Here is a 57,671-nt window from a genome sequence, read left to right as displayed (position 1 = left end):
GCGATCCGGTTGGTCGCGCCACGGATCTTGAACGAGCCGGTCCGCTGGAACAGTTCGAGTTTGAGGTGTACGTCCGCGCCCGTCATCGACGAGAAGGTGTGCGAGTAGTCGAGCGGGGTGTGTCGAGCCGTTTCGGCGACGCGATCGCGGGCGGCCAGCACGTCATCGAAAGCGAGCATACTGGCAGTTACACCCCGGTGCTTGTTACTGTTGGCGCGACAGCCGTCGCTGGGCGACGTTCGGGGAAGGGGAACGAAATGGATGGTGCCCACCACCGATGGAGGGTGTGCGAGTGATCCAAGGACACGAGATGGGTTAAAAGCGATGAAAGCGGAGTGAAAGTGTAACCGCAGGACGGGAGACGGAGCGAACGAGCGTCTGACACGTGGCTGCCGGCCGCTCGGTGCAGGGAGAACCGTTTTTACCGAGGTCGATAAGACTGGTGTAGATGGACACCTGGAAGCGACGGACTGCGCTGTACGTCGTCGGGCTGATCGGCGTCATGCTGGGCTTTACGCTCGTCTACGACTACGGCATGAGCGCGTTCGACGGCCGGCCACGGACGTTTCTGGAGGCTCTCCAGGTCGTCGTCGAGACGTTCACCACCACGGGGTACGGGTCAGACGCCAAGTGGGAGAGCCCCGAGATGCTCCTGCTCGTGACGGTGATGGACATCACCGGCGTCGTCATGATCTTCCTGGCGCTGCCGGTGCTGCTCTTTCCGCTGTTCGAGGAGGCCGTCTCGACGAACGTCCCGACCACCGTCGAGAACGACATCGAGGACCACGTCGTCATCTGCACCTACACGCCTCGCGGGGAGACGCTCGTCGGCGAACTCGACACCTGGGGGGTCGACCACGTCGTCGTCGAACCCGACCGCGAGCGGGCGACCGAGCTCTACGAGGACGGCCACCGCGTCATCCACGCGGACCCACAGTCGGTCGAGGGGCTACGGAACGCGGGGCTGGCAGACGCTCGCGCGCTGGTCGCCGACGCCGCGGACGAGGTCAACACCAGTATCGTCCTCACGGCTCGCGAGGTCGACGACAGCGTCTCGACGGTCAGCGTCGTCGAGGAGCCAGACCGAGAGCGGTACCACGACCTCGCCGGAGCAGACCACGTCGTGTCGCCGCGTCGGCTGCTGGGCGAGAGCCTCGCCGGAAAGGTGACGACGAGCGTCTCGACGGCCGTCGGCGACACCATCGAGATCGGACAGGACTTCGACATCGCGGAACTGCCGATCCACCGCGGCAGCGATCTCGTCGGTCGCACGCTGGCCGACAGCGAGATCCGCGAGGAGTCCGGCGTCAACGTCATCGGCGCGTGGTTCCAGGGCGAGTTCGAGAGTCCGCCCTCGCCGGACGCGACCCTCGACAACGGCACCGTGTTGCTCGTGGCCGGCCGCGAGGACCAGCTCCAGCGACTCAAGGACATGACGCTGTCCAGCGTCCGCCAGTTCGGCCACGGCGAGACCGTCGTCGTCGGCTACGGCGAAGTCGGACGGACCACGGCACGGGCCCTCGACCGGGCGGGGATCGACTACACCGTCCTCGACCACGAAGACAAGCCCGGCGTCGATGTCGTCGGGGACGCCACCGAACCGGACGAACTCCGGGCCGCCGGCATCGCGGACGCTCGCACCGTCGTGCTCGCGCTGTCCGACGACACCGACACCGAGTTCGCCACGCTCGTGGTCGGCGACCTCAACCCGGACGTGGAGATCATCGCCCGCGCCGAACAGACCGAGAACGTCCAGAAGATGTACCGCGCGGGGGCCGACTACGTCCTCTCGCTGGCGACGATCAGCGGCCGGATGCTCGCCTCGACGATCCTGGCCGACGAACAGGTGATCTCGATGGACGAGCAAGTCGAGATCGTCCGCACCGCGGCCGACAAACTCGCCGGACAGACGCTCGGACAGGCCCGTGTCCGGGCGCGGACGGGCTGTACCGTCGTCGCGGTCGAACGCAACGGCGACGTGATCACCGACGTTGGTCCGGACGTACACGTGGCGGACGGGGACGACCTGGTCGTCGCCGGCACCGACGACAGCGTCGACCGGTTCCGTGCCATCTTCGACTGATCGGGCGTGTTAGCGGTTTCTCGCCGATCTGACGGCGGTACCACGGAGGCAGGGAGGGCTCGTCCTGATTGCGGTCACTTCACAGCCCTTTCGGTCCCTGATCGCGTGTCTCCCGATAGATGCATCCCTCTCGTGTGGTCTCGCTGTGTTTCCTGGGAGTCAGTCTCCTCCTGGTCGCACAGCTCGGTGTCGTCTCTCCGTTCGCGCTGACCCTGCCCACCGTCGTCCAGTTGCTCGGTGCCGCCATGCTCATGCTGGGGAGCCTCTACGGACTGGTGCGGTACGAGGAGAACCCGATCGTCACCGAGTACGGCCCTGCAGCGTACCTCTTGATCGGTACGAGCCTGTTCCTGTTCGTGGCGCTGGCGCTGTCGATCGGACTCTCGCTCGGTGTGTGACCGGTCCAGACGCGCCCCTCGGGCGTCTCGCGAGCAGGCCGCTGCCCCCGACAGCTAATACTGCCGGCTGTACCTTCGTGAAGATCTTCGCCACCCCGGGGTGGCGAAATCGTTCACAGATGTACAGCCGGGAGTATAAGGGCACGCCGGGCGAGGGATCGACTATGACCGACTACCGCGCCAACTACGCGATGGTGTCCTTGCAGGAACAGCTGGGGCCGGACCCGAACGCGCTCGACGTACCGTGGGCGACGTTCTCGGCCGACGAGAGCGACGTCCACACCTTCGAGGTGCCGACGGCCGATCCCGTCGAGCCGTACGTCCAGATGCAGGTCTACGACGTGGGCAGCTACGACCACGAGCTGTTGATCAACGGCCAGGCGCTGTCTGGCTTCGACCTCCCGACGGAACACGGCTGGCAGTACTGGATGGACACCGTCACGTCGGCGCGCCTGCGCGAGGGCGAGAACACGCTCCAGTTCCAGCGCGATACGACGACCGACGACAGCTTCGTCGTCGGGACGCTCACCGTCAACTGGAAGGAACCGGTCGACTAGGGGCGTATAAAAGATGGGGGAGTCGGGGACCTTCCCGTGGCAACACTTCCCACGCTATTCGTGTCGTTCGGGCGTCGTCCCCCGGTTTCTGGTCTCCTGACCGTCGATCCGTCGATCCCGGCGACGGGGTAAAACACACACTTTTATATAGAAGCACATTCAATCAATCGAACGATTATGAGCCAGCGGCAAATGCAGGGTCAGCCGATGATCATTCTGGGAGAGGACTCCCAGCGGATGAAGGACAAGGACGCACAGAGCCACAACATCTCGGCGGCCCGCGCGGTCGCGGAGTCGGTCCGATCGACACTCGGTCCGAAGGGGATGGACAAGATGCTCGTCTCCTCGCTCGGTGACGTGACCGTCACGAACGACGGCGTCACCATCCTCACGGAGATGGACATCGACAACCCGACGGCCGAGATGATCGTCGAGGTCGCCGAGGCCCAGGAAGACGAGGCCGGCGACGGCACGACGACCGCCGTCTCCATCGCGGGCGAACTGCTGAAAAACGCCGAGGAGCTCCTCGAACAGGACATTCACCCGACCGCGATCATCAAGGGCTTCGACCTCGCGTCGACGGAAGCCAAGAACCAGATCGGCGAGATCGCCACGTCCGTCGAGCCCGACGACGAGGCACTGCTCAAGAAGCTCGCCGAGACCTCCATGACGGGCAAGGGCGCGGAACTCAACAAGGAGCTGCTCGCCCAGCTCATCGTCGACGCGGTCAACGCCGTCACCGTCGAGGCCGAGGACGGCTCGGTCATCGCCGACCTCGAGTTCCTCAACATCGAGACCCAGACCGGCCGTGCGGTCTCTGACTCGGAGCTCATCGAGGGCGCGGTCGTCGACAAGGACCCCGTCCACGAGGAGATGCCGACCACCGTCGACGACGCCGACGTGCTCCTGCTCGACACGCCGATCGAGCTCGACGAGACCGAAGTCGACGCCCAGCTCTCCGTCGACGACCCGAGCCAGCTCCAGAACTTCCTCGACAAGGAAGAAGAGCAGCTCGAAGAGATGGTCGACGCCATCGCCGCGACCGGCGCGAACGTCGTCTTCTGCCAGAAGGGCATCGACGACATGGCCCAGCACTACCTCGCAAAGGAGGGCATCCTCGCCGTCCGACGGGCCAAGAAGTCCGACATCGAGTTCCTCCGAGAGGTGCTCGGCGCGAACATCGTCTCCGACGTACACAACGCCACCGCCGACGACCTCGGCCACGGCTCCGTCCGCCGGGACACCGAGGAAGAACTCTTCTACGTCGAGGGCGAGGGCGACGCCGCACACGGCGTCACGCTCCTCCTGCGTGCCTCCACCGACCACGTCGTCGACGAACTCGAACGCGGCGTTCAGGACGCACTCGACGTCGTCGCCTCGACGGTCGCCGACGGCCAGATCCTCGCCGGTGGCGGCGCACCCGAAGTCGAACTCGCCAGCCGCCTGCGAGACTACGCGGACGGCGTCGAAGGCCGCGAACAGCTGGCCATCGAAGCCTTCGCCGACGCGCTGGAGCTCATCCCGCGCACGCTCGCAGAGAACGCGGGCCTGGACTCCATCGACTCGCTGGTCGACCTGCGCGCCGCCCACGAGGGTGGCGACGTCCAGGCCGGCCTCGACGTGTACAGCGGTGACGTGGTCAACACGCTCGACGAAGGCGTCGTCGAGCCCGCCCACGCGAAGCGACAGGCGATCTCGTCGGCTGCCGAGGCGGCGAACCTCGTGCTCAAAATCGACGACATCATCGCCGCTGGCGACCTCTCGACCAGTGGCGGCGACGAGGAAGGCGGCCCCGGCGGCGCGCCCGGCGGCATGGGCGGTATGGGCGGCGGCATGGGCGGCATGATGTGAAGTTCGGTCGAGAACGACACACCACCCCAAACGCCGTAATCTGACGCCCGGATCGTCCGCAAAACGCGGTTTCTCTCCGTCTGCGATCGAATAGCGGTTGCGCCATCGTTTCGACTCGAACGTCCGTCCAGCCGACAGAGTGCAGACAGCGCCGACGAGAACACAGACACCTGTCGCGCTATGAGATGCGTGTTACTGCAAGTACTTTTCAGACGATTGCTGGCGGTAGAAAGAGTATTACACAACTAAGAGAGCGACATATATAGTCCCGTATAGAACAGGTGTGAAAAGAACCAATAGCATGCGGAAGATACGATGACGCGTTGCTGCAAACCCATATAATAGCGAGTACGTAGCAGAATCAAGTGCGAAAAGTTTGAGATACCAGAGCCCTCGAGAGACACCGACACTGCCAGGCGACGCGGTCGAGGACACCGCTGAATCGAGTGTCACCAAGAACAAAACGAACAAAATAATGTTGTTACTAATGTAACCCCAGAAGAATACTACTGGGATCTCCCACAGCGACACCTCGGTTCGGAAATAAGTGTAGGAGAGAGTGCCGATGATGACCGGGAACGCAATAATGGAGGTTATATTTAGTATTCGTAATGAGCTCGGAATAGAGATGGTATTCGTGTGCGTGGCGAACGATAGAAAACCGCCGGTAATGAGGACGATGATTGCTGGGACGAGCGATCTTCTCGGATCTATCGCGATAGTCTTCCAATTCACATCCATCTTCATTTATTATTTATTTCGTTTGTTTCATAACCTTCAACACTATTCGACTGAGTGATACTACCCTCGTTATATTGAATGTCACTCACTCTAATATTATTAACATCTTCTATGACACGCTGTAGATCCCAAACCGATTCTCCTTTTTCGTGTAGGAAGGAGCTTTACGGTAGTATGTGCGCCACGATATGAGAGAGCAACCGGAGAGTGACCGTTGGACCAACGCACAGGAAACCTGGTGACCCGCGAGGCTCGCGGCTGCGGTCGTCGATCACTCGTTCGCTCCATCTACCACGTCCGTTTTCACCTGCACCACACTTTGACCGATCTTCGTTCGCTACAACCCGACAGCAACAGCTCTCACGGCGCACCGACGAGCACGAACGTGCTCTCGGTGTCGCCGTTCTGGATACTGCGGGTCGCGTCGGGCGACACTCGGAGCGCGTCGCCGGCGTCCATCTCGACGGCCTCGCCGTCGACGGTGACCGTCGCCGTGCCCTCCGTGAGGTAGTACACCTCCTCGTGGTCTTCGTCGGCGTGGTCGTGCTCCATCCCGCTCCAGCCGGGGTCGCAGTCCAGCACCGTCACGCCCAACTGCTCGGTTCCGAGGGCGTCTCGCAGAAAGTGCATGCTCTCGGCGCGCGGTTCCACGTCCTCGTAGTTGACCAGCGTGTGGGACATCACTCGGTACGTCGACTGCCAGCGTCAAAGGCCTTGACCCGGCGGCGGACGATCCACACACCGACCGCACGACAGCAGTGCGATCGGATACGCATCCGTTTGCGGTGGCTCCGCTCGGTCGTGCAAATAGTTCTCACAGGAGGCTGTGGGACCGCTCCGTACGACTCTTACATACGTTGATGTGGTCTCCCTCCGAGCGACCGGTGTATGTCTCAGTCACGGGAACGACAGGAGGGCGAACGGGTCTGTGCGTCGTATCCGCTGGACGTTTCGGTCGTCGAACTCCCCGCGGAGGAGGGGTCACAGTATCGGTTCGAAGCGCCGGACCACTGTGGGAAGACCTTCGAGGACGAGGAGAGCGCGCTGCTGTACGCCGACGTGTACTTCGACGTCAACGGCTTCGCGGAGGTCGGGACCGGCGGTCGGGGTATCCCGCCGGAAATCGTCCAGGCCGGCCGGGACACGCTGGCGGCGTACTTCGTGACGATGCCGGGCGTCGACGCCCAGTGGGTCGCTTCCTTCTACGGTCACAAGCCCGAGCGGGCCGAACGCTACGTCTCGCGGGTCCGCAAGCGCGCCAGTGAGATCCGCGAGGGCATCGCCGACCGTCAGTGACGCTCTGAACCGGCCCGGTACCTGTACACCTCTCGTCTCACAGCCGACGGCGGGGCGGTCCACCCTCGGACTCTGTCGAAAGCCCGGAATTTTCCCGGCGCTGTGTGAAATCATTTCACAATAGATATCGAGATAGTTTTGATTAGGATCGCCTAGTAATTTCGGTCACAGCGGTACGTCGACGCACGGACCCCTCATATAAACGAGCTTTACCAGCGGTTCCCCGGATCCACCCGCAGATGGTAGATCTCAATCGACGGAATCTAATGGCGAGTTCGGTGGCAGCGGCGCTCGGTGCGAGCGTCGCGGGTGTCGCGAGTGGTGACGAAGTGGGTGAATCGAACACGCCGGGTGCGCCCGGCGTGAACGGGTCGTTGAAGCGATTCTCGACGACCTCCTTCGGCGCGGAAGTGACTGGCCCGTTCGTCTTTCAGGACGGCAGTCTCCTCTACAGCAACCAACACCCCGCGACGGGCGACCGTGGCGGCGACTTCGAAAACTCGGACGTGAAGGCAAACGAAGCGCCCTTCGACCGGGCCGGGGTGGGCTACTTCAGTGGCTTTTCGTTCGAACTGGACGGCGACAACGACGACTTCTCCGAGCTGTCGGTTCCCTCGACGGTCGACGAACAGGGACGGATCCGTTCTTCGGAGGGCGAGTACGTCTTCCTGGCGCACGCTCGGGAAGAGATCCAGGGCGGCGACGAGCGATTCGGCGTCGTCCAGACCCCCGACGGCACCGAGATTACGCAGGACAACTTCGCGGGGACCCAGTACGGCGCGGCCGCGACCAACCCCGACTGCAACCAGTTCATCCCGACGAACGACGACGGAACAGAGGGGTATCTCTACACGAACTGGGAGAACAGTCCGGGCAACGTCACTCGTCTGCCCGTCAGTCGGACCGACGAGGGCGAGTGGGAAGCGGACCTGGAGAACGCCACGAACCTGGCGAACACGGAACCGCTCCGCGAACTCGGCGGGACGCGGATCAACTGCTACGGCGACCGCAGCCCGTGGAACACGATGCTCTCCTCGGAGGAGAACTACGCTCATCCCCGTGTTTCGCTGACCAACACGGTTGGCGACATCGAGGCGGCCGGCACCGGCAAGGGACTCGTCGGCGGCTGTCAGTTCTGGAACCGGCCGAACCCGGTGGGTATCCAGGACGCGATCGACGACTACTACGGCGACGACTCGTGGTTCGTCCAGGGGTACTGGGCGCTGGACGGCGTCGAGTTCCTCGCGTACTACCTCGGCGCGGAACAGGTCGACCAGACCGGCGACAACGAGAACAACACGACGAACCCGATCGGCGACGTGTACCCCAACCCCTACCGCTACGGCTACCACGTCGACTTCCGCGAGCCGGCCGCGGAGACCCCAGAGCCGATCAAGTACTACGTGATGGGACGCGCGGCCTGGGAGTCGCCCGACGTGTTGCCCGACGAGCGGACGGTCTATGGCTGCTCGGACGGCGACAGCAAGGGCATCTACAAGTTCGTCGCCGACGAGCCGATCCCGAGCTACGAGGACCCGATGGACGTCGAGGGGACTCTGTACGCGCCGAAGATCACCAACGACGCGGCCTCGGTCGCCGACGGCGGCGAGCGAAATTCTCCGGCAGCCGTCTCTCTGGAGATCGAGTGGCTGGCACTCGGTCACGCCAGCAACGCCGAAATCGAGTCCTGGATCGCCGAGTACGACGACGTGACCCAGGAGGATTACCTCGAAGCCCACGCCGAGACCGACTGGACCGACGACCTGGCGACTGCGCTCGAAGAGGCCGACAAGACGGTCGTCGAGGACGGCAACCAGAACTACATCACGAACGACGAGATCGTCGAGTGGGCCGACCAGTACGAACAGAACGGCCCGGAGAACGTCGACGAGGCGCTCCGACGCGTGCCCTTCCTCGAAACGCGCGCCGCCGCCAAGGAGATCGGTGCCTCCATCGAGTTCAACAAGGCCGAAGGCGTCGACAGCCAGGACGACGCCGGCCCCGGCGACTTCGTCTACTTCGGCATCTCGGAGTTCAACGACGCCCTCGCGGACGACGAGGGCGACGTGCAGATGGACCGCGTCGACGGCGGCGTCGTCTACCGTGGCCAGATCGAACGCGACTACAACGTCTCGACGCTGGAGCCGGTGATCGTCGGCCCCGACTTCACCGATCCGGCCGCCGACGCCGACGACGCCTTGCGCAACATCGACAACGTCTACGTGATGGACGACGGGCGCGTGCTCTGCTGTGAGGACGGCTTCGGCGGTCCCGCTCGTTCGTACCCCAACGACGGGCTGTACGTCTACCAGCCCGACGCGATCCTCGACGCTTCGGCCGTCGCCGTCTCCCCGGAGGCGACCGGCACCGTCGATCTCACGATGAACGCCGCGCCGGGTGGATTCGCCGGTGGGGAGTTCACCGTCTCGCTCACCGATCCCGAGGTCGCGGCGATCTCCGACGTGACGTTCCCCGACGCGATCGGCCTGCAGAAGGTCAGTATCGCCGACGACGGTTCGAGCGCGACGATCCGCGTCGGCGACATCGAGCGCTCGATCCAGCCCGGCTCACTCGACGTGACGCTTGCCGGCGTCGAAGTCACCGGCAGTGCTCCCGGCACGACGGACCTCGCGGTGTCCGTCGAAGGGATCGACGACGAGGCGGGCGTCGAGATCGGCGTCGAGACCCGTCGCGGGCTCGTCATCACCGGCCCCCCCGCTGCCGGCGGCGGCGCTGTCCCGGAAGACCCCGACAGCGACGGGCGCTACGAGGACGTCAACGGCAACGGGCGCGTCGACTACGACGACGTGGTCTTGCTGTTCGAGGCGATCGACTCCGACGCCGTCCGGCTGAATCCGGCGGCCTACGACTTCAACGACAACGGCCAGATCGACTTCGACGACGTCGTCGAGCTCTACGAGGAGATCTGATCGTCGACCGATGACGACTCGACCGCTCGTCCTCGCCTGCGTCGTCGTCCTGGCGGCCTGTCTGGCGGTCGCGCCCGCCGGAGGCGTCCAGAGCGAGCCGACGCTCACGATCGACGACGCGACGCTGGAACCGGACGGCTCGACGACGGTTCGCGTGGCACTCGACTCGGCTCCGGACGGACTCGCCGGGTTCGAGGTCCGCCTCGCGCTCCGCTCTGGCGTCGCGACCGTCGGCGGTGCCGAGTATCCCGACCAGTTCCGACCGACAACTGACCCCGATGTCGGTCCCGACGGCCGGGAAATCACGATCGAGGCGGCAGACCTAGAGTCCGCAGTCGGCCCGGGTGCCACGAACGTGACCCTCGCGACGGTCACCGTCGAGGCCAACGGCACGGGCACCGCGCCCCTCGCCGTCGAGGCTGCTCAGATCGACGACGACGACGGCGGTCGCGTCGATCCGGGGACGGCGGCGGGCACCATCGCGGTCGATGCGCCGACGGCGACCCCGACAGAGACGGACCGGCAGCCGACCACCGACGCCGCGTCCGGCGGCGAGCCACCCGAGACGGACGCGTCGGGCGGCGGTGCGGTGACGACGACGGGCTCCGGTCCCGGCTTCGACGCTCTGGCCGCGGCGCTCGCACTCGCGATCGCAGCCCTGCTGGGCCGCCGCCGCCGCTAACCTCGGCTACTCGGTCGCGTGGCCCGACTGCGCGAGTTCGTGGGCGCGCTCGTTGCGCCCCCGCCCGACGGCGCGGTAGGTGACCGTCGGGATCTCGTCGACGGCCGCCCGGATGGCCGCGACGCGCTGGCGCATGATCCGGTCGCCCGGCGTCGCGTCGGTCGCCGGGTCGACCGCGTCGATCACCGCGTCGGCGTCGCCGTGGACGTGTAACGAGGCGATCCGCCCGTCCAGGCCCGCGACCGCCTGCACGCTCTCTAACAGCGCGCGGTACTCCAAGTGTGCGCTGGAGACGAACGTCCGAACCGGAAGCGATCCCTCTATCATCGTCTCCGTGCCGTCTTCGACGACGAACCCCACCGCTGCGGAGGTCGGCGTCGCGTTGTCCTGGCCGTAGCGGACGCTCGCGTCGAAGTACAGCAAGAGCGACGGCGGGAGCGGGTCCGTCCGTGGCGTCACGGCGACGACTGGGGCCTGTAGCGACAAGTCGCTGTCGTCCGACGAAACGCTACGTTCAAGTGCGACCGAGGTACAACGTGTGAACGAGCGCCGTTGGTGAGCGAACGAGTGGTTCGCGATCCGCGGGGCGCGAACGTAGTGAGCGCGCCGTTGGTGAGTGAACAGGCAGTTCACGATCCGCGGGGCGAACGAAGTGAGCGCCGTTGGTCCAGTGGTAGGACATTAGCTTCCCAAGCTAATAGCCCGGGTTCAATTCCCGGACGGCGCATTCTCTCGTGACGCTCGTCGCCGAGCCCGTCGTGTCTCGCTCGCGTCCGACAGCCGGCAGTATAAACCTCCCCGTGGCGTACCCCACCCCATGAGCGACGTACCCGACGGATGGGCCGACGAACTGCGAGCGAGTCGCGAGGAGAAAGACGCCTTCTTCGACGAACACCGCCAGTCGCCGATCCCGCCAGAAGACCGCGAGGACTTCGATGGGCTGGACTACTTCGAACCCGATCCGACCTACCGGGTGACTGCGACGGTCACCGTCGCCGACTCGCCCGAGCCGGTCGAGATGGAGACCAGCGACGGCCGGACGGTCCGCTACCGGCGCGTCGTCACGTTCGACTTCGAGATCGACGGCGAGGCGTACGAACTCGCGGGCTACCGTCAGGACGCCGACGACGCGATCTTCGTCCCCTTCCGCGACAAGACGACCGGTCAGCAGACCTACTCCGGCGGGCGCTACATGGAACTGGAGCCCGACGAGACCCTCGCCGACGGCGACGAGGTCGTGCTCGATTTCAATCTCGCGTACAACCCCTTCTGTGCGTTCAGCGAGACGTTCTCCTGTCCGCTCCCACCCGAGGCCAACTGGCTCGACACCACGATCGAAGCCGGCGAGCGGGAGTACTGACGGATCGGCCAGCGGGCTGTCAGACCCGAAACCGGCACCGATTTGTAGCGAGGGTAAAAATACCGGGGCGGTATGACCGTCACGATCATCGGCTCGCAGCTGGGCGACGAGGGGAAGGGCGGCACCGTCGATCTCTACGGTGAGGGTGCCGACGTCGTCGTTCGCTATCAGGGCGGCGACAACGCCGGCCACACCGTCGTCGTCGGCGACGAGACCTACGAACTCTCCTTGCTGCCCTCCGGCGTCGTTCGAGGGAAGACCTGCGTCATCGGCAACGGCTGTGTCGTCAACCCCGAGACGCTGTTCGACGAACTCGACGCCCTCCGCGAGCGCGGCCTCGATCCGGACGTGCGCGTCGCAGAGCGCGCCCACGTCATCTTCCCGTACCACCGGCGACTGGACGGGATCGAAGAGGAGGACAAAGACGAGGAGGTCGGGACGACGGGCCGGGGGATCGGCCCGACCTACGAGGACAAGGCCGGCCGGCGGGGAATCAGGGTCGGCGACCTGCTCGACGAGGAGGTGTTGCGGACGCGACTGGAGTACGTCGTCCCCCAGAAGCGTGCCGTCGTCGAGGACGTGTTCGGCAAGGAATGCGGCGAGGAACTCGACCTGGCGACGCTCTTCGAGACCTACAGCGGCTACGGCGAGCGACTCGCCGAGGAAGGGATGACCGTCAACTGTGGCGACTACCTCCAGTCTCGCATCGACGACGGCGACGAGGTGCTGCTCGAAGGCGCACAGGGGACGCTCATCGACATCGACCACGGGAACTACCCCTTCGTCACCTCGTCGAACCCGACCGCCGGTGGGGCCTGTACCGGGACTGGCCTCGGGCCGACCGAGATCGGGCAGGGCGAGATCGTCGGCATCGTCAAAGGCTACGCCACCCGCGTCGGCAGCGGCCCGCTGCCGACCGAGCTGGCCGGCGTCGAGGGCGACACGCCGGGCTACGAGGGCAGCGAGGGGCAGCGCGCCTCGGACCACGAAGCGGCGCAGCCGCTGAGTGATGCCGGAGAGCGCGAGGAGGAACTCGCGACCTACATCCGCGACGAGGGCGGCGAGTACGGCACGGTCACCGGCCGACCGCGCCGTGTCGGCTGGCTCGACCTCCCGGTGCTTCGCCACGCGACGCGGGCCAGCGGGTTCACCGGCGTCGTCGTCGGCCACATCGACGTACTGGCCGGCCTCGACGAGGTCCAGGTCGGCGTCAGCTACGATCTCGACGGCACCGAGATCGACACCGTCCCGCCGACGACCGAGGAGTGGGGTCGCTGCTCGGTGAACTACCGCACGTTCGACGGCTGGCCCGAGGTCGACTGGGACGCCGTCGCCAGCGAGGGCTACGACGCGCTCCCGGAGAACGCCCGCGACTACCTCGAATTCGTCGAGTCGGAACTGGACACGCCGCTGTACGCCGTCGGCGTCGGCCCCGGCCGCGACCAGACCATCGTACTGGAGAACCCGACGACGTAGCCCGGTCTCGTTCACCGACCGACGACGGCCGTATCAGAAGATGCCGGTGACGAAGCCGATCCCCATGACGACGAGGACGACCGCGGAGAACACGGGGAGATACGGCGCGTACCGCTCGACGCGTTCCTCACAGCGCTGGTAGCCCGCGATCAACAGTATCGTCAGCCCGACGATGCCGACGACGACCGTCAGCGCGTACGCACTCATGAGTTCGAGACACGCGTCCGAACCGGCACAGAGCGCGATGATCTCGAACTCTTCTTCGTGTGCGAACCCCAGGACGAACGCGAACCACGCGATTCCCAGGAGCCCACGGTCGGTGTCCATCTCTCCGTGCGCGTGCCCGCCGCCGACGAACGGGATCACCGTCTTCAGTCGATCGACGAGGCTCCGGTCCGCTCGCTCACGCGACTGGGCGTGCTCGTGAGTGCCGTCGATACCGTTCTGGGGTGATCGTCATACGTGACGAGAGACGGACACGTCTCGCACCCGCGACACGGACACTCCCGTCGGCGTCATCGCTCGACGGTCAACAGCGCGACCCGCTCGGCGACGAGATCCGAGAGCGTGCCACTGGTCGCCGCCAGCTCGGCCTCGTTCACGTCGAAGAACTCCCGCACGAGCTCCTCGTCGTACCGACCGAGCGTCTCGCCCGGTTCGAGCAGGGCGCTGACGGCGTCGGCGGCCGCGCCCTCGCTGCCCTCGCCCGAGGGGTCGTGGACCACGACGACGGCGGGCTGGCTGCCCTCTCCGACACCTATCGCCAGCGCGCGGTTGATCTGGCGGCGACCGGCGGCGTACAGCAGGATCTCGACGGCCCGGTCGCGGGCGATCGACTCGCCGCGGTCGAACGCGCGATCGGCCAACTCGACCGCCCGTTCGAGGTGCCGTCGGTCGACGACGTAGCGGGCGTCGAACGCCTGGACGACGACGCCGTGATCGTCGCCCAGCGATCCGAGTCGCTCGACGAACTGGTCCACGTCGTCGACGGTCGCAGTGCCCTCGATCACCTGCATCAGAAATCACCCAGGCTGGTCTGGTCGTCTGTCGTCTCCTCGTCGTCCGTTCCTCGCTCGTCGCCGTCGCTTCGCTCGTACGACACGTCCTCGGAGGGCTCGACGCCGTCCATCGACGGATCGCGGTGGCCGGCGTTCTCCAGGACGTTCTCGGCGGTCTTGGCCCTGCCTCGCAGCGCCGCCAGCACGACCGACTTCTCGGCGTCCCGGAGGTCGGCACGGCTCTCGATGCCGGCGTCGAACAGCCGTCGTGCGCGCTTGCGCCCGACGCCGCGGACGCCCGCCAGGTCGACTAGCTCTTCGCGGACGCCGTGCTCGACTCGGGTCCGGGCCCGCCGGATGGCCGGCGCGGCGTCGAGCCCGAGTTCGCTCGCCAGCGACTCGGCGGCCCCAAGCAACCACTGGGCGGACTCGACCTTGCCGCGGATGTCGCCGGGGCCGACGCCGTAGCGGTCGGTGATCTCGTCCTCGTCGACCTCGCTGGCCCAGTCTTCCAGCAAGCGTGCGGTCTTGAGCGCGGCGAGCCAGTCCTCGAACCGGTCGTCTTCGAACTCCGACGGCATCCGCCCGAGGAACTCCGCCTCACGTTCGAAGGCGATCTGGCTGTACTCCTCTTCGTCGCCCGAACGGAGGTACAGCTCGTACATGTCCGGGGTGCGCGCGACGAGGTGGTACAGTCCCATCGCAGTCGGGTCGTTGACTGCCTCGCCGTCGCCCGCCTCGTCGGCGAGCTCGCTCGCGGTCGTGAAACCGGCCGGTTCCTCGCTCGCGTCGTCGCCGCTGGCACCAGAACCACCGCCCGACCGCAGGCCGTCGATGATCTCGGCGGCACTCATCGGATCGAGGTAGAGCCGGGACACGGTGTGGCCCAGCGAGGTCGCCGAGAGCTCCTCGCCATCACGCTCCAGAAAGTCGTTGCGCTGCAGGTAGCCCAGCACCTCGTCGACGACCCGTGCCAGCCGGCCGCTCTCGTCGGTCTGGGTGGCATAGAGCGTTCGTTCGAGGAACTCGAGCAGCCCGTGCCGAGAGCGGGCGAACCCACTCGCGACCGTCGCCAGCAGGTGAGTCCGCAGCGCCGGCTCGGCGGCCAGCTTCGACTGGACCGGCTCGGGATCGGCCCAGACGTACCGGTCGAACAGCTCGTCGAGTTCGTCGTGGCTCGCGGCGGGGATGATCGCCTCGCCGTAGGGGTCCAGCCCCGGCCGGCCGGCCCGCCCCATCATCTGGTGGACTTCGAGTACCGAGAGGGGCTGCATTCCGCCAGCGGTGCCGTCGTAGCGTCGCCAGTCCCGGACGACGACCCGGCGGCTGGGCGTGTTGACTCCCGCCGCCAGCGTCGGCGTGGCGCTGACGACCTTCAGCAGGCGGTCGCGAAACGCCTCCTCGACGAGTTCGCGGTGTCCCGACGCCAATCCGGCGTGGTGAAATGCGGCCCCGTCGGCGACGGCGTCGGCCAGGTCGTCGCTCGTCTCGGTGTCGCTCACGTCTCTGATCTCCGCGGCCACGTCCGCGAGTTGCTCTCGCTCTTCCGGAGTCAGGGCCTCGCGGGTGACGCTGGCTAGTCGTCCCGCGGCGGCCTCCGCGTTGCGCCGGGAGTTGACGAACACCAGCGTCGAGCCGTCGTCGTCGAGGGTGTCCCGGACGATGGCGGCGGTCTGCTTCTCGCTATTGTGGACCGGCAGCTCCGACTGGCTGCCGTCTTCGAGGTGCAGCGCCTGTCCGAAGTGGACCCCCTTCTTCAGGGAGATCGGTCGCCAGTCCGAGTCGACGAGTTCGGCGTCGAGCCACTCGGCGAGCACGTCGGCGTTGCCGATCGTCGCCGACAGCGCGACCGTCTGCATGTCGGGGTTGATCCGTCGCAGCTTCGCGAGGGTCACCTCAAGCGTCGGCCCGCGTTCGGCGTCGTCGACGAGGTGGACCTCGTCGCTGACGACACAGGCCAGGTCGTCGAGCCACGGCGCGTCGTTGCGCACCAGCGAGTCGACCTTCTCGCTGGTGGCGACGACGATGTCCTTGTCGGCGAGCCACCCGCCGTCCGACTCGTAGTTGCCCGTCGAGACGCCCACGTCGAGCCCGTACTGCTCGAACTGCTCGAACTCGGCCTGCTTCTCGCTGGCCAGCGCCCGCAGGGGAACGATGTACAGCGCCGTACCGCCGAGAGCGGTGCCGTCGCCGTCTGCGGCGGAGTTCTCCGGATCGTCCCGCGGACGCACTTCGCTCGTTCCGGCGGCGTCCGTGATCGCCGACAGCATCGCCAGCTGTGCGATCAGGGTCTTGCCGCTGGCGGTCGGGATGCTGGCGACGAGGTTCTCGCCACGCGTGACGCCGGCCTCGACGGCCTCGGCCTGCGGTGGGTACAGTGCCTCGATCCCCGCCGACTGCAGGTGCTCTGGCAGCCACGACGGAACACCTGGCAGGTCCGCAACGTCCATTACGCTCCGATTGGCCCCTGCCGTGGTTTAAACTGTCGCCCTCGCGTCGCGGTCGTGGCCGATGGCGACAGCACTTTGCCCGAGAGGCCGCAAGCGCGGGTATGCGAATCGAGTACGATCGGGATACCTGTATCGGGATGTTCCAGTGCGTCGCCGAGTGGGACGCCTTCGAACGCGACGAGGACGCCGGCAAGGCGGTGCTGGCCGACAGCGAGGAGACCGACGACGGCGTCTTCGTCCGCGAGGTCCCCGACGGCGCGGAACTCGACGCGAAGTTCGCGGCCCGCTCCTGTCCCGTCGACGCGATCGCCGTCTACGACGACGACGGCGAGCAACTGATTCCCTGAGCGATCAGCGACGACCGGACCGTTCGCAGGATGCCGTAGAAGTATTCACACCGTAGTTGTTGCCACCACGGTGCTTGTCGAACCCGCTGGTAAGTCGGCGTCCCCATCATCGTTCTTGCTTGACAGGAGGCTCCCACAACAGAATTCCAATGGAGATAGCAATAAGTACGACACCATCCACGGCGAGTGCGAACGATGGGGTGACAACATCGGAGATGACACCACTGCCGAGTTGGAACGGGACGACTGCCAGGCCACTGACCATGGCCATCGCGCTGAGAACAGTCGCTCGTCCCATTGTCTCGATACGGTCGTTGATGTACTGACCGGCGAGTGATCGCGTCACATCAGACAATCCTCGAATCAGCAGGAACGCCGGCAGAGCGAGAACTGGGAAGAAATACAGTCCGACCAGTGCTCCGCCGACACCGAAGGGCAATACGAGAAACCACGTCTGAAGTCCGAGACGAGCTCGAATCGCACCAGTGTAGTAGCTCAGTCCCGCCCCGAAGAGGCTGTAGGCTGCGTAGAACCACCCGAGTAGTGATTCCACCTGTGTCTCGGACACACCGAGGTCGAGGACGACCGACTCGAATATCGGCTGGAGGAACACGAACACCAGGTACGTTACCGACGCGTAGAGCACGTAGTAATAGAGGACGAACGCCCGGATGTCACGTCGTGAGAGGACCTGTTTGACGATCGAAACTGTCTGGCGAAGGCTCAAGTCGGACGTGTCTGCTTGCTTGTAGGTCTCCGGTTCGTCTATCGTGAGGAGGATCAAAACGCCGAGTGTCGTCATCGCCGCAGCGACGAACCACGGATACGAAAGATCGATACTCCCGAGATAGCCACCGACGATCGCCGCACCCGCACCGATCGCCAGTGAGACTGACTCACCCCGACCACGGACGTGTGCAAACTGATCTTCCGAGAGGTCGTCCGTGAGCGTATCGTACAACCAGGCGTCTTCGCTTCCCGACCGGAAGTTGTAGCCCATCGACCAACAGATATACAAGACAGCTAATGGCAAGAACGAATTCGATAGCCCAATCCCGACAAGTGTGGCTGAGATGATGACTGTGCCGATGAGGAGACTGTTTCGACGTCCAACACGGTCACCAATGTAGCCAGTCGGGATCTCCCCCGCCAGCGTTGTCAGGTTGTATATGGCTTCCAGAATAGCGATTTGGGTGAAATCGAGACCTTGTGCCAGAAAGAAGAGATACATGACTGGCCGATAAAATTCGACAGCCTTTGTCGACTTGTAGAGATAATATTTCAGTACACTTCTCGGAGGGAGATCTCTTTGTGACATCCAGAACAGCACAGCCATACAGAGCATCGAAAAAGTAGTGGTATCACTGTTATGATATGACAATCGTCGCAATTAGTAATACTACTTGGTCAAATGACGGTTTTTCTCTCTACTGACCGATCCAACTGATACTGCCGGCTGTAACTCTGTGAAGAATTTTGCGACCACGGGATCGCGAATATCTTGAAACAGTTATAGCCGGCAGTATGAGTGTGGTAACTGCTCTATACCACAACAGCCCCATCACGAGAGCGAGCCCTCGGGGACCGCGATCGAATGGCGTTGCATTCGACTGCACATCTGGATTAAACGCACCACGTCGTAATTGCCTATTTGTGTCGAATTTCCGAGCGGACACACTGTCAGCGCGAACGTGTTATCTTACACACAGATTGGCGAGTAGAGAGGCTTAAATAGCACAGATCGTACACTTGGGGTGTGAGCGGTTCGCACTGCGGTGGCTAGGAACTAATCATGACAGAGCAATACGACCTCGTTATCGTCGGCGGTGGGATCAGTGGCGCATCGCTTCTCTACACGGTCGCGAACTTCACCGACATCGAGAAGATCGCGCTCGTCGAGAAGGAATCGGAGATCGCGGCGATCAACTCACACCACACGAACAACTCCCAGACCTTGCACTTCGGTGACATCGAGACCAACTACACTCTCGAAAAAGCCGAGCAGGTCAAGGAGGGCGCGGAGATGCTCGCGGGCTATCTCGAAAACGTGGACCCGGACCGCGAGCTGCACAGCAAGCGCTCGAAGATGGTGCTGGCCGTCGGGGACGAGGAGGTCCAGAGCCTCGAAGACCGCTACTACGAGGAGGGCTTTGGCGACCTGTTCCCCAAACTCGACGCCATCGACCGCGACGAGATCGCCGAGATCGAGCCGAAAGTCGTCGAGGGCCGGGACCCGACCGAGGAGATGCTCGCGCTCCAGACCCCGGACGGTTACGTCGTCGACTACGGCGACGTCTCCCACTCGTTCGTCGAGGACGCCAAGGAGATCGACGGCGTCGACGTGTTCACCGGCACCGAGGTCACCCAGATGGACGACACCGAGGACGGCTACATCTTCCAGACCGACGCGGGCTGGTTCGAGTCCGACGCGGCCGTCGTCGCCGCCGGCTCTCACAGCCTCCAGATCGCCAAGGAGATGGGCTACGGCGAGGGGATGTCGCTGCTGCCGGTCGCCGGGAGCTTCTTCCTGGCCGACGACTTCCTCAACGGCAAGGTGTACACCCTCCAGATGAAGAAGCTGCCCTTCGCGGCGGTCCACGGCGACGCCGACGTCCACGACGACTCGGTCACGCGCTTCGGACCGACGGCCAAGCTCGTCCCCGCGCTCGAACGCGGCGAACTCTCGACTGTCAGTGACTTCTTCGACGTGTTCGGCCTGAACGTCCACTCGTTCCTCAGCTACGCCAACATCCTCGCCGACCGCATCCTGCTGCCCTACGTGCTGAAGAACCTCGTCTACGACCTGCCCGAGGTCGGCAAGCGGGCCTTCCTGCCCCACGTCCAGAAGGTCGTCCCGACCGCCGAACTGGACGACATCGACCGCGCGAAGGGGTACGGCGGCGTCCGGCCACAGATCGTCGACACCGAGAACAAGACGCTGGACATGGGCGAGGCCAAGATCACCGACGACGACGTGATCTTCAACATCACCCCTTCGCCGGGTGCCTCCACGAGCCTGAAAAACGCCATGCGTGACACCGAGCACCTGGTCGAGGCGCTGGGCGACGACTACGAGTTCGACAAGGAAGGGTTCCGCTCGGCGACCATCGAGCACTTCCCGCGCGCCGAGACCGCCGACGAGGACGACGAGCAGGCGAAAGCGCCCGCACAGGACGACTGAACGCCGTCGCCGTTCGCTGATTCGTCCCCGACGCTTTGCACATCGCCAGCGAAACTATCAGTACCGTTCGGTCCAGATTTCGTCTCGATGGTCCGTCGCCGCCTCGCGCAGCTGGTCGCCTGGCTCTCCACACTCCCCGGCCGGTTCATCGACGGCTTTCCGGCACTGCTGTCCCGGTACGGGCTGGTCGACCGCGACAAGTCGACGGAGGCGCTCGACCTGGCTGCGCCCGTGATGGTCACCGGCGGTCTGCGGATCTTCCTGCGGATCGCGGACTTCGCGATGGTCGGACTGGCGCTTGGCGACGCCGCCATCGCCGGGCTGGAGCTTGGCTTTCAGTACTACTTCATCGGCTTCGGGCTGTCGCTGGCTGTCACCTCGGGAACGATCAGCGTCGTCTCCCGGCTCCAGGGCGCTGGCGAGGAAGCGCGGGCGGACCTCGCGGTCAAGCAGTCGCTGTGGCTCGCGCTCCTGATCTCGGCACCGCTGACCGTCGTTTCGTGGGTGTACGCCGAGCCGCTGGTGGGGCTCCTCACGAACGATCCCGACGCGATCCGCTTCGGGGGTATCTACCTCTCGATCGTGATGCTGTCGCTGGCCCCCCGGTTCTGGAGCATGGTCGCGGCGCGGGCGCTTGCGGGCAGCGCGGACACCCGGACGCCGATGTACGTCCGCCTGTTGACGCTACCGACCAACATCGTCCTCAACGCCGTCCTGATCTTCGGGCTCGGCCCCGCGCCGCGGCTGGGGATCGCCGGGGCCGCCGTCGGGACCGCCGTCGCCAACACGCTCGCGGCGGCCGTCTTCTTCGCGCTGCTGGTCTCGGGGCGCTACGTCGTGACGCTCCGACTCGGCGGCCGCCAGCTGGATCTGGACCTGCTGACCGAGATCGTCCGCGTCGCGCTCCCGCTCTCGGGGATGCGCCTGCTCCAGACGTTCGCGCGCTTCCCGTTCCTGTTCGTGCTGGGCGTGCTCGGGACGCCGACGGTCGCCGCCTTCGCGATCGGCCGCCGCGTGATGTTGCTCGCGTTGATGCCCGCCTGGGGGTACTCGACGGCCGCGAGCACGCTCGTGGGCCAGTACGTCGGGGCCGGCGACGACACCGACGCCGGAGAGTACGGCTGGCAGACGGTCCGGATCGCGCTGGTCACCCAGCTGCTGATCGCCGCCGTGCTGGTGGTCTTTGCCCGTCCCATCTCGCTGCTCTTCGGGACGGAGTACCCGGACCTGACGGTCACGTTCATCCGCGTGTTCGCGCTGGCGGTCGCCGGCTTCAGCGTCTCCCGGACGATGCGTGGCAGCCTCCGCGGTGCCGGCGACACGCGCTGGCCCCTCTATGGCACCTTCGTCGGTTCGTACCTCTATCGCATCCCCGTCGCCGTCCTCGCGCTGCCGGTCGGCTTCGCCGTGACGATCCCCGTCCTCGGGATCACCCTCACGCCCGGCATGGGCTGGGGGCTGCCCGCCATCTTCGCCGCCATCGTCGGCGACTACTACGTCAAGGCCGCGGTCAACACCGGGCGCTTCTGGACGGGGAAGTGGCGTGCCGTCGCCCGTGCGTCGGGGGTCGGTGCGGACGATTGACCAAGCGCAAACTCAAGCTTTAATTGCCGACACATCCCACTCACGTCCATGAGCAACCCAACGAAGATCGTCCTCGGGACCATCGCCGTCTCGGCGCTGCTGTCCCTGGCACTGATCGCGAACCTCGCGCTCGCGTAGATGTTCAGCGAGCGCTCCCTCGACGGGGAGCTGGCGACCGTCCGCGAGCGCCACGCGCCCGACGCGCTCGTACTGGACTGCGAGCGGGACTTCGAGACGCTGGACCCGGCAGTCGCCGAGGAGCTCCTGCTGGTCACCGACGACGTGGCTCCGTTGTCCTACCCCGACGAGTGGATGTCCGACGACGCGCCCGCGGAACTGCACGCCTTCGCGTCGAGTGACTTCACCGTCGGCACGCCCGGCGACGGCGGCGTCGCCTGGACGCGCCAGACCGACCCGGCGGTCGTGTTGGTCAAGCCTCGCCTGGCGGGCTCGCCGGACGACTTCGTCGAGTTCCTGCTGGCCGAGGCGCTGGTCGCCACTGGGCTGGGGGTTCCCGAACAGTTCCTCGGCTTCTTCGAGGAGCGGTACCGGTCGTTCGCGGCGGCGACGGCCGACCACCTCTCGCCGGCCGGCACCTACCAGCTCGCGGCGGCGGTCTTCGACGCCTTCGTCGGCCTGCAGACGCGCCCGGTGTTCGCCGACTGGGAGGGCGACCTGCCGGTGCTGTTCGACGCGTGGGTCGACGCGGGCGAGCGCCTCGAACCGCGCCTCGGCGACCTCTCCGGAGAGGTCGCGATGGGCCAGACGAAGTTCCCCGCGGCGGCGGAACTGGCCTGCTCGGCGATCAAACACGGCGTCGAGGTCCCGGCTCCGTTCGCAGCCCTCGACACCAGCGCGTACGGCGAGTACGGCCCGGAATACGCCGTCACGTGGGCCGAGAAGACCCTCGCCGAGCTGAGCTGAGGCCGCCCACGATCTCTGCTTCGGGAGTGGCGACGGTCGGCACGGCCGGGCGACGCCCTCCACTGGATTCAAATAACTGCCAGCGCAACCACGAGCAATGAACGCGCTCGTCACCGGACACGCGGGGTACATCGGCGGTGTGCTGACAGAGCAACTCTCGGCGGCCGGCCACGAGGTCGTCGGCTTCGACAACGCGGCCGACCCGGCCGACGACATCCGGGACGCCGACCGCGTCGAGGCGCTCTTCGAGACCGAGGAGTTCGACGTGGTCTACCACCTCGCGGCCGACGCCGACGTGTGGACCGATGACTGGCGACACCTCGTCGAGAACAACGTCATGGGGACGGCGACCGTCGTCGGCGTCGCCCGCGAACGCGACGTGCCGGTGGTGTTCGCCTCCAGCATCGCCGCTGCCGACCAGGTCAACCGCTACGGCCACTCGAAGCACCTCGCGGAGGGAGCCGTCAGCGAGTACGACGGGGTCACGACCGTCCGGTTTCCCAACGTCGTCGGCGGTCCCGCCCCGCGCGGACAGGCCCAGGACATGATCGAACAGGCCCTCGACGGCGAGATCGAGGTCTGGGGCGACGGCGAGATCGTTCGCCCCTACGTCGACGTGGGCGATCTCTGTGCCTTCCTCCGCGAACTCGGGACCGGCTCTTTCGCCGTCGACACCCCCGCTGCGGTCTCGTCGTACACCTTCACGAACGCCGCGGTCGGCGAGTCGATCCAGTCGATCGTCGCCGAGGAGACCGGCACCGAGCCCGCGCTGTCGATCGTCGACCGCACCCCCCCATCGCCGATGGAGCTCTCGGCCGACGACATCCGCCTGCGAGAGCCGACACCCATCGAGGCGTCGCTGCGCTCGCAGATCCGGGCTGCGATGGAGTAATTGCGCTCTCGCTGGCACGCATCGCTTCCGTCCACCGCTCCCGTAGCCCGCGCAACCGACCGTGCCCTGGTGGATGAAAGGGCGAGGCGCGCCTCGCGTCGTCTGTGCAGGCCCTATCCGAGCCTCGCGAGGATATCCTGCACAGACGGCGTCGAGCGGGCCGAGGGCTTTCGAGGTGGTCGTCTCTGTGGCAGCGACGAACTCTAGAGCAAGTCGTCCTAGTAGCCGCCCTCGAACAGCTCTTCGAAGACCTTGTGCTGGGCGGCCCGGAGGTGCTGGTGGTAGGTCGGCCGAGAGATGTCCATCCCCTCGGCGAGTTCGTCGCCGTCGACCTCGCGGGGCCACTCGAAGAAGCCGCCGAGGTACGCCGTCCGGAGCGCCGTCTCCTGTCGATCGGTGAACCGTTCGGCCAGCGCGGCGCGGAACTCCTGTTGGGTCTGGACGGGGCGCTCGTGCTCGTGGTAGCCGACCAGGTCCGTCGAGTCGTAGTTGTCTTCGACGAGCCCGAACACCTCGCGGGCCTCCGCCTCGTAGGGGAGTTCGATGTTGTAGCGGGCGATCCCGTTCTCGCTGACGATCGACTTCGGGACGGCCCCGTGGTCGACGAGCGTCGCGATCAGCGACTCCGTGACGGTCACGTCGAACAGCGCCTCGTCGTCGTGTTCGGCCACCCGGCTCGCGGACTCGACGGCGTCGTCGGCGTCCAGCACGGCCATCACCTCGTCGGTGTCGGCGTCCTGTGCGGTGAGATACAGCCGCAGCGAGCCGTCTTCCTGTGTCACGGTCCCGGCGGAGGCGATCGTCCCGCCGGCTCGACCGGAGAGGCGCGACAGTAGCAGGTCCCGGTCGTCGACGGTGAACTCCAGTTCGATCACCTTGTTGGCACTGAGGATTCGGCCGCTCTCGATGGCGTTGATCGCGTTCGCGACGGCCCGGCCCAGCGCTTGCAGGACGACCTTCTCTCGCTGGTCGAAGGCGTCGGTCTGGTCGGCACAGACGTACAACACGCCGTAGTTCGAGTCCGTGTACGACAGCGGGATCGCCATCACCGACCGGACGCCGTTCTCGGCGGCCGACTGGAACCAGCCACCGGCGTCTTCGAGCGCGGCTCCCTCCAGTACTTTCGGCCCCTCGCATTCGAGCGCTTGCGCGCCCGGCGTGTCGCCGTCGATCGGTTCGGCCACGTCCGCGACGTCGACGGGTGGCTCGCCGTCCGAGGAGGTGGCTGGGCCGCCGGGCTGACTGCCGGCCCACTCGCGGGCGCTGATCGTCTCGGCGCGCACGTCCGGCCGCCCCAGCCACGCGAAGGTGTACGGTTCGACGGCGACGAGCTGCTCGCAGACGCCGGCCTCGACCTGCTCGCGCGTGGTGGCTTCGACCAGCACCTCGACGGTGTTCTGGATCAGCCCGTTGATCCGTTCGAGGATCGTCTCGATGCGCTCGCGGGCCTCTCGGACCTCTTGCTCGCGCTTGGCGCGGTTGCACGCCGCGGCGGCGTTGATCGCCAGCAACGCGGCCACCTGCCGGTCGTTCTCGTCGAAGGCCCCCACCGTGGTCGAGGCGACGGTCAGGGTCCCGTGGACGCCGATGGGGAAGTACATCGCCGAGCGGACCGGCCCGAACTCCCCGTCGGGGTCCTCGATCGTTCGCACGTCGTCGTAGACGGCGGGTTCGCCCGAGGCGAAGACGGTGCCGGGCTGGCCCTCGTCGAGAGCGTACACCGGCCGCTCGGGGAGCTGCTCGTCGGTTGCGTCGGTGGTTGCCGTCGGCCGCAACACGCGCTCGTCGGCGTCGTACAGCCGGACAGCACTCAGCTCGAAGCCCAGCACCTGCCGGGCCGCGTTCGCGACGATGTCCGCGACCGACTCCCGGCTCGGAGCCTGCATCAGCGATCGGGAGGTCTCCTGTAGCTGTGAGATCAGCTCTCGGTGCCGCCGCCGATCGGAGATGTCCCGGACGATCCCGACGACGCCACGGAACTGCCCGTCGTCGAACAGCGCCGTCACGTGCTCTTCGCAGGCGATTGGCTCGCCCCGCTTTGGCTGTACCGAGAGGTCGAAGGTTTGATCGAGATCCTCTGTCTCCCCGTTGCGCAGCGCCGCCAGCGCCGCCTCGGTCCGTTCGCCGGTCTCTCGGTCCTTGATGCGGCTGGCTGGTTCGCCCTGGAGTTCCGTCTCGTCGTAGCCGGTCAGTTCGACCATCGCCTCGTTGACGAACGTGAACTGTCCGTCCGCGTCGAGGACGTAGACGCCGTCCTCCAGCGCCCCGACGATGCCGGCGTACTGATCGACGCTCGCGCCCTCGATGGCGGCATCGACGCCGCCGTCGGTCACGACCCGCGTTTCTCTCGCGCGTTCGGTCCTCGGTTGCTCGCCGCGCCCCCCGGCGTCGGCGTCACTCTTCCCCACGGCCTCGCCGTCGGCGGCGTCTGCCGCCTCCTCGTCCGGCCTCATACCTAATACGTTAGTGTGTTCGAGTACTTAAGCGGATCCCCGGCAGTCGCACGTGCGCTCGTCGAGAGAGTGCGATTCACCCCTTCGGTTCCAGTCGAACCGTCCCGTTCGTCCGACCGACGGCCCGCGCGTCCAGCGATGCCCTCGTGTCGGAGTCGCTCACTCGATGTTGATCGCCGGCCGTCCCGGCTCGGCTTTCCGGACCAGCTCGGGGTCGGCGTCCTCGCCGGCCCGCACGGTCACCTCGGCGTCGAACTCCTCGGCGATCAGCCAGCGAGCGCGCGCGAGCACCTCGGCCTCGGTCGCGGCGTCGAGGGTCTCGGTCAGGGTCTGGAGTTCCGCCTGCAGGTCCTTCGCGTAGTCCGGTGCGCCGTCCTCGCCGCGGAACCGCTCGTCGCTCATGATCTCGCCGACGAGGTTGTCGCCGTCGAACTCGCGAGCGATCGCGTGGGCCTCGAACTTCCACTCGGGTGCGACGGCGATCTCGACGTGGCTCGGGTCTTCGATGTCGGCCACGTCGACGATCTGGCGCACGTCCTCGCGGGTGTCCTCGACCAGCTGGCGCTCCAGCTGGTGTCGGTCGAGATCGCCGTCGACGGTCGGCCACTCGGCCTCGGCGACGAAGCCCTCGTCCGCGTCGGTGAGCTTCGCCCACAACTCCTCCGTGACGTGGGGTGCGACCGGCGCGAGCAGGCGAACGATCGTCGACAGCGCCGCCTCGACGGTCTCGGCGTGGGGCTCGGTGGCCTCGGCGTAGCGGTCCAGCAGGGAGAGCAACTCTCTGGTCTCGCGCAGCGCTTCGGTGAACGTCAGGTTCGCGTAGCTCTCGTCGGCGATGGTGGTGACCCGATCGATCTCGCGGCGGACGTAGTCGGTCACGTCGCCGGCCTCGCCAGCGGGCGGTGACTCGACGTAGGCCTCGACGGCGTCGTACAGCCGCGTCAGGAAGCGGTGACTCGAGGCGACACCCTCGTCTTTCCAGTCGAAGTCCCGCTCCGGGCGGGCGGCCTGCATCATGAACAGCCGCGCGGTGTCGGCCCCGTACTCCTCGACGATGTTCTGCGGGGAGACGACGTTGCCCTTCGACTTGGACATCTTCTCGCCGTCGAGCTGGACCATCCCCTGCGTGACGAGGTTCTGGAACGGCTCGCGGTGGTCGAGCAGCTCCAGATCCGAGATGGCCTTGGTGACGAAGCGAGCGTACAGCAGGTGCATCACGGCGTGTTCGATGCCGCCGACGTACTGATCGACGGGCATCCAGTCGTTCGCGCGAGCGGTGTCGAACGGCCCGTCGTCGCGGTCCGGCGCGGTGTACCGCAGGAAGTACCAAGAGGAGTCGACGAAGGTGTCCATGGTGTCGGTCTCGCGTTGGGCGGGGCCGCCACAGTCGGGACAGGTCGTCTGGACGAACTCGTCGACCTCGTCCAGCGGGTTCCCCGTGGTCTGGACGAACTCGGGGAGTTCGACGGGGAGGTCTTCGTCGGGCACCGGCACCGCGCCACAGTCCTCGCAGTGGACCATCGGGATCGGCGTCCCCCAGTAGCGCTGCCGGGAGATCCCCCAGTCGCGCAGTCGGTACTGCTTGTCGTGGCGCGCACCGGGCAGGTCCTCCTCCAGCGCGCTCCGGGCGTCGGCGCTGGTGTAGCCGTCGTAGTCGCCGGAGTTGACGAGCACTCCGTCTTCGGTGTACGCCGCGTCCTCGACGTCTGGCACGTCACCGTCTGCGGGCTTGACGACCGGCTCGATCGGCACGTCTTTCTTGCTCGCGAAGGCGTGGTCACGCTCGTCGTGGGCGGGCACCGCCATCAGCGCGCCCGTCCCCACGTCCGAGAGGACGAAGTCCGCGACGAACACCGGGATCTCCTCGCCCGTCGCGGGGTTCGTGGCGGTCAGGTCGGTGGCGACGCCGTTTGGCTCGTCGCCGTCGGGATCTGCCTCCTCCTCGACGAAGTGAGCCACCTCCTCGTCGGAGTCGGCCAGATCCTGTGCGATTTCGCTGTCCGGAGCCACCGCGAAGAAGGTCGCCCCGTGGATCGTGTCCAGCCGCGTCGTGAAGATCTCGACCTCGCCGTAGCCGGAGACCTCGAAGGGGACCCGCGCGCCGTGCTGGCGGCCGATCCAGTCTCGCTGCATCGCGCGGACGCTCTCGGGCCACCCCGACAGCTCGTCGATGTCGTCGACCAGCTCGTCGGCGTAGTCGGTGATCGTCAGGAACCACTGGTCGAGGTCGCGCTGGGTGACGGGCGTGTCACAGCGCCAGCACAGCTCTGCCTCGCCCTCGACCTGCTCGTCTGCCAGCACCGTCTCACAGGAGGGACACCAGTTGACTTCCGACCCTTTGCGCTCGACGAGGCCCTCCTCGTGGAAGCGCTTGAACAGCCACTGGTTCCACCGGTAGTACTCCGGATCGCAGGTCGTGACCTCCCGGTCCCAGTCGTAGCCAAAGCCCATCTCGCTCATCTGGGCCTTCATCGACTCGATGCACTTGCGGGTCCACTCCTCGGGGCTCGTGTCCCGCTCTTCGGCGGCGTTCTCGGCGGGCAGTCCGAACGAGTCCCACCCCATCGGGTGGAGCACGTCCTCGCCCTGCATGCGCCTGTACCGGGAGTAGGCGTCCGTGATCGTGTAGTTGCGGACGTGACCCATGTGGAGGTTGCCGGAGGTGTAGGGGAACATCGCCAAGACGTACTCCACGTCCTCGGCGCTGTCGGGGGTCCGGAACACCTCGGCGTCGTCCCACTCGGCCTGCCACTTGGGCTCGATCGCGCTCGGATCGTACCCGCTCGAACTGTCTGACATCGTTCTTGTTGGCCCCAAGAGTCCCGGGGACTAAATGAGTAGCTGGTTCGCCCGCGCGTGACCCTCCCCGCCGGCTCCGATTGCTTCCGAGACGACTGCCAACGACCCGCACACTTACGCTCGTTCGGTCCGACGATCGGACGATGGCGCGACTCGACGAGCCGGTCGACATCGGCGGCGTCACAGTGCCCAACAGACTGTATCGCGCGCCGCTGCTGGAGTGTGCGGGCAACGGTCCCGACGCCGTCGACACGCTGATCGACGAACTCGAACCGACGGCGGCGTCTGGCGTCGGCCTCGTGTTTCAGGGTGCGAGCATCGTCACGGCAGACGGCGGCTGTGCCGCGCCCAACATGACGCGCGTCCACGACCCCGCGTTCGTTTCCCGACTCGAACGGCTCACCGGTGCCGTCCACGACCACGGGGGTCGGATCTTCCTCCAGCTCGCACAGGGCGGACTCCGCAGCATGGCGGTGTGGCACGCCGGCTACCGCAGCGAGCACCCGCAGCTCGAACAGCTGGCCGTCTCGCGGCCGCCGTGGCTGCTCCGGGTGCTCGACCGCGCGGGGCTGATCGACCTCTCGCCTCGCGTCCTCGACACCAGCGAGGTGTACGAGCTGGCCGCCCAGTTCGGCCGAGTGGCGGGGTCCGCCGCCGACGCCGGCTACGACGGCATCCACCTCTCGGGGGCGAACATGAGCCTGCTCCAGCAGTTCTGTTCGCCCTTCTTCAACCGGCGAGACGACGAGTTCGGCCCCGACCCCGGCGAACCGGCCGCGGGCGGGCGGCGGTTTCTCGAAGCGATCCACGACGCCGTCCGCGAGCACGCCGCCGACGTGGCGCTGGTGACGAAGGTGCCCGCCGAGACCGCCGCGCCGGCCTTCGTCCGCCGGCACCTCTCGTTCGACGACGCCGTCGGGCTGGCGAGCGATCTCGTCGCGGCGGGGTACGACGCCGTGGTCCCGGTCGCGGTGTCGACGTTCTGGGACATGAGCATCGTTCGTGGGGCCTACCCCGAGCGGGCGTGGTCGGCTGCGGACCTGCGAGGGGAGTACGCGGCGGCGTTCGGCGGCCCGCTCCGGGCGCGCGTCGTCGCGCTCCTCAACCGCTTGCAGGCCCGCCGGTTCGACCGCGAGCCCGGCTGGAACGCCGACCTCTGTCGGGCGGTGCGCGAGCGGGTCGACGTGCCCGTGCTGTGCGAGGGCGGGATCCGCGAGCGCGCGACCTGTGACCGACTGCTCGGTGCGGCCGATCGGCCGCCGGCCGCGGATCTGGTCGGGATGGGGCGGCCGTTCTACGCCGAGCCGCGACTCGGCGCGCGCCTGCTCGCCGGTGCGGACGCGCTGTGTGCCAGTTGCAACAACTGTACCGTCCCGCAGGTGGCCGGCGAGCCGGGTCGGTGCCGGACGCCAGCGGTCGTCCGCGAGCGCGCTCGACTCGCCGACCGGGGTGCTTACGACCGTCCCGGCGACGCCACCGACGAGTCGGGGCCGTCCGGCGACTAGACGTCGTCGAGCGTCAGCCGATCGAACTTCCGGACGGCGTAGTAGTAGCCGCCGACGCCGGTCGTCGCGAGGACGGCCAGATAGACGATCCAGGCTCCGACCAGCAGCAGGCCACCCCCGTCGACCGAGAGCCAGACGAGTGCGAGGCCGATGCCGACCACCACCAGCGTCCCGAAAAAGTAGGTGAGCGTCCCCAGCGTCGAGGGGTGGGCGCGCTCGACGTTCATGTACTCGCTGCGTTCGAACTTCGGGACGATGGCCCCGACGCCCAGCGCCGTGCCGGCCGCCGCCAGCAGGACCACGGGGGTCAGGAGCGTCCGTCCGAGCACGCGGAGGGGCGGATCGCTCACGAGCCCCAGCGGGAGCCCGACGCCGACTGCGACGATCCCGCCGACGACGAGTCCGCCCACCACCCGGCCCCGCAGGAGGTGTCTCGTCGAGGCCGTGCTCGTCAGCAACAGCGGGAGCTGCTCGCGGTCGTCACCCATCGGATTCAGACAGAAGGTCGCGCCCGCGAGGACGCTCCCGGCGACGACGGCGGCGCCGGGACCGAGATCGGTCAGGAGGTCGGGCTGCGTGACGAGGCTCCCGGCGAAGGCCAGCCCGCCGAACAACACCATCGAGAGGTGCGAGACGAGCTTCGGGTTCCGGCGCGTCCGCAGGAGGTACCGCCAGGCGATGCGCGTCGAGGGCGTCGCCGCCAGGACGCGCGGGGCAGACCGACTCGTCGTCTGCTGGTCGCCCGACTGGTCGCCGCGGTCGTCGAACAGGAGCGCGCTCTCGATGCGCAGCGTCGCCGCCAGCCCCACCGGGATCGCCGCCAGCGTCACCGCGGCCACGACGACGCCCAGGGGCCGGGGCGTCGCGCCCAGCGGTGCGCTGACGACGCTGGCGTAGGCCTGGAGGGGCTGTCCCGGTAGCAGCGCCGACAGCGCCGGCCCGTCGCCGTCGCCCATCACCGCCGGGATGGCCGTCTGGAAACCGACGAAGACGGTGCCCGCGAGGACGACGAGCACGACCGCCTTCGCCCACGCGGAGAGTCGCGAGAGCAAGCCGAGATAGCGGACCGTCGCGCCGATCGTCCGGCCGACGACGAGTCCGGCCACCAGCAGCGGGAGACTGGCGGCGAGCACGAGCAGCGCGGGCAGGGGCGTCCCAGCGCCGGCCGCCACCATGACCAGCAGGACGACCCCCGGAACGACGGCGAACGCCGTCGCCTGGAGCGTCTCGCTGGTGAACCGCCCGATCACGACCCCCTCCGGCGGGATCGACGTGCGCACGAGCGGCCCGATCGCCCCCACGCGGGTCTGGTTGATCGCCGTCGCGGCCCCGAAGTACAGCCCGATCGTGAGCGCGCTCACGAGGACCGTTCCGAAGCGCGCCAGCGGCGGATCGCCGCCGGCCAGCCCCGCGCCGAACGCCAGGACCTGCGACAGGAAGGTCAGCGGGAAGAACAGCCCGAACGAGAGCACTCCGACGACGACGCCGATCAGCTGGCGGCGGTTGCCCGCGATACGGCGGATCTGTGCCCGCAGCTCGGTGCGTGCAAGCACCGCGCCGTCCCGCAGGTCACTCTGTCGCATAGGCCTCGCTGGCGTCGCCGGTCAGCGCGAGGAAGGCGTCTTCGAGGTCCGCACCGCCCTCGGCCTCGACCGAGCCGATCAGCTCTCCCGGCGGCCCTTCCGCGACGAGGCGGCCGTCGTGGAGCACGCCCACCTCGTCGGCGATCTCCTCGACGACGGGGAGGATGTGCGTCGAGAGGAAGACGGTCGTGTCATCGGCCGCCAGCTCGACGATCAGCTCGCGCAGCGTCTTGGCCGCCCGCGGGTCGAGCCCGGAGGTCGGCTCGTCGAGGAAGACGACGCCGGGATCGTGCTGGACGGCCTGGACGAAGGCGGTCTTCTGGCGCATCCCCTTCGAGTAGCCGTCGACCCGCCGATCGAGGTCCTCGCGCAGCCCCAGGCGCTCGCACAGTCCCAGCGCCCTGTCTGCGACCTGCTCGAAGGGAACGCTCCGGAGATCGGCGGCAAACGCCAGTTGCTCCCGCCCGGTCAACTCCTCGTACAGCGGGGGCTCTTCTGGCAACAGGCCGATCCGATCGACGAGCTGGCGGCGGTCGTCACTCGGCACGCCCGCGACCGTGGCCGTCCCATCGCTGGGCTCGACCAGTCCGGTGAGCATCCGCATCGTCGTGGTCTTGCCCGCGCCGTTCGGGCCGAGGAAACCGTAGACGACGCCGTTCGGGACCGTCAGATCGAGTTCGGCGACGGCCGTCGTCGAGCCGTACCGCTTGCTCAGTCCGTCCGTGGCGATGGCCGGGGACACTGTCATTGTCGGTCCGTCGGGTGTCACCGAGGAATGTCTTCGGGTCGATCGCCGTGTCGCTCTCGTCGGCTACTCCAGCAACATGCGACGGGGCTCGGCCAGGAACTCTTTGAGCGTGTTGACGAAGCGGGCGGCGTCGGCCCCGTCGATGACGCGGTGGTCGATCGCCAGCGAGAGCGGGAGGGTCGATTTCGCGACGACCTCGCCGTCCCGTGCCACGGGTCGCTCTTTCAGCGCCCCCGTGCCGAGGATCGCCGTCTGGGGTGCGTTGATGATCGAGATCGGTATACCTACATTCAGTCCCAGCTGGCGGTATTGATCCAAGACGAGACAGGCAGGGTGAGACGAGGATGGCTAGACCAACCCATCGAGGAAACAGCATTTCTGAATGACGAACTTATTCCGGTTCGCTGCCAGTGGTGTCACTATTGTTGGTACCACTATTTTTGGCACCCGTCTTCGACCGACGCAAGAGGTATCCGATACCGAGCAATCCAGCTACTGTTGCGACTCCCCAATTTTGTACGGACAGTTCCGGCAGTGGCAGTTCAGACCGTGCATCGCTGCTGAGGGCGTAGACGTTTCCGTCGTTGCTCCCGACGTAGACTTCTTCGTTTACTACTGCAGGGGAAGACTCGACGCGTCCATCGGTTTGGAAGGCCCAGCGTTGTCGCCCGCTTTCGGCGTCAACCGCGTGCAGTCCCGAGTCGTCGGAACCGACAAAGACCGTCCCATCGACCACAGCTGGCGACGACTCAAGTTCATCACCCACGTCCAGGGTCCACTCGGTGGTTCCGTCAGCGGCCGAGAGAGCGTACAGCTTCCCGTCGTAACTCCCCACGTACACCGTTCCATCGACGACCGCAGGAGACGCCTCGACCCAGTAGCCGGTTTCATGTCGCCAGCGTTCGCTTCCGTCATCGGCGTCGAAGGAATATATCCGATTATCGTCGCTGCCGACGTACACTGATCCATCTACGACGGCTGGCGGGGACCCGATTGGACCGCCGGTCGACGAGGACCACAGCTCTGTCCCCTCGTTCGCGTCAATTGCGTAAAGGGTACTGTCTCGACTACCGAAGTAGACCGTCTCGTTGGCGATGGCCACACCAGCGGTGCCAAAGGGCGGCTCAACTGGGTCGGTCTCAGTAAACGTCCATCGTTTTGATCCGTCGGCAGCGTCAAGTGCGTATACCCACTGGTTGTCGTCAACAACGTATACAACATCGTCGACCACTGTCGGGGACGCTGAAATCCAATTTGATGTCTCGTAGCGCCACATCTCGTCGCCCGTCTCCATGTCTATCGCGTACGCGGCGCGGTCTGAACCGTTGCTGCCAACGAAGAGGGCATCGTCGACGACGGCTGGAGAAGAGAGGACACGCCCGTCCACTTCGAACTGCCAGATGGGCGTCCCGTCTCTCTTGTCGAGTGCATAGAGCATTCCGTTGTGGCTACCGACGAAAACGGTTCCATCAACGACAGCGGGGGATGATGTTACTGGCTCTTCTGTCTGGAACGACCAACTGATTCCGACCTCCATCGCTGGTCCCTGATTCTCTTGACCGTTACCAGTATTAGCCGCGTCGAAACCGAATTCCTGCCATTCCTCTCTCTCCGACGCTGACGATGCAGTTTCGGTCCCAAGGAATGTTCCGGTCAATAGAGCTCCGTTACGGATTACCTCACGACGGGTAGTGAAGTCATTCATATATTCATTATATGATCTGTTCTATCATAGTACTTTATTTAGGAAAGTCTCAAGATTTCGGATTCGATACTCTCTCTGGGAGAACACCGTGTTCTCACCAGGATCGGAAATTATGGCTTTACCAAGTAAATTCTATACTCTTGTCAATATTATAGCGCAAGAAAGCGTCGTACTTCGTTTTGAGGTCAATATTCGCGAATGTTCCAGATGTGTCATAGACATCTGCGACCGCTGCACTGTTCATTCGGACTGTACTTTGCCGAAGGTCGTTGCTGATGTTGTAGTCGTGAACGATTTTCTCTGGTCCGAAGACATCGCTATTGTCGGTCACTTGGAGATCCGAATCTGTTTCGGAGTCGCTGTATCCGAAGTTTAGTACTTTATCAGATGATACATTAACCTCGAATCCGGATGAACCGGACCCAATCGTATTACCTGGTCCATAATTTCGGGGTTCAACATCGACTTTACGACGCCCAAAGGGAGTGGTTTCCTTGAAATCGATTTTGGCCTGGGCGCTATGATTCGACCATTTCCCTTTCAGCCTGTATCCTGCTGGATCCATGCTAATGAGCGTACGAACCCCATGCTTGTCTGAACCTTCAGGACTTCGCCATTCGACGTTCCAGCCGGTTTTGTTTTGATAACCGACGCGCGAATTATTGCTTTTATCAACCAGCTTCCAATCGCTCCAGTCTACTTCGACTTCTTGCGGTTGGATGCCATCGTCGGTCGATTTTTTGATTGCGTTCCGGCTTTCTGCGTCTTCTTTCGCCATTTGATGTGCTGCAGAGACTAATTCTTCATCGCTGACCTCCTCTGCGTATTTTGCGTGTTCTGCGTGTTCTTCCTCACCCATCGGCTCGAGAGGGACAGTGATCACATGTTCTGATGTACCTCCGTCTACAACATCGAAATTATAGGCTACTATAACATCTCCATCGAGCACTTGGAGAGACGATCGGCCCGCATTAAGCCGCTCTGTTTTGGCTGTAGTCCCATGGCTGCGTCCCCCTCCGTTTGATGCTGCGAGATCACGGACGATCCGCTCTCGTTTTTCTTCGATCTCCGCCGGTTTTATCGGATCATCTTTGTTGCCCCGAAGGCGCAAACTTGATTTTTTGCTTTGAGTCTCTCTCGCTGCGGAAGCAGTGCTACCACTCACGATTGTACCCAATGCTATACCACTCTTTTTGAGGAAATCTCTTCTAAAGTTCTCCTCCATATTCATGAATTTCGGACGATAGTATAAATATATTATGAAATGGAGACATCAATTCAATATAAAAAATGCTTATTTACTTCTTGGCGGTACTACTGTCCCCTCAGTGTTATAGTGACGATCCTCAGCACGTGGGTACTAAGAAGGCAATTGAGTGAATGTCGGCAACCCAAATTGCTGTCGGCAAGTAATGACTGAGGCGGACGTAGCCGTCCGCCCACTTGATGATCGTACGAGCTATCAACGACAATCAGACCGAATTTGTCGATTGAAGAGTCCTCACTCCAGCAACAGGCGACGGGGCTCGGCCAGGAACTCTTTGAGCGTGTTGACGAAGCGGGCGGCGTCGGCCCCGTCGATCACGCGGTGGTCGATCGCCAGCGAGAGGGGGAGGGTCGCCTTCGCGACGACCTCGCCGTCCTGCGCGATCGCTCGCTCTTTCAGCGCCCCCGTGCCGAGGATCGCCGTCTGGGGTGCGTTGATGATCGGGTCGGCGTACTCACCGCCGATCGCGCCGAAGTTGGTGACGGTGAAGGTCCCGCCCTGCATCTCCGATCGGTCGAGGTCGCGGTCGCGTGCGCGGGCGACGAGATCGTTCACCTCGCGGGCCAGTTCGAGCAGTCCCTTCTCGTCGACGCGTTCGACGACGGGGACGACGAGGCCGTGGTCGGTCGCCGCCGCGACGCCGAGGTCGACCCGGTCGTGGTAGACGATCTCCTCGGCGTCCGTGTCGAGTTCGCTGTTCAGGATGGGGTGGCGTTCGAGTGCCGCGGCCACGCACTTCAGGAGCAGCGGCGTGTACGTCAGGTCGACACCGCGGTCCTCGGCCAGTGGTTCGAGCCGCTCGCGGGCGTCGACCAGCCCCTCGACGACGGCCCGGTCGTGGTGGGTCGCGTGCGGGATCTCTCGACGGGACTCGGCCATCCGCTGGCCGATCGTCCGCCGGATCCCCTGGTACGGTTCGCGCCGGCCTCCCGTGGCCGCCGTCCCACCCTCGCCGTCCGCGGGTTCGGTCTCCGTGCCCCGTCCCGTGGAGCCAGTGGCTCGCTCTCGCTCGGTCTCGTCGGCCGACGCGGCGAAGGCTCGCACCGCCGCCTCGTCGACGTAGGGCTCGCCGTCGCGGCGTTCGTCGGTCGGGACGGCGTCGATGTCGACCCCCAGATCGTCGGCGAGCCTGCGGGTCGCTGGCGTTGCCAGCGTGTGGTCACGGTCGGCGTCGCTGTCGACCGCCGAGACTGCCGACTTCACGACGGGTTCGTCCGTCGATTCGTCGTCTCCGACGCGTCTGACGGCCGACTTCACGCCGCCGTCGTCGCTACCGTCGCCGTCGTCGACCCGACTGACGGCGGATTCGATCTCGCTGTCGGCCTCGCCGTCCTCGTGGGCGGCTCGCACGTCGCTCTCGGTGATCCGGCCGCTCGGCCCGCTCCCGTCGACGGCGGTGATCTCGACGCCGAGCTCGCGGGCCAGCCGCCGGACGTTCGGGGGCGCGAACACGCGCTCGTCCGTCCCGGCGGGCTCGTCGTCGCTCGACTCGTCGGTGGCCGGAGCCGCCGCCGCTCTGTCCTCGCCGTCGTCGGTCGCGATCGACACGACGACGGCACCGGTCTCGACCACGTCGCCGGGCTCGTAGTGCAGTTCGCGGACGACGCCCGCGACCGGCGACGGCACGTCGACGGCGGCCTTGTCCGTCTCTACTTCGGCCAGCACCTGGTCTTCTTCGACGCGGTCGCCCGTCGCGACGTGCCACGCCAGTATCTCCCCCTCGGCGACGCCTTCCCCGAGGTCGGGGAGTTCGAACTCGAACATGGGCTAAAACTCACAGGCGTCTGTGATACCGTCTTTGATACGGGCAGGTTCGGGGAGGTAGTAGTCCTCCAGGGCGTACAGCGGGTACGGCGTGTCGAAGCCGGTCACGCGCTGGATTGGGGCCTCCTGGTAGAGCAGCGCCTCCTCCTGGATCGTCGCGATCACCTCGCCGGCCAGCCCGCCCGTCTTGGGGGCCTCGTGGACGACGACGGCCCGACCGGTCCGCTTGAAGCTCTCGACGACGGTGTCGGTGTCCATCGGCGACAGGGTCCGCAGATCGATCACCTCCGCGTCTATCTCCGGCGCGAGCTCCTCGGCCGCCTCGACGGTCGGGCGCGTCATCGCGCCCCAGGTCACGACGGTCACGTCCGACCCCTCGCGGCGGACGGCGGCCTCGCCAAGCGGGACGGTGTAGGACTCGGCGTCGACGGGCTCGCGGAAGGCCCGGTAGATCAGCTTCGGTTCGAGAAAGATGACGGGGTCGGGATCGCGGATCGACGCCGCCAGCAGCCCCTTGGCGTCGGCGGGGGTCGAGGGGACGACGACCTTCAGGCCGGGCTCGTGAACGTAGAAGGCCTCCTTCGACTCGGAGTGGTGCTCGGGCGCGCGGATGCCGCCGCCGTAGGGCGCGCGGACGACCATCGGACAGGTGAAACGCCCGCGGCTGCGGGTCCGCAGGCGGGCGGCGTGAGACACCAGCTGGTCGAAAGCCGGGTACATGAACCCGGAGAACTGCATCTCCGGGACCGGGCGCAGGCCGTGGGCGGCCATGCCGATGGCGGTGCCGACGATGCCCGACTCGGCCAGCGGCGTGTCGATCACGCGGTCGGGGAACTCCTCGATCAGGCCCTGTGTCGCCCGGAAGACGCCGCCGTTCTCGCCCACGTCCTCGCCCAGCACGAGCACGTCCTCGTCGCGGTCCATCTCGCCGTAGAGCCCGTCTCGGACCGACTGGACGAGGGTCAGATCCTGCGTCTCGGTGCTCATTCCAGCAACACCTCGTCGCCGTGGCGCTCGCGCAGCGCTTCGAGATAGTCCAGTTGGTCGTGCAGTCGCTGTGGCATCTCGGCGTAGACGTGTGCGAACATCTCCTCGGGCGCTGGCCGCTCGTACTGCTCGGCCGTCTCGATGGCGTCGGCCACCTCTTCGGTGATCGACGACTCGATGGCCTCGACGGACTCGTCGTCGAGGAGTCCCCGATCCCGCAGGAACGCCTCCATGCGCGGAATGGGGTCTTTGCGCCGCCAGCGCTCGACTTCCTCGTCGCTCCGGTAGACGGAGGGATCGTCGGCGGTCGTGTGTGCGCCAAAGCGGTACTGGACCGCCTCGATCATGGTCGGACGCGGGTCCTCGCCGGTCGGATCGCGGGCCTTCTCGACGGCTTCGCTGGTGACCTGATAGACGGCCAGCGGGTCCATCCCGTCGACCTGGATCCCCTCGAAGCCGTAGGCGCTTGCCTTCTGGGCCAGCGTCGCGCTGGCGGTCTGGCGCTCTCGGGGGACCGAGATGGCCCACTGGTTGTTGTTACAGAAAAACACCGTCGGGGTGTCGAACACGCCAGCGAAGTTCAGTCCCTCGTGGAAGTCACCCTCGCTGGTCGCGCCGTCGCCGAAGTACGCCAGGTGGACTTCGTCTTTCCCCCGGAGCTTCGCGGCCCACGACGCGCCCGTCGCGTGGGGGATCTGCGTCGCGATCGGGACGGCCAGCGCGAACGCGGCGACGCCATCGGGCGGATCGTTGCCGGCCTCCGACCCCATCCAGTACAGCAGAATCTGGTCGAGCGGCCACCCGTGTGCGTGCAGCGCGGCGTGTTCCCGGTAGCTCGGAAACACCCAGTCACCGTCGGCCAGCGCGTGGGCGCTCGCGACCTGTGCGCCCTCCTGTCCGGCCATCGGCGGGTACGTCCCCATCCGACCCTGTCGCTGGAGGCTCACCGCCCGCTGGTCGAAGTGACGAGCCAGCTTCATCTCGCGGTAGATCGCGACGAGTTGCTCGTCCGTGAGGTCGGGCACCGTCGCGCCGTCCCGGACCTCCCCGTTCTCGTCGAGTACCTGTACCTGGTCTGTCGGGTCGCGATGGAGGACGCTCAGTGGGACCACCTTCCGTGTGACATACGGTATACGTTGTCGCGGGGTCGGCTTATGGTTTGTGCGGACGAATATCTCTCTCGGTGGAATTATCGAGGGTAATGCCTACGTAGGTACTGTTCCGTCTCACGCGATCGCACTGACCGCGACTGTCGCCCCGCAGCCGCGACACAGGAGGGCGACGCCGCTCTCGCCGTCGGGGCGGTCTTCGAAGACGAGCGCCGAGTCACACGTCGGACACCGTTCGAGACACATGACGAGTCGCGCTGCCAGCTCTTCGCGGGGCACGTCCGGGAGCCGTGCCAGTCGGGCCTCGTCGACCCACTCTCTGATCGTCGGTTCGGCGACGATCGCGGCCAGAAACCCCGCTCTGGAGTGCCACGCGCCCACCGTTTCGTCGCCGTGCGTGACGACGTACCGATCGTCCGCCTCGGTCACGTCGAGAGCGTCGGCGTCGAGCCCCTCGCTTGCTGCCAGCCAGCGCAGCGCCCGGTCGCCCCCGCGCATCTGGACCATCCGCTCGTGCCAGGCCTCGGCGAATCCATCGGTGAGCCGGAGGTCGGTGCCGTCGGCCGTCGGTTCGAGGACGTTGGCCTCGCGCAGGACCGTCTCGACTGTGGCGGCGTCGTCGGTCTGTTCGGACTCCATGCGGTCCTCGCCGCCGTCCGTTCGGACGACGCGGCGGTCACGACGAACGGGTGGCGACCTCATACGGGGCCCTCTGGCTCCACACGGATAGTAGCGCTGTCACTCGGTCGGTCCGGCGGGCTCACTCTCCGGCCCGTGCTCGCCGCCGCGCGATCGCGGGGTCGTTGCCCTCTAGCACCGCTTCGACGAACAGCTCACCGGCGCGATAGGACGAGCGGACCATCGGTCCCGAGGCGCAGTAGGCGAAGTCAAGCTCCTCCTCGGCGACGCGTCGCCAGGTGTCGAAGGCGTCGGGGTGGACGTACTCCGAGACCTCCAGGTGCGAGCGGGAGGGCTGGAGGTACTGGCCAAGCGTCACCACGTCGACCCCCACTTCCCGCAGGTCCGAGAGCGTCTGGTAGATCTCGTGGGCGTACTCGCCGACGCCGAGCATCAGGCTCGTCTTCGTGTAGATGTCCGACTCCCGGTCGACCTGGCCAAGCACCGACAGCGACTGCTCGTAGCCGGCCCGGCGGTCTCGCACGGGCCACTGGAGGCGCTGGACGGTCTCGACGTTGTGGGCGATCACGTCCGGGCCGGCGTCGACGATCTGTCGGACCAGCCGCTCCTCGCCCCGGAAGTCCGGAATGAGACACTCGACGAGAATCGACGGGTCACGCTCTTTGATCGCCCGGATGGTCTCGGCGAAGTGGCCCGCGCCCTGGTCGGGCAGGTCGTCGCGGTCGACGCTCGTGAGCACCACGTAGTCCAGCCCGATGTCCGCGACCGCGTCGGCGACGTTCGCGGGCTCGTCGGGATCGAGCGGCTCCATCCCGCCGGTCTCGACGTCACAGAAGTTACAGCCCCGCGAACAGCGATCGCCCAGTAGCATGAACGTCGCCGTCCCCGGCCCGTCCTCGCCACTCCAGCACTCGCCCATGTTGGGGCAGTTGGCTTCCTCACAGACGGTGTGGAGGTCCCGCTCGCGCAGCGACTGCTTGATCTCGGTGAAGCGCTGGCCCGACGGCGGCCGCATCTTGAGCCAGTCGGGCTTGCGGGCGCGACTCATTGCCCACAGTTAGGAACGGGCGATGAAAACGGCTGTGGTGCCGGTTAGAGCTGACGGTTCGGACGGACCGACTCCTGCCCGGTGCTTCGTCCCGGCGGCGTTCGTCGCCGTCGTCGGTGCCACCGAGTACGGGCTCCGCCGGCACTGCTCGGTGTCTCCACCGCGACCGATCGGGTGAGTCGTCTGCGTCGATCCGTGGCGGCGGCGACTGCGGTATAGAAACGCATATTGCACCGCGGCCCCCGGTCCCTGACGTGTCACGGAGCGCCGACGGGGAGCCAGCCGTCGCGGTCGCGGACGTGCTCCCCGAGTTCGCCGACGCCTTTCCTTTCGAGGAGTTCAACCGAATGCAGTCGGAGACGCTCCCGGCGCTGTTGAACCGCGAGGACAACGTCGTGGTCAGCGCGCCGACCGCCAGCGGGAAGACCGCGCTGGCCGAGATCGCCATCTGCAAGACGCTGCAGGCCGGCGGGACCGCCCTCTTTCTCGCGCCGCTGCGAGCCCTGACCAACGAGAAAGAGAGCGAGTGGGAGCGCTTCGAGGACCTGGGGTACTCGGTGTACGTCGTCACCGGCGAACGGGACCTCAACCCCCGCCGGGCCGAACGGGCCGACGTCCTCGTGATGACTCCCGAGAAGGCCGACTCCGCGACCCGGAAGCACGACTCGCGGCGCTACGACTTTATCACGGACGTGGACTGCTGTATCATCGACGAGGTCCACCTGCTCGATTCTGACCGGCGCGGGTCGGTCCTGGAGGTGACCATCTCCCGGATGCGTCGCCTCTGTGACCCCCGCGTGGTCGCGCTGTCGGCGACGATGGAGAACGTCGAGGACGTTGCGGCGTGGCTCGACGCGCCCAGCGAGACGACCTTCCAGTTCGACGACGACTACCGGCCGGTGCCGCTCAACGCCGACGTGAAGACCTACAGCCACGGCGAGAACGCCTTCGCCGACAAGTACCGGCGGCTCTACCGGGCGCTGGATCTGGCCGAGCCACACATCCGCGAGGAGGGCCAGGCCCTCGTGTTCGTCTCCTCGCGACAGGACACCGTCCAAGCAGCCAAGAAGGCCCGCGACGAGATCGTCGAGCGGGACGTGCCGATGGGTGCCCGCGGCGAGTACGACTTCCACACCGAAGCCGCCGAACTCGACAACGACACCCTCCGCCAGTCCGTCCTGGACGGCGTCGGCTTCCACCACGCCGGCCTCTCTCGGGCGGACAAGGACCGCGTCGAGGAGTGGTTCAAAGAGGGGCTGATCCAGCTCCTGTTCTCGACCTCGACGCTCGCCTGGGGCGTGAATCTCCCGGCCCGCTGTGTCGTCATTCGAGACACGAAGCTCCACGACCCCCTGGAGGGCGAGGTCGACATGAGCCCGCTGGACGTGCTCCAGATGCTCGGCCGCGCGGGCCGGCCGGGCTACGACGACATGGGCTACGCCTGGATCGTCTGTGACCGGGCCGACGCCGACAAGTACCGCACCCTCCTGCGGGAGGGCAAGGAGATCGAGTCCAGGCTCGCCGACGACCTCGATGCCCACCTCAACGCCGAGATCGCGCTGGGGACGCTGGGCGACGTCGAGGACGTGATGGGGTGGCTCGAAACCACGTTCTACTACCAGCGCGCCCAGCGCGCTCCCGAACGGTACACCGCCGGCACCGACCTCCGGGAGCGAGTGTCGGACACGCTCGGGGAACTCGTCTCCGACGGGTTCGTCGAGATGGACGACCTCTCGGTCGAGGGGACCCCGCTCGGTCGACTGGCCTCGAAGTTCTACCTCCGGCTGGCGACGGCCCGTCGGTTCAAAGACTGTGCCGACCGGGCGGCGGCCGACCCGGACGGCTTCGACGAGGACGCGATCCTCTCGACGGTCGCCGGTGCGACGGAGTTCGACAGCGTCAGCGCCCGCAGCGACGAGGAAGACGCCGTCGCGGCGGTGATCGGCTCTCGCGGCGAGGCGCTGACCGCCGGCCAGCGGAAGGTGCTCGCGATCCTCCGCTCTTCGATGTCCGGCACGACGCCGTCGGAACTCCAGAGCGACGCCTGGGTCATCAAGCAGAACGCGCTCCGCATGCTCGCCGCGCTGCGGGCCTTCCTCGATCGCTTTGCCGGCGCTCGCGGCGCGAACCTCGCCCGCCGCGTCGAGGCGCGCGTCGAGAACGGCGTCAGCGCGGACGCGGCGGGGCTCACGGCGATCGACGGGGTCGGTCCCGGACGGGCGCGCACGCTCGCCGCCGAGGGCTTCCGGACGCCCGCGGACGTGGTCGACGTCGGCGTCTCTGGGCTGGTCGCAGCCGGCCTGAGCGAGAGCGTCGCCGAGCGGGTCCACGACAACGCGACCGACCTGCCAACCGTCGTCGTCGAGTGGGGCGAGTTCCCGGACCAGATCGCGGCCGGCGAGCGCGAACTCCACGAGGTGACGGTCCGCTCGGTCGCCGGCAGCGCCCGCGCCGGCATCCGCGTGACTGTCAACGGCCACGAGATGACGACCAAACCGTCGTACCTCGGACAGGCGACGGTCCCGGTCGCCGCGTTCGGCGGTGACGCCGACGAACTCACCTTCACGATCGAGGTCACTTTCCCCGAGTTGCCGATCCCGCCGATCCGGGAATCTCGCACCGTCAGCGTGGGGTGATACGGACGGTTGTAGACGTTTATCCAGTCGACCACACGCTGTCGTGCGGTCGATCTGGGACAGCGCTACAACTGTCCGTATGAGCGTTCCCGGCCGGCGTCGTGTGCTGTCGCTCACTCGCTGGCGAGAACGTTCGATCGGACGATCTCGGCCATCTCGGCCGGTGTTTCGGCGACGAGGTCGGCGTTCTCGGTCGCACCCTCGGCCGCCCCGACGCCGAAGCTGACGACGGTCATCCCCGCGCGATGGGCCGCGGTCGTCCCGTGGTGGGAGTCCTCGACGGCCAGCGCGGTCGCTGGATCGACGCCCAGCTCGGCGGCGGCGCGCTCGTAGATCGTCGGCTCGGGCTTCCCGGGGCCGTCGAGGTCAGCAGCGCTGACGACGGTGTCGAACAGGTCCCCGAGGTCGAACCGTTCGAGGACGATCTCGTACCACTCGGGCGGCGAAGCGGTCACCATGGCGACGGGCACGCCGGCCTCGCGCAGCTCCGTCAGCAGTGCTCGCACGCCGGGCGTGAGCTCGACCTGTTCGCCGTAGATTTCGTCGGCTGCCCCCTCGTACAGCGAGACGAACGCCTCGTAGTCGACGGCCAGGTCGTACGTCTCGTCGAGCACGTCGTACTGCTCCTCGTAGAAGATCCCGGTCACTTCCTCGACTGGCACCTCCTGGTCGGGGACCGCTGTCGGCAGGATCTCCTCGCGCTCCAGCTCGATCCAGTAGTCCTCCGAGTTCACCAGCACTCCGTCCATGTCGAAACACGCGGCGTCCATACTCGCCCGGTTCTCTCGCAGTGACAAATGTGTAGCGTTCGCGCCTGCGTGTCTGCCCACTACCGGCTGTCGTCGTGACCGATCTCGCCGCCTCGGGACGGCGGCTGTCCTCATACTGCCGGCTGTACCTTCGTGAAGATCTTCGCCACTCCGGGGTGGCGAAATCGTTCACAGATGTACAGCCGGTAGTATCACGAAGTCGTCGCCGGCAGTATCGGTCGTCTGGTAGCCCGACACTGGCTCGGTCACTGCAACTTACGTCCCAGCTCCCGACGGCGTCGATCGCTCTTGCATGCTCCTTGCTATCACACCTCACTGTTAAATGGTTGGACAGACAATATGTAATCGTCCACGATGTCGGAACCCGAAACCACCGAGCGGCGTCGGGTCGACCGCGCACCCGCGCTCGTCTGTCGGACGCGGACGGTCCTCCGTATCTCCGTCCTGATCGCTCGCCGACTGGCGTTCTGGCTGGCCGTCGTCCTGCCAGTGGTCTACGTTCCGCTCCTGTTCGTCGACGGTCACTGGGCCACGCTCGCCGTGTCGGCGCTGCTCGTCGCTCACGTGCTCGCGGTCCTCGCCGGCAGTGGCTACGACCCGAACGGCTGATACAGTTTTAGAAGCGCCGATAAATTTTCTCGACCTGTCTCGATCGGTTTCGAAACGCGTGAAACACCGCCGCGGCGGTGTAAAATACCGACTACCTCCGCTGAAACGAGCTAAATTCTACCCAACCGTCGGCCCATTATATGCTGGTGTCGGGCATAGCGACGAGCGAGGAGAACGCTCCAATGTCCATCGCACCGCCCTTCGACTCCGACACGGTCGCCCTCGACGCACAGTCCATCCGAACGCTCGCCTTCCGCCCCGTCGAAGCGACGGCGTTCTGGACCGCTGTGGCGCTCCCGCTGGTCTACCCCGCTCTCATGTTCGGTGGATTCGACGGACAGGAGCCGTTCCTCCTCGTGGCGGCGCTCGCGCTCCACGTCGCCGCTCTCCGTCTCGGCCGGGGACACGGCCGGGACGGCTGATACCGCCGGCCGCCCGACTCCCCGCTTTCCTCCCGCCAGTGGTCCCCGCCCCCGTCCGAGCGTTCAAGTATCGAGACGCGACCAGCCCCGCCCATGCACGACGACACTCGCGTGCTGGCCGGCGACTGCACCACGCTGTTCGAGACGACCGGCGCACAGACCCAGCGGACCCGCGAGCAACGCGGCGAGGTCCTCGTAGTGGTCAAGCCCGACAACACCGTTCTCGTCCACGACGCCGACGGCTACCAGCCGGTCGCGTGGCTCACGCGGCCCGACAGCGTCACTATCGAGGGCGGCACCGTGGTCGCCCGCGACGGCGACGACCTCCTGCGCGTGGTCACCCACGAGGAACACGGCAGCGCCAGCTACCCGGTCTCGGAGGCCGGCATCCCCGTCGGCGACTGCCTGGCGTGTGCGGGCACGCTGGTCCGGTCGAACGGCGCGGTCCGGTGCTCGGGCTGTGAAGAGCGCTACGGCCTCCCCGCGGACGCGACGATCACCGGCGGTCGCTGCCGGGACTGTCGCCTCCCCACTATCCGCACCGAACGGGGCCGAGCGTTCGAACTGTGTCTGGACCGGGAGTGTGAATCGCTGGACGATCGCGTCACCGACGCCTTCGACCGCGAATGGGACTGTCCGGCGTGTGACGGCGACCTCCGCATCGTCCGGAAGGGCGGGCTGTTCGCCGGCTGCGAGCACCACCCCGACTGCGAGACCGCTTTCGCCATCCCCACCGGCGTGGTCGTCGACACCTGTGCCTGCGGGCTCCCACTGTTCGAGACTTCGGGGGGCCGTCGCTGTCTCGACGCGACGTGTTCGCAGTCCCAGATGAGCGAGGCGGCGACGTACTCCGGACCCTGACGCTCCGTCCTCGATACGACCCGCAGGGGCTTTACTCGCCCACGCGCAGGCAAGAGTATGGACGCGACGCTCTCCGATGGAGTCGTCCGGGCCGGCAAGCGGGCCCGCGAGCAGTTCTACGATTCCAGCGGGTACGGTCGGCCGGTCGACGCCGGGAAGCTCGAACTGGCACCCGTCGAGGCGGCACACCTGCTGTATCGCGGTGACCTCGACGGTGTCGACGGGATGGGACTTCGAGAGCTACTGAACTCCGCGTTGCTGTCGGAGGTCGACTTCTTCGTCTACAAAGATCTGCGCGACCGGGGGTTCTACTGCTCGCCGGCACGCCCCGACCGCGTCGAGGACCCCGACGGCTGTGACTTCGTCGTCTACCCGCGGGGCAAGGGGCCGTGGGACGACGCCGTCGCCCACCGAATTCGGGTCGTCAGCGAGCGCGAGACGGTCCCGGCAGCCGATCTGGGGGGGTGTGCGCTGGCCGTCGTCGACGAGGAGAGCGAGATCAGCTACTTCGAGACCCACCGTCCGGACGTCTCCGGGACGAGTCGGTCGGCCGTCCCCGAAACCGACGGCGATCTGCTCGCAGACCGGGTCGTCTGCTGGGACCCGCCCGCCGAACTCTACGAAGCGGCCTTCTACGGGCAACCGCTCGACGAGCAGGACGCACAGGCGATCCAGCTCTCGCTGGTCGAGGCCGCGTACCTCGCCGGAGCGGGCACGCTTCAGGTCGAAGGCGATGCCGACGCGGTGATCGAACGCGGTCGCGCCGTCGAGGGCGACCGGTTCGACCGCCGGCTCGCGGTGTACGAACGGCTTCGCGAGCAGGGGATCGCACCCAAGACGGGCTTCAAGTTCGGCGCGGACTTCCGGACCTACGCAGATGTCGAGAGCGTCGCGGACCTGGGCCACTCCGAACTGCTCGTGCGGGCGTTCGACGCCGGCCACGTCTTCGAGCCCCGAGACCTCGCACTGGACGTGCGCCTGGCCCACGGCGTGCGCAAGACGATGGCCTACGCGTTCGTCGGCGACGAGGGGATCGAGTGGCTGGCCGTCGAGCGCCTGACGCCCTGACTGCAGCCCGAAACGAACCCTTTTTGCGCCGACGACCACCTACGGATGAATAGATTGGCTCGCGCCAGTCAGTTCGACCATGAGTGACCCAGATCGTACCCGCGACGAGGGATCGCCCGACGACCACAGCGCCGCGTCGGGTTCGGACTGGCGCGAGCGGAGCCCCATCCGACCGGACGGCGGTGAGGCGAGCGAAGCGAGTCGAAGCACATCAGAAATCCGTTCTGATGGCGGTGAGGCGAGCGAAGCGAGCCGAGCCTCGCCGGATCTTCGATCCGACGGCGGTGAGCGAATCGGAGATTCGCGATCCTCGTCAGAACTCCGTTCTGATGGCGGTAAGGCGAGCGAAGCGAGCCGAGCCACGTCGGATCTTCGATCCGACGGTGGCACCGAGGTCGAAGGAGCCGACGACGTGGCGCTGGATCCGTGGGGCTCCTCGACGGTCTCGGACTACCGCAAACTGTTCGACCAGTTCGGCATCGAGTCTTTCGACGAGGTGCTGCCGGAGGTGCCCGCGCCCCACTACCTGATGCGCCGGGGCGTCATCTTCGGCCATCGAGACTACCGACCGGTCGCTCGTGCGATGCGAGAGGGCGAGCCCTTCGCCGCGCTCTCGGGGTTCATGCCGACGGGCGACCCGCACATCGGTCACAAACTCGTCTTCGACGAGATTATCTGGCACCAGGAGCAGGGCGGCGACGCGTACGGACTGATCGCCGACCTGGAGGCCCACAGCGCCCGCGGCCTGACCTGGGCGGAGATCGACGAGCACGCGACGAACTACGTTCTCTCGCTGCTGGCACTCGGCTTCGATCCCGAGGACGGGGAGCTGTACCGCCAGTCCGAGAACCGCGACGTACAGGACCTTGCCTTCGAACTGGGTGCCGAGGCGAACTTCTCGGAGCTCCAGGCGATCTACGACTTCGACGGAGAGACCGACGTGAGTCACATGCAGTCGGTCGTCACCCAGATGGCCGACATCCTCTACCCGCAACTCGACGAGCCGAAGCCGACGGTGATCCCGGTCGGCCCCGATCAGGACCCACACATGCGACTCGCCCGCGACCTGGCGGCCCGGATGGGGTATTTCGGCGTCACCCGCGCGTACGCGAGCTTCGAGGCCGACGACGCCGAGCGGGAACTGCTCGGTGCCGCCTACGAGGCCCTGCAGGCCGACCGCTCGGCCGACGAGCGCGTTCGCTGTGAAGCGGCCGCCGACTGGATCGAGGCCGAGATCACCCCCGACGACGTGCGACAGCGCACCGTCGAGAAGCTCCGCGCGGCGGGCAAGGAGCCGCTTCGTCCCCGGACTCGCTTCCTCGATCGCAACGCCACCGACGAAGCCTTCGAGGCGCTCATCGAGGCGGTCGAGGGCGAGAAGCGCGTCTACGACGAGCACGTCGACGCCTTCGACATGGACCGCGAGGCAGCCACGGCGCTGGCCCGCGAGGTCGCGCTCGACCACGGCGGCTACGGCTTTCGCGCACCGTCGTCGATCTACCACCGCTTCATGACGGGGCTGACCGGCGGCAAGATGTCCTCCTCGATTCCGGCCTCACACATCTCGCTGCTCGACGACCCCGAAGACGGCTACGACAAGGTGAAGTCGGCGACGACCGGCGGCCGCTCGACCGCCGAGGAACAGCGCGAGAAGGGCGGCAAGGCCGACGAGTGCCCGGTCTACGAGCTGTACGCCTACCTCCTCGCTGGTGACGACGACGAGTTCGCCAAGGAGGTCTACGACGAGTGTGTCGGGGGCGAGCGGCTCTGTGGGGGCTGCAAGGAACAGGCCGCCGAACTGATGGAATCGTTCCTCGAAGATCACCAGGAGAAACGCGCCGAGTGGGAAGCGAAGCTCGACGAGCTCGACATCGACCTCGACAGCGACCGGAAGCGCTAACTCTCTGATCGAGGGGTGTTTTCGGGTACGGTGATCGAATTGGCGGCGAACAACTCACCGAAAGGGCGAGTGCTGCGTGACGGCGGAGCCGGCACGTTATAGCCGGCCGGCCCCGACGAAACCGTTCGCGGCAAGTGAGAACCGTTAACTGACGAACCCGCCGTGTATCCGACAACGAACATGCGATTACCACACGCGCAGGTGGCCCTGCTGGAGGCTGCCGACGCAGACGACGCCAGACGTATCGACGCGCTGGCCGACGAGGCCGGCCTGAAACCGGAGACGGCGACCGGTGCCGCCTTCGCACTCGAAGACGAGGGACTGCTCGCACTTTCCGAGGAGACCGTCGAGTCCGCCACACTGACCGACGAAGGCCGAACGTACCTCGACGAAGGGCTCCCGGAAGTCCGTTTCTACCGCGGTGCGATCGACGCCGGTGCGGACGACGAACCCGCGGAGATGGGCCCGGTCATCGGCGCGGCCGGCCTCGACGGTGCGGCCGTCGACATCGCGCTCTCGAACTTCGCACGCAAGGGGTACGGCCAGATCGACAGCGGTGCCGTGTCGGCCGACCCCGAGGCCGATCCCGACAGCGATCCGGAAGCCGCGGCACTGGCCGCGCTGGCCGACGGCGAGTCGGTCGACGACGAGGACGTGCTCGCACAGCTCGATCGCCGGGGACTGGTCGAGATCTCCGAGACCACCGTCCGCTCCGCGCGGCTCACCGACGACGGCGTGACGACGCTGATGGCCGGCGTCGAAGTCGCCGAGACCGTCGGGCAGGTCACGCCCGAGTTGCTCACGTCCGGCGAGTGGCAGAACGTCGAGTTCGCCGAGTACAACGTCGAAGCCGACGCCGACGAGGTCAGGACCGGCAAGACCCACGTCCTGCGCCAGCAGGCCGAGAACGTCAAAGACACCCTGGTCGGCATGGGGTTCCAGGAGATGCAGGGCCCGACGGTCGACGCGGACTTCTGGATCAACGACTGCCTGTTCATGCCACAGGACCATCCCGCGCGCAATCACTGGGACCGCTTCGCGCTGGAGCAGCCGGCTCAGATCGACGAGCTACCCGAGGAACTGGTCGAACGCGTCGAATCGGCCCACCGCGAGGGCGTCGGTCCCGACGGCGAGGGGTACCACTCGCCGTGGGACCTCGACTTCGCCAAGGCCCTGGCTCTGCGGGGTCACACCACGTCTCTGACCGCCCGCCACCTCTCTGGCGAAGCGCTCGGCGAGCTGGAACCGCCCCAGCGATTCTTCTCGATTGAGAAGGCGTACCGCAACGACACGCTGGACGCGACCCACCTGCTGGAGTTCTTCCAGATCGAAGGGTGGGTGATGGCCGAGGAGCTGTCGGTCCGGGACCTGATGGGGACGTTCACCGAGTTCTACGAGCAGTTCGGGATCACCGACATCCAGTTCAAGCCCCACTACAACCCCTACACCGAACCGAGCTTCGAGCTGTTCGGTCGCCACCCCGAGACCGGCGAACTCATCGAGATCGGCAACTCCGGCATCTTCCGCCCGGAGATGCTCGAACCGCTCGGCGTCGACTGTGACGTGATGGCCTGGGGGCTGGCCCTGGAACGCCTGTTGATGCTCGTGACCGGTGCCGAGGACATCCGAGACGTCCACGGGACGCTGGTCGATCTCGACTTCCTGCGATCCGAGGAGGTGCTCTACTGATGCCAACTGTCGATATCGATCCCGACGAACTGCGCGAACTGACCGGCCACAGCGACAAGAGCGACGACGAACTCCGCGACGACCTGTTCTCGCTGGGCCTGGAGTACGAAGGCGAGACCGACGAGGGCCACTTCGAACTGGAGTTTGCCCCCGACCGGCTGGACAGACTCTCCGTCGAGGGGATCGCCCGCTCGCTGCGCTACGACTACGGCGACGACCGCGGCGTGTACGTCCCCAGCACCAACGACCCCGAGTGGACTATCGAGGTCGAAGACACGCCGCCAGAACGGCCCTACGTCACCGGCGCGATCGTCCGCGGGCTGGACCTCGACGAGTCGTCGCTGGACTCGCTGATCCAGCTCCAGGAGAAGCTCCACGCCACGATGGGACGCAAGCGCGCCAAGGGCGCGATCGGCGTCCACGACCTGACGATGCTGAAAGGCGGGGCGGCGAACGTGACGGCGTCGACGCCTCGCGACGAAGCGGTCGGCGACCTCGACAGCCCAGCCGGCGAGGACGACGAGCGCGAGGCAGTCGAGAAGACGATCACCTACACGGGTATCGACCCCGACAGCGAGGAGTTCGTCCCCCTCGAAGGCGACCGTGCGATGACCCCCGCCGAGGTGACCGAAGAGCACCACATCGGCGTCGAGTACGCCGACCTCGTCGCGGAGATGGATCGCGTCCCGGCGATCTACGACTCGATCGGGCTGTTCTCGTTCCCGCCGGTCATCAACGGCAAGCGGACCGAAGTCGACACCGGTTCGCGGGACCTCTTCATCGAGATGACCGGGACCGACCAGTGGACGATCGACCACATGCTGTCGATCGTCTGTTACGCGCTCGACGCTCGCGGCGGCACCGTCGAGGAGGTCACCGTCGAGTACACGGACGGTGCGCCCGGCGAGTACGCGGGTCGGTCGTTCGTCCGCCCGGATCTCGGGACAAAGACCAAGACCGTCTCCCACGACCGCATCGAGACGATTCTGGGCGTCGACCTCGACAAGCGCGAGATCGGCGATCTCGCCGACCGGGCCGGTCTCGACGCCAGCGAGACCGACACCGACGGCGTCTACGAGTTCGAGATTCCGCCCTACCGCGTCGACGTGCTCCACCCGATCGACGTGATCGACGACCTCGGTCGCGCCTACGGCTTCAACACGCTGGAACCCAGGTACCCCGACGTGTCGACGGTCGGCGGCCGTCACGACCGCTCGAAGCTCGAACGGGCGACCCGAGACGTGCTGGTCGGTCTGGGCTTCGAGGACCTGCTGAACTTCTACATGATCAGCGAGGAAGAGAACTACGAGCGCCTGCAGGTGACGCCCGGCAGCGACGCCGTCGGCGGCGGCGATCCCGTGACGATCCAAGAGCCCTACAGCGAGGACTACACGATGTTGCGCTCGTGGGCGCTGCCCTCCATCATGCTCGTCCTCGAAAACAACACGCACCGCTCGTACCCACAGGACCTCGCGGAGATCGGTCTGGCTGCCGAGGTCGACGAGTCGACCAACACCAACGTCGCCGAGCACCGCACGGTCGCGGCCGCGGTCGCACGCCACGACGCCTCTTACGAGGACGCCAAGACGCGCCTGCAGGCCATCGCCGCCAACTTCGGCAAAGAACTCGCGACGCCACCGATCGACCACCCGACGTTCATCGACGGCCGGACTGCGGCGGTCGAACTCGACGGCGAGACCGTGGGCGTCGTCGGGGAGATCGACCCAGCAGTGCTCGTCGAACACGACCTCGAAGTGCCGGTGGCTGCCTTCGAGTTCCGACTCGACGCTCTGGAGTAGCCTTCACTGGCCCCCAAACCGTCTCCGTGTCACGATCCCGACGCCGCTTTACAGATCGGCACCGACGGCGTCCTCGATCGTCTCGAACCCGTCTGCTTCGAGCAGCGCCACCAGCCCCTCGTTGATCTCTCGGGCCAGCGTCGGCCCCTCGTAGACCAGTGCCGTGTACAGCTCGACCAGCGTCGCGCCGGCCCGTATCTTCCGATAGGCCCCTTCGGCGCTGGAGACGCCGCCGACGCCGACGACCGGTACGTCGACGCGCTCGGCGACGAACCTGACCATTCGCGTCGCCCGGTCCTCGATGGGTTTGCCCGAGAGGCCACCCGTCTCGACGCGGTGCTTGCTCTGCAGAGATGCGGGCCGCTCGGTGGAAGTGTTGGTCGCCACGACGCCGTCGAGATCCAGTTCGCGAACGATCGCCAGCGCGTCCTCGATCGCCGGCTCCGGAAGGTCGGGCGCGAGTTTGACCAGTATCGGAGCCGCGCCAGCGTCTTTGAGTTCGCCGAGAATCGCCGCCATCGACTCCTTGTTCTGGAGTTCTTCGAACCCCTGCGAGTTCGGACAGGAGATGTTGACGACGAAGAAATTGCCGCCGTCCGCGACCTGTTCGTAGGTGTAACGGTAGTCGTCGGGTGCGTCGTCGGTGCCGACGTGCTCGCTCTTGGCGATGTTGACGCCGACGGGCACTGGAGCGTCTGTCGCCGCCAGTCGCTCGCCGACGGCGTCTGCGCCGTGGTTGTTCAACCCCATCCTGTTGATGATCGCCTCGTCTTCGCGCAGACGGAACATCCGCGGGCGGGCGTTCCCGGTCTGTGGCTCGGCCGTGACGCCACCGACCTCGACGAAGCCAAAGCCCAGCGCACCGAGTGCACCGGGTATCTCGGCGTTCTTGTCGAACCCCGCCGCGACGCCGACCGGGCTGTCGAACTGCTGGCCGAACGCGTCGACCGCGAGTCTGTCGTCGTCGATCCGGTACCGTCGTTCGAGCAACGCCGTCGCAGGCGTCTCGTCGGCCACTTCGAGCAGTCGGTGTACCGTCCGGTGGGCGGTCTCTGCCGGCAACTGAAACAACAGCGGTCGTACGATGTCGTAGGGGTTCATGTGTCTCCGTCCGGCAGTCGCGGTTCAGGTGGACCGCGATCCGCCGTGATGGTGCTGCTAGAACTCGTGTTCGACGTCCTCTGGGTCTGCCTTCTGAATGATGATCTTGTTGTCTCGGACGCGGACGAACACTTCGTCACCGATCTCCATCCCAGCGACTGCGAGTTCGTCCTCGTGGATGTTGATGTGAACGTTGTGGTACTCGCCATCGTCGTCTTTGGCGCCACTTGGGCTGAGCTTCTTCTTTCGCACCATCGCGCTATCCTACTCCGTGCATCGCCGTAGGATATACTTAAGTCTACCGTGCGAGGCGTATCGTTCACGGGTCACCGCGCGCGAGCACGGGACACGGCCGCTTTTGGACCCGGTTTCGGGCCTCGGTTCGTTATCACATATAAATGTACCGTGGCGGGAGCGGTCGATTTGGGGGTATATTTATGTTGAGCCATGTGTTCCATTGACATGGAGCGGTGAGAACCATGGCACGCGACAAGGACAAGCGCAATTTTGCGCTCCGAACACAGGACGGTGACGAAACGAGCGTCTTCTCGGGTGGAACACCACGTCAGGCGGCACTGAAGGCCGCCCGGCGTCTCGATCCCGCCGACAGCGAAGACGACGCAGATCCCGAAGAGATTCGGCTCCGCGAGAAGGGAACCCACAAGGTCCACATCTACGAGGGATGGGCCTGGGAAGAGGAGGCTCCCGACGACAAGCCCGGCTGGATGCCGGGCGACATCACCAAGGGGAACGTCTCTAAAGAGGGCGTAGAGCACCTCGACGAGATCTAACCGTTCGAGCCCCGCTATTTTTGTGCCGGTCGTTCCGTGCCGAGAGACATTTACAACCCGGGCGCTCACATACACGTGCGCGGCCACACTCGGCCCGACCGACGCACGCTGCGCGGGATGATCGGCTGACCTCCAGCCGCGCGATACTCATACACTGTTTGTCGTCCGTCTCTGATGTGTTCCATCATCTGTGGTGCGGGACGATCCCGACATCGTGACAGTCGACGGTATCTCTGTTCGCCGACCTGCTGGTCGCCTTTCGTCTGCCACTGTACGACACCCGACGTACCCATGTAATCGCATGCCGTAGCGGGGGTCGTTCGACGGCCTTAAGTTGTCCCTGCTCCTCGGACGTAATACGAAGCGGCGCAGGGCAGATCGCCCTTGCCGGGCTTTGCGTCCATCCGACGCCCTTAAGTGTAACAGGGTGTTCGGGTTGGACGCAACCGATGCCCGGCCGGTGACGAACCCCTGGCCACTCGGACCACACGGCGAGCCCCTCTCGCCGAACACGACTCGAAGGCTTTATGATGCCTTCGGGAGAACGTTCAGGTCCGGAAGAATGAGGATTCCACCCCTGCGGTCCGCCGTCAAGATGGAATCTGATGTTAGCCCTAGTAGTTCGGTGACACTCGGTCGACGAGTGTCGTCGGACGCTCTTCGATAGCGACCACACCCTTATGGGTGTGATCCCGCCTAACCCCCCTGCTCTGCAGGGGACATTCCGGTTGATCCTGCCGGAGGCCATTGCTATCGGAGTCCGATTTAGCCATGCTAGTCGCGCGGGTTTAGACCCGCGGCAGATAGCTCAGTAACACGTGGCCAAACTACCCTATGGACGGGAATAACCTCGGGAAACTGAGGCTAATCCCCGATACAGCTCTCAGACTGGAGTGTCGAGAGCTGGAAACGCTCCGGCGCCATAGGATGTGGCTGCGGCCGATTAGGTAGACGGTGGGGTAACGGCCCACCGTGCCTATAATCGGTACGGGTTGTGAGAGCAAGAACCCGGAGACGGTATCTGAGACAAGATACCGGGCCCTACGGGGCGCAGCAGGCGCGAAACCTTTACACTGCACGACAGTGCGATAGGGGGACTCCGAGTGCGAGGGCATATAGCCCTCGCTTTTCTGTACCGTAAGGTGGTACAGGAACAAGTGCTGGGCAAGACCGGTGCCAGCCGCCGCGGTAATACCGGCAGCACGAGTGATGGCCGCTATTATTGGGCCTAAAGCGTTCGTAGCCGGCCGGTCAAGTCTGTTGGGAAATCGACGCGCTCAACGCGTCGGCGTCCAGCGGAAACTGACTGGCTTGGGGCCGGAAGATCTGAGGGGTACGTCCGGGGTAGGAGTGAAATCCCGTAATCCTGGACGGACCACCGGTAGCGAAAGCGCCTCAGAAAGACGGACCCGACGGTGAGGAACGAAAGCTAGGGTCTCGAACCGGATTAGATACCCGGGTAGTCCTAGCTGTAAACGATGCTCGCTAGGTGTGCCGCAGGCTACGAGCCTGCGCTGTGCCGTAGGGAAGCCGAGAAGCGAGCCGCCTGGGAAGTACGTCTGCAAGGATGAAACTTAAAGGAATTGGCGGGGGAGCACTACAACCGGAGGAGCCTGCGGTTTAATTGGACTCAACGCCGGACATCTCACCAGTCCCGACAGCAGTAATGACGGTCAGGTTGACGACTTTACCCGACGCTGCTGAGAGGAGGTGCATGGCCGCCGTCAGCTCGTACCGTGAGGCGTCCTGTTAAGTCAGGCAACGAGCGAGACCCGCACTCCTAGTTGCCAGCAATACCCTTGTGGTAGTTGGGTACACTAGGAGGACTGCCAACGCTAAGTTGGAGGAAGGAACGGGCAACGGTAGGTCAGTATGCCCCGAATGGACTGGGCAACACGCGGGCTACAATGGTCGAGACAGTGGGATGCGGTACCGAGAGGTAGAGCTAATCCCCTAAACTCGGTCGTAGTTCGGATTGTGGGCTGAAACTCGCCCACATGAAGCTGGATTCGGTAGTAATCGCGTGTCAGAAGCGCGCGGTGAATACGTCCCTGCTCCTTGCACACACCGCCCGTCAAAGCACCCGAGTGAGGTCCGGATGAGGCCATCATGCGATGGTCGAATCTGGGCTTCGCAAGGGGGCTTAAGTCGTAACAAGGTAGCCGTAGGGGAATCTGCGGCTGGATCACCTCCTAACGATCGGGACCAGGCCGACGCGCCTGGCCCACTCACCGTGATCTGTAGTCGATCGACGATATCGCCGTCACTGGCGATTCGTCGTTCACGCTACAGACCACAGTGACCTTTGGCAGCGTCCACCGACACCTGTTGACCGGGCACCTATGAACTACTAGGGCTAACGTTGCGGACGAGGCGTCGGGCCCATAGCTCAGCGGCAGAGCACCTCCTTTGCAAGGAGGAAGCCCTGGGTTCAAATCCCAGTGGGTCCATACTCCGTACCGTGTTCGAACCGAGCCCCTTAAGTGTGGGACGGCGTTCGAACGACGTACGGCAGACCAGTGCACTACCCCGTGCAAGCGCGGGTAGGAAGGGTCGATGTACAGACCGGGTCGCACCGGCTGTACTGATGACACCGCGTGTACGTGCGATCCAGGCGTCCACTGGACTCGTGCAATTTCATCGAGTCACAACCAAATTTGACGTTGGC

Annotated in this window: 44 protein-coding genes, 2 tRNA genes, 1 rRNA gene and 2 pseudogenes (1 of these 49 running past the window's edge); 27 read left to right on the top strand and 22 right to left on the bottom strand. The window is 65.9% G+C overall.

All coding sequences use genetic code 11. The annotated features are described in order from the left end of the window. Positions 1–179, bottom strand: partial view of a threonine ammonia-lyase gene (gene ilvA, locus IL252_RS06925; RefSeq protein WP_208627420.1) — the start only. The gene continues 1,033 nt to the left of window position 1, outside the view; only the first 179 of its 1,212 coding nucleotides appear in the window; it begins with the start codon at positions 177–179; its stop codon lies off the left edge, out of view. A 269-nt stretch (positions 180–448) separates the two neighbouring features. Here ilvA and IL252_RS06920 point away from each other — a divergent pair, with 269 nt between their 5' ends. The 4 genes from IL252_RS06920 (at position 449) to thsB (ending at position 4,889) form a co-directional block, all read left to right on the top strand. Then, on the top strand, positions 449–2,083 hold the full coding sequence (locus IL252_RS06920; protein ID WP_208627419.1) for a TrkA family potassium uptake protein: 1,635 nt from the start codon (positions 449–451) through the stop codon (positions 2,081–2,083). 119 nt (positions 2,084–2,202) lie between these two features. Further along, on the top strand, positions 2,203–2,481 hold the full coding sequence (locus tag IL252_RS06915) for a hypothetical protein (RefSeq protein ID WP_170092959.1): 279 nt from the start codon (positions 2,203–2,205) through the stop codon (positions 2,479–2,481). A gap of 164 nt (positions 2,482–2,645) precedes the next feature. After that, complete coding sequence (locus tag IL252_RS06910; RefSeq protein ID WP_208627418.1) at positions 2,646–3,038, top strand: hypothetical protein; 393 nt, start codon at positions 2,646–2,648, stop codon at positions 3,036–3,038. A gap of 177 nt (positions 3,039–3,215) precedes the next feature. Then, entirely contained in the window at positions 3,216–4,889 is a 1,674-nt protein-coding gene (gene thsB / locus IL252_RS06905; protein ID WP_369334723.1) for a thermosome subunit beta, read from the top strand. Positions 4,890–5,990: 1,101 nt separating this feature from the next. Here the strand turns inward: thsB and IL252_RS06900 are convergent. Next, positions 5,991–6,311, bottom strand: a complete 321-nt coding sequence (locus IL252_RS06900; protein WP_208627417.1) for a cupin domain-containing protein — start codon at positions 6,309–6,311, stop codon at positions 5,991–5,993. Positions 6,312–6,518: 207 nt separating this feature from the next. On the opposite strand from IL252_RS06900, the gene IL252_RS06895 reads away from it, so the two are divergent. From IL252_RS06895 to IL252_RS06885, 3 genes are all read left to right on the top strand, one after another. After that, on the top strand, positions 6,519–6,926 hold the full coding sequence (locus IL252_RS06895; RefSeq protein ID WP_208627416.1) for a hypothetical protein: 408 nt from the start codon (positions 6,519–6,521) through the stop codon (positions 6,924–6,926). Between the two features lie 239 nt (positions 6,927–7,165). Further along, entirely contained in the window at positions 7,166–9,856 is a 2,691-nt protein-coding gene (locus IL252_RS06890) for an alkaline phosphatase PhoX (RefSeq protein WP_208627415.1), read from the top strand. A 10-nt stretch (positions 9,857–9,866) separates the two neighbouring features. Beyond that, entirely contained in the window at positions 9,867–10,538 is a 672-nt protein-coding gene (locus tag IL252_RS06885; protein ID WP_208627414.1) for a cell surface protein, read from the top strand. 6 nt (positions 10,539–10,544) lie between these two features. On the opposite strand, the gene IL252_RS06880 is transcribed toward IL252_RS06885, so the two are convergent. Next, entirely contained in the window at positions 10,545–10,997 is a 453-nt protein-coding gene (locus IL252_RS06880) for a reverse transcriptase-like protein (protein WP_208627413.1), read from the bottom strand. Positions 10,998–11,194: 197 nt separating this feature from the next. Between IL252_RS06880 and IL252_RS06875 the strand changes: the two genes are divergently transcribed. The 3 genes from IL252_RS06875 to IL252_RS06865 all read left to right on the top strand — a co-directional run bounded on the left by IL252_RS06875 (position 11,195) and on the right by IL252_RS06865 (position 13,374). Beyond that, positions 11,195–11,265, top strand: a tRNA-Gly gene (locus tag IL252_RS06875). 90 nt (positions 11,266–11,355) lie between these two features. Continuing rightward, the gene (locus IL252_RS06870) at positions 11,356–11,898 is read left to right on the top strand and encodes a DUF1684 domain-containing protein (protein WP_208627412.1); all 543 of its coding nucleotides are present in this window, start codon (positions 11,356–11,358) and stop codon (positions 11,896–11,898) included. A 72-nt stretch (positions 11,899–11,970) separates the two neighbouring features. Then, on the top strand, positions 11,971–13,374 hold the full coding sequence (locus tag IL252_RS06865; RefSeq protein WP_208627411.1) for an adenylosuccinate synthase: 1,404 nt from the start codon (positions 11,971–11,973) through the stop codon (positions 13,372–13,374). A gap of 33 nt (positions 13,375–13,407) precedes the next feature. Here IL252_RS06865 and IL252_RS06860 read toward each other — a convergent pair. From IL252_RS06860 to IL252_RS06850, 3 genes and pseudogenes are all read right to left on the bottom strand, one after another. Beyond that, positions 13,408–13,752: pseudogene (locus tag IL252_RS06860) on the bottom strand (hypothetical protein); the annotation flags it as partial. 137 nt (positions 13,753–13,889) lie between these two features. Beyond that, positions 13,890–14,390: a KEOPS complex subunit Cgi121 gene (gene cgi121, locus IL252_RS06855; protein ID WP_208627409.1), complete on the bottom strand. Its 501-nt coding sequence runs from the start codon at positions 14,388–14,390 to the stop codon at positions 13,890–13,892. Further along, positions 14,390–16,822 (bottom strand): ATP-dependent DNA helicase, encoded by a 2,433-nt coding sequence (locus IL252_RS06850; protein WP_208627408.1) that lies wholly within the window; start codon positions 16,820–16,822, stop codon positions 14,390–14,392. Before IL252_RS06850 ends, cgi121 begins: the two co-directional genes overlap by 1 nt. 101 nt (positions 16,823–16,923) lie before the next feature. On the opposite strand from IL252_RS06850, the gene IL252_RS06845 reads away from it, so the two are divergent. After that, positions 16,924–17,169, top strand: coding sequence for a ferredoxin (locus IL252_RS06845; RefSeq protein WP_153554767.1), 246 nt, complete (start codon positions 16,924–16,926; stop codon positions 17,167–17,169). 106 nt (positions 17,170–17,275) lie between these two features. On the opposite strand, the gene IL252_RS06840 is transcribed toward IL252_RS06845, so the two are convergent. Further along, positions 17,276–18,505, bottom strand: a complete 1,230-nt coding sequence (locus IL252_RS06840; protein ID WP_244256918.1) for an MFS transporter — start codon at positions 18,503–18,505, stop codon at positions 17,276–17,278. A 456-nt stretch (positions 18,506–18,961) separates the two neighbouring features. Here IL252_RS06840 and IL252_RS06835 point away from each other — a divergent pair, with 456 nt between their 5' ends. From IL252_RS06835 to IL252_RS06820, 4 genes are all read left to right on the top strand, one after another. After that, complete coding sequence (locus tag IL252_RS06835; RefSeq protein ID WP_170092945.1) at positions 18,962–20,350, top strand: FAD-dependent oxidoreductase; 1,389 nt, start codon at positions 18,962–18,964, stop codon at positions 20,348–20,350. A gap of 87 nt (positions 20,351–20,437) precedes the next feature. Next, positions 20,438–21,934 (top strand): MATE family efflux transporter, encoded by a 1,497-nt coding sequence (locus tag IL252_RS06830; protein ID WP_208627407.1) that lies wholly within the window; start codon positions 20,438–20,440, stop codon positions 21,932–21,934. A 138-nt stretch (positions 21,935–22,072) separates the two neighbouring features. Further along, positions 22,073–22,858, top strand: a complete 786-nt coding sequence (locus tag IL252_RS06825) for a hypothetical protein (RefSeq protein WP_208627406.1) — start codon at positions 22,073–22,075, stop codon at positions 22,856–22,858. Between the two features lie 97 nt (positions 22,859–22,955). Next, positions 22,956–23,750 (top strand): NAD(P)-dependent oxidoreductase, encoded by a 795-nt coding sequence (locus IL252_RS06820; RefSeq protein WP_208627405.1) that lies wholly within the window; start codon positions 22,956–22,958, stop codon positions 23,748–23,750. 218 nt (positions 23,751–23,968) lie between these two features. Here the strand turns inward: IL252_RS06820 and IL252_RS06815 are convergent, their stop codons facing one another. Both IL252_RS06815 and leuS read right to left on the bottom strand, forming a co-directional pair. Next, the gene (locus IL252_RS06815) at positions 23,969–26,203 is read right to left on the bottom strand and encodes a bacterio-opsin activator domain-containing protein (RefSeq protein WP_208627404.1); all 2,235 of its coding nucleotides are present in this window, start codon (positions 26,201–26,203) and stop codon (positions 23,969–23,971) included. Positions 26,204–26,362: 159 nt separating this feature from the next. Beyond that, the gene (leuS, locus tag IL252_RS06810) at positions 26,363–29,002 is read right to left on the bottom strand and encodes a leucine--tRNA ligase (RefSeq protein ID WP_208627403.1); all 2,640 of its coding nucleotides are present in this window, start codon (positions 29,000–29,002) and stop codon (positions 26,363–26,365) included. A gap of 143 nt (positions 29,003–29,145) precedes the next feature. Here leuS and IL252_RS06805 point away from each other — a divergent pair, with 143 nt between their 5' ends. Then, positions 29,146–30,507: an NADH:flavin oxidoreductase gene (locus IL252_RS06805; protein WP_208627402.1), complete on the top strand. Its 1,362-nt coding sequence runs from the start codon at positions 29,146–29,148 to the stop codon at positions 30,505–30,507. Here the strand turns inward: IL252_RS06805 and IL252_RS06800 are convergent. From IL252_RS06800 to lipA, 10 genes and pseudogenes are all read right to left on the bottom strand, one after another. Beyond that, positions 30,504–32,090, bottom strand: a complete 1,587-nt coding sequence (locus tag IL252_RS06800) for a hypothetical protein (RefSeq protein ID WP_208627401.1) — start codon at positions 32,088–32,090, stop codon at positions 30,504–30,506. The genes IL252_RS06805 and IL252_RS06800 overlap by 4 nt on opposite strands. Continuing rightward, positions 32,077–32,838, bottom strand: a complete 762-nt coding sequence (locus IL252_RS06795) for an ABC transporter ATP-binding protein (protein ID WP_208627400.1) — start codon at positions 32,836–32,838, stop codon at positions 32,077–32,079. The genes IL252_RS06800 and IL252_RS06795 overlap by 14 nt, the downstream gene beginning before the upstream one ends. A gap of 63 nt (positions 32,839–32,901) precedes the next feature. After that, a pseudogene (locus IL252_RS06790) lies at positions 32,902–33,108 on the bottom strand (2-oxo acid dehydrogenase subunit E2); the annotation flags it as partial. Between the two features lie 121 nt (positions 33,109–33,229). Beyond that, entirely contained in the window at positions 33,230–34,543 is a 1,314-nt protein-coding gene (locus tag IL252_RS06785; RefSeq protein WP_208627399.1) for a PQQ-binding-like beta-propeller repeat protein, read from the bottom strand. Positions 34,544–34,661: 118 nt separating this feature from the next. After that, entirely contained in the window at positions 34,662–35,768 is a 1,107-nt protein-coding gene (locus IL252_RS06780) for a hypothetical protein (protein WP_208627398.1), read from the bottom strand. A 276-nt stretch (positions 35,769–36,044) separates the two neighbouring features. Then, positions 36,045–37,574, bottom strand: a complete 1,530-nt coding sequence (locus IL252_RS06775; protein ID WP_208627397.1) for a dihydrolipoamide acetyltransferase family protein — start codon at positions 37,572–37,574, stop codon at positions 36,045–36,047. 3 nt (positions 37,575–37,577) lie between these two features. Next, positions 37,578–38,561 (bottom strand): alpha-ketoacid dehydrogenase subunit beta, encoded by a 984-nt coding sequence (locus IL252_RS06770; protein WP_208627396.1) that lies wholly within the window; start codon positions 38,559–38,561, stop codon positions 37,578–37,580. Further along, entirely contained in the window at positions 38,558–39,664 is a 1,107-nt protein-coding gene (gene pdhA, locus IL252_RS06765) for a pyruvate dehydrogenase (acetyl-transferring) E1 component subunit alpha (protein ID WP_208627805.1), read from the bottom strand. The genes IL252_RS06770 and pdhA overlap by 4 nt, the downstream gene beginning before the upstream one ends. A gap of 123 nt (positions 39,665–39,787) precedes the next feature. Further along, on the bottom strand, positions 39,788–40,372 hold the full coding sequence (locus IL252_RS06760; protein ID WP_208627395.1) for a hypothetical protein: 585 nt from the start codon (positions 40,370–40,372) through the stop codon (positions 39,788–39,790). A 58-nt stretch (positions 40,373–40,430) separates the two neighbouring features. Beyond that, positions 40,431–41,357, bottom strand: a complete 927-nt coding sequence (gene lipA / locus IL252_RS06755) for a lipoyl synthase (RefSeq protein WP_208627394.1) — start codon at positions 41,355–41,357, stop codon at positions 40,431–40,433. 254 nt (positions 41,358–41,611) lie between these two features. Here lipA and IL252_RS06750 point away from each other — a divergent pair, with 254 nt between their 5' ends. Beyond that, the gene (locus IL252_RS06750; RefSeq protein WP_208627393.1) at positions 41,612–43,993 is read left to right on the top strand and encodes a DEAD/DEAH box helicase; all 2,382 of its coding nucleotides are present in this window, start codon (positions 41,612–41,614) and stop codon (positions 43,991–43,993) included. A 113-nt stretch (positions 43,994–44,106) separates the two neighbouring features. Here IL252_RS06750 and IL252_RS06745 read toward each other — a convergent pair whose 3' ends face one another. Continuing rightward, positions 44,107–44,763 (bottom strand): HAD family phosphatase, encoded by a 657-nt coding sequence (locus IL252_RS06745; RefSeq protein WP_208627392.1) that lies wholly within the window; start codon positions 44,761–44,763, stop codon positions 44,107–44,109. A gap of 354 nt (positions 44,764–45,117) precedes the next feature. Between IL252_RS06745 and IL252_RS06740 the strand changes: the two genes are divergently transcribed. The 7 genes from IL252_RS06740 (at position 45,118) to pheT (ending at position 53,111) form a co-directional block, all read left to right on the top strand. Next, on the top strand, positions 45,118–45,372 hold the full coding sequence (locus IL252_RS06740) for a hypothetical protein (protein ID WP_208627391.1): 255 nt from the start codon (positions 45,118–45,120) through the stop codon (positions 45,370–45,372). Between the two features lie 182 nt (positions 45,373–45,554). Then, on the top strand, positions 45,555–45,794 hold the full coding sequence (locus IL252_RS06735) for a hypothetical protein (protein ID WP_240936930.1): 240 nt from the start codon (positions 45,555–45,557) through the stop codon (positions 45,792–45,794). 93 nt (positions 45,795–45,887) lie between these two features. Continuing rightward, complete coding sequence (locus IL252_RS06730; protein WP_170092930.1) at positions 45,888–46,655, top strand: endonuclease NucS domain-containing protein; 768 nt, start codon at positions 45,888–45,890, stop codon at positions 46,653–46,655. 57 nt (positions 46,656–46,712) lie between these two features. Continuing rightward, a complete protein-coding gene (gene endA / locus IL252_RS06725; RefSeq protein ID WP_208627390.1) occupies positions 46,713–47,723 on the top strand; it encodes a tRNA-intron lyase in 1,011 nt (336 codons plus the stop codon). Positions 47,724–47,802: 79 nt separating this feature from the next. Then, on the top strand, positions 47,803–49,623 hold the full coding sequence (locus tag IL252_RS06720) for a tryptophan--tRNA ligase (protein ID WP_244256915.1): 1,821 nt from the start codon (positions 47,803–47,805) through the stop codon (positions 49,621–49,623). 180 nt (positions 49,624–49,803) lie between these two features. Further along, entirely contained in the window at positions 49,804–51,312 is a 1,509-nt protein-coding gene (locus IL252_RS06715) for a phenylalanine--tRNA ligase subunit alpha (RefSeq protein WP_208627389.1), read from the top strand. After that, positions 51,312–53,111 (top strand): phenylalanine--tRNA ligase subunit beta, encoded by a 1,800-nt coding sequence (pheT, locus tag IL252_RS06710; protein WP_208627388.1) that lies wholly within the window; start codon positions 51,312–51,314, stop codon positions 53,109–53,111. The genes IL252_RS06715 and pheT overlap by 1 nt, the downstream gene beginning before the upstream one ends. A 48-nt stretch (positions 53,112–53,159) precedes the next feature. Here pheT and IL252_RS06705 read toward each other — a convergent pair whose 3' ends face one another. Both IL252_RS06705 and IL252_RS06700 read right to left on the bottom strand, forming a co-directional pair. Continuing rightward, positions 53,160–54,212, bottom strand: coding sequence for a quinone-dependent dihydroorotate dehydrogenase (locus IL252_RS06705; RefSeq protein WP_208627387.1), 1,053 nt, complete (start codon positions 54,210–54,212; stop codon positions 53,160–53,162). 57 nt (positions 54,213–54,269) lie between these two features. Beyond that, a complete protein-coding gene (locus IL252_RS06700; RefSeq protein WP_015761641.1) occupies positions 54,270–54,467 on the bottom strand; it encodes a hypothetical protein in 198 nt (65 codons plus the stop codon). A 224-nt stretch (positions 54,468–54,691) separates the two neighbouring features. Between IL252_RS06700 and IL252_RS06695 the strand changes: the two genes are divergently transcribed. The 3 genes from IL252_RS06695 (at position 54,692) to IL252_RS06685 (ending at position 57,453) form a co-directional block, all read left to right on the top strand. Continuing rightward, the gene (locus IL252_RS06695) at positions 54,692–55,003 is read left to right on the top strand and encodes a non-histone chromosomal MC1 family protein (protein WP_015761640.1); all 312 of its coding nucleotides are present in this window, start codon (positions 54,692–54,694) and stop codon (positions 55,001–55,003) included. 721 nt (positions 55,004–55,724) lie between these two features. Continuing rightward, positions 55,725–57,197, top strand: a 16S ribosomal RNA gene (locus IL252_RS06690). 184 nt (positions 57,198–57,381) lie between these two features. After that, positions 57,382–57,453, top strand: a tRNA-Ala gene (locus tag IL252_RS06685). Positions 57,454–57,671: the final 218 nt, after the last annotated feature.

Source organism: Halomicrobium sp. IBSBa (genome assembly GCF_017612575.1).
Taxonomy (GTDB): domain Archaea; phylum Halobacteriota; class Halobacteria; order Halobacteriales; family Haloarculaceae; genus Halomicrobium.
The sequence above is the reverse complement of the archived record's forward strand: the minus strand, read 5'-3'. Positions and strand labels throughout refer to the sequence as shown.

What these genes read in the sequence shown, in the direction of transcription:
- thsB (WP_369334723.1), top strand. Translation starts at nt 3,216, where the DNA reads ATGAGCCAGCGGCAAATGCAGGGTCAGCCGATGATCATTCTGGGAGAG.
- IL252_RS06740 (WP_208627391.1), top strand. Translation starts at nt 45,118, where the DNA reads ATGTCGGAACCCGAAACCACCGAGCGGCGTCGGGTCGACCGCGCACCC.
- IL252_RS06920 (WP_208627419.1), top strand. Translation starts at nt 449, where the DNA reads ATGGACACCTGGAAGCGACGGACTGCGCTGTACGTCGTCGGGCTGATC.
- IL252_RS06730 (WP_170092930.1), top strand. Translation starts at nt 45,888, where the DNA reads ATGCACGACGACACTCGCGTGCTGGCCGGCGACTGCACCACGCTGTTC.
- IL252_RS06890 (WP_208627415.1), top strand. Translation starts at nt 7,166, where the DNA reads ATGGTAGATCTCAATCGACGGAATCTAATGGCGAGTTCGGTGGCAGCG.
- IL252_RS06835 (WP_170092945.1), top strand. Translation starts at nt 18,962, where the DNA reads ATGACAGAGCAATACGACCTCGTTATCGTCGGCGGTGGGATCAGTGGC.
- IL252_RS06705 (WP_208627387.1), bottom strand. Translation starts at nt 54,212, where the DNA reads ATGAACCCCTACGACATCGTACGACCGCTGTTGTTTCAGTTGCCGGCA.
- IL252_RS06760 (WP_208627395.1), bottom strand. Translation starts at nt 40,372, where the DNA reads ATGAGGTCGCCACCCGTTCGTCGTGACCGCCGCGTCGTCCGAACGGAC.
- IL252_RS06910 (WP_208627418.1), top strand. Translation starts at nt 2,646, where the DNA reads ATGACCGACTACCGCGCCAACTACGCGATGGTGTCCTTGCAGGAACAG.
- IL252_RS06895 (WP_208627416.1), top strand. Translation starts at nt 6,519, where the DNA reads ATGTCTCAGTCACGGGAACGACAGGAGGGCGAACGGGTCTGTGCGTCG.
- IL252_RS06845 (WP_153554767.1), top strand. Translation starts at nt 16,924, where the DNA reads ATGCGAATCGAGTACGATCGGGATACCTGTATCGGGATGTTCCAGTGC.
- IL252_RS06770 (WP_208627396.1), bottom strand. Translation starts at nt 38,561, where the DNA reads ATGAGCACCGAGACGCAGGATCTGACCCTCGTCCAGTCGGTCCGAGAC.
- IL252_RS06795 (WP_208627400.1), bottom strand. Translation starts at nt 32,838, where the DNA reads ATGACAGTGTCCCCGGCCATCGCCACGGACGGACTGAGCAAGCGGTAC.
- IL252_RS06865 (WP_208627411.1), top strand. Translation starts at nt 11,971, where the DNA reads ATGACCGTCACGATCATCGGCTCGCAGCTGGGCGACGAGGGGAAGGGC.
- IL252_RS06700 (WP_015761641.1), bottom strand. Translation starts at nt 54,467, where the DNA reads ATGGTGCGAAAGAAGAAGCTCAGCCCAAGTGGCGCCAAAGACGACGAT.
- IL252_RS06870 (WP_208627412.1), top strand. Translation starts at nt 11,356, where the DNA reads ATGAGCGACGTACCCGACGGATGGGCCGACGAACTGCGAGCGAGTCGC.
- IL252_RS06720 (WP_244256915.1), top strand. Translation starts at nt 47,803, where the DNA reads ATGAGTGACCCAGATCGTACCCGCGACGAGGGATCGCCCGACGACCAC.
- IL252_RS06850 (WP_208627408.1), bottom strand. Translation starts at nt 16,822, where the DNA reads ATGGACGTTGCGGACCTGCCAGGTGTTCCGTCGTGGCTGCCAGAGCAC.
- IL252_RS06735 (WP_240936930.1), top strand. Translation starts at nt 45,555, where the DNA reads ATGTCCATCGCACCGCCCTTCGACTCCGACACGGTCGCCCTCGACGCA.
- IL252_RS06840 (WP_244256918.1), bottom strand. Translation starts at nt 18,505, where the DNA reads ATGGCTGTGCTGTTCTGGATGTCACAAAGAGATCTCCCTCCGAGAAGT.
- IL252_RS06775 (WP_208627397.1), bottom strand. Translation starts at nt 37,574, where the DNA reads ATGTTCGAGTTCGAACTCCCCGACCTCGGGGAAGGCGTCGCCGAGGGG.
- IL252_RS06745 (WP_208627392.1), bottom strand. Translation starts at nt 44,763, where the DNA reads ATGGACGCCGCGTGTTTCGACATGGACGGAGTGCTGGTGAACTCGGAG.
- leuS (WP_208627403.1), bottom strand. Translation starts at nt 29,002, where the DNA reads ATGTCAGACAGTTCGAGCGGGTACGATCCGAGCGCGATCGAGCCCAAG.
- IL252_RS06820 (WP_208627405.1), top strand. Translation starts at nt 22,956, where the DNA reads ATGAACGCGCTCGTCACCGGACACGCGGGGTACATCGGCGGTGTGCTG.
- cgi121 (WP_208627409.1), bottom strand. Translation starts at nt 14,390, where the DNA reads ATGCAGGTGATCGAGGGCACTGCGACCGTCGACGACGTGGACCAGTTC.
- IL252_RS06800 (WP_208627401.1), bottom strand. Translation starts at nt 32,090, where the DNA reads ATGCGACAGAGTGACCTGCGGGACGGCGCGGTGCTTGCACGCACCGAG.
- IL252_RS06915 (WP_170092959.1), top strand. Translation starts at nt 2,203, where the DNA reads ATGCATCCCTCTCGTGTGGTCTCGCTGTGTTTCCTGGGAGTCAGTCTC.
- IL252_RS06830 (WP_208627407.1), top strand. Translation starts at nt 20,438, where the DNA reads ATGGTCCGTCGCCGCCTCGCGCAGCTGGTCGCCTGGCTCTCCACACTC.
- IL252_RS06815 (WP_208627404.1), bottom strand. Translation starts at nt 26,203, where the DNA reads ATGAGGCCGGACGAGGAGGCGGCAGACGCCGCCGACGGCGAGGCCGTG.
- lipA (WP_208627394.1), bottom strand. Translation starts at nt 41,357, where the DNA reads ATGAGTCGCGCCCGCAAGCCCGACTGGCTCAAGATGCGGCCGCCGTCG.
- IL252_RS06715 (WP_208627389.1), top strand. Translation starts at nt 49,804, where the DNA reads ATGCGATTACCACACGCGCAGGTGGCCCTGCTGGAGGCTGCCGACGCA.
- IL252_RS06825 (WP_208627406.1), top strand. Translation starts at nt 22,073, where the DNA reads ATGTTCAGCGAGCGCTCCCTCGACGGGGAGCTGGCGACCGTCCGCGAG.
- IL252_RS06805 (WP_208627402.1), top strand. Translation starts at nt 29,146, where the DNA reads ATGGCGCGACTCGACGAGCCGGTCGACATCGGCGGCGTCACAGTGCCC.
- IL252_RS06780 (WP_208627398.1), bottom strand. Translation starts at nt 35,768, where the DNA reads ATGGAGGAGAACTTTAGAAGAGATTTCCTCAAAAAGAGTGGTATAGCA.
- pheT (WP_208627388.1), top strand. Translation starts at nt 51,312, where the DNA reads ATGCCAACTGTCGATATCGATCCCGACGAACTGCGCGAACTGACCGGC.
- IL252_RS06695 (WP_015761640.1), top strand. Translation starts at nt 54,692, where the DNA reads ATGGCACGCGACAAGGACAAGCGCAATTTTGCGCTCCGAACACAGGAC.
- IL252_RS06785 (WP_208627399.1), bottom strand. Translation starts at nt 34,543, where the DNA reads ATGAATGACTTCACTACCCGTCGTGAGGTAATCCGTAACGGAGCTCTA.
- IL252_RS06885 (WP_208627414.1), top strand. Translation starts at nt 9,867, where the DNA reads ATGACGACTCGACCGCTCGTCCTCGCCTGCGTCGTCGTCCTGGCGGCC.
- IL252_RS06900 (WP_208627417.1), bottom strand. Translation starts at nt 6,311, where the DNA reads ATGTCCCACACGCTGGTCAACTACGAGGACGTGGAACCGCGCGCCGAG.
- endA (WP_208627390.1), top strand. Translation starts at nt 46,713, where the DNA reads ATGGACGCGACGCTCTCCGATGGAGTCGTCCGGGCCGGCAAGCGGGCC.